Source organism: Dorea sp. YH-dor226, assembly GCF_039832105.1.
Lineage (GTDB): Bacteria > Bacillota > Clostridia > Lachnospirales > Lachnospiraceae > Dorea_A.
In genome coordinates this window covers 1-57671 of the sequence record NZ_JBDOHS010000007.1, presented here as the reverse complement: position 1 = coordinate 57671, position 57671 = coordinate 1, and the positions used below count along the sequence as shown (strand labels likewise).

49 protein-coding genes and 1 other annotated feature (1 of these 50 running past the window's edge) are annotated in these 57671 nt (G+C 43.6%); of the genes, 41 read left to right on the top strand and 8 right to left on the bottom strand.

What is annotated here, in order from left to right; all coding sequences use genetic code 11:
- The 13 genes from ABE547_RS07665 to ABE547_RS07605 all read left to right on the top strand — a co-directional run.
- Positions 1–493, top strand: partial view of a chloride channel protein gene (locus tag ABE547_RS07665; RefSeq protein WP_347378224.1) — the 3' end only. Its footprint begins 785 nt before the window's first position; 493 of the gene's 1278 nt are visible here — the last part of the coding sequence; its start codon lies beyond the left edge, outside the window; its stop codon occupies positions 491–493.
- A gap of 149 nt (positions 494–642) precedes the next feature.
- Positions 643–1812 (top strand): hypothetical protein, encoded by a 1170-nt coding sequence (locus ABE547_RS07660; RefSeq protein ID WP_347378223.1) that lies wholly within the window; start codon positions 643–645, stop codon positions 1810–1812.
- Between the two features lie 23 nt (positions 1813–1835).
- Positions 1836–3269, top strand: coding sequence for a deoxyguanosinetriphosphate triphosphohydrolase (locus ABE547_RS07655; protein WP_347378222.1), 1434 nt, complete (start codon positions 1836–1838; stop codon positions 3267–3269).
- A gap of 74 nt (positions 3270–3343) precedes the next feature.
- Positions 3344–4219, top strand: a complete 876-nt coding sequence (locus tag ABE547_RS07650; protein ID WP_347378221.1) for a DUF6128 domain-containing protein — start codon at positions 3344–3346, stop codon at positions 4217–4219.
- Positions 4220–4229: 10 nt separating this feature from the next.
- Positions 4230–4727 (top strand): tRNA adenosine(34) deaminase TadA, encoded by a 498-nt coding sequence (gene tadA, locus ABE547_RS07645; protein WP_347378220.1) that lies wholly within the window; start codon positions 4230–4232, stop codon positions 4725–4727.
- A complete protein-coding gene (gene cysK, locus ABE547_RS07640; RefSeq protein WP_347378219.1) occupies positions 4714–5637 on the top strand; it encodes a cysteine synthase A in 924 nt (307 codons plus the stop codon). Before tadA ends, cysK begins: the two co-directional genes overlap by 14 nt.
- 26 nt (positions 5638–5663) lie before the next feature.
- Positions 5664–7076: a D-alanyl-D-alanine carboxypeptidase family protein gene (locus ABE547_RS07635; RefSeq protein WP_347378218.1), complete on the top strand. Its 1413-nt coding sequence runs from the start codon at positions 5664–5666 to the stop codon at positions 7074–7076.
- Positions 7077–7204: 128 nt separating this feature from the next.
- The gene (locus ABE547_RS07630; RefSeq protein ID WP_347378217.1) at positions 7205–8134 is read left to right on the top strand and encodes a DDE-type integrase/transposase/recombinase; all 930 of its coding nucleotides are present in this window, start codon (positions 7205–7207) and stop codon (positions 8132–8134) included.
- Between the two features lie 594 nt (positions 8135–8728).
- Positions 8729–11896: an isoleucine--tRNA ligase gene (gene ileS / locus ABE547_RS07625; RefSeq protein WP_347378216.1), complete on the top strand. Its 3168-nt coding sequence runs from the start codon at positions 8729–8731 to the stop codon at positions 11894–11896.
- A gap of 63 nt (positions 11897–11959) precedes the next feature.
- On the top strand, positions 11960–14437 hold the full coding sequence (locus ABE547_RS07620) for a glycogen/starch/alpha-glucan phosphorylase (protein WP_347378215.1): 2478 nt from the start codon (positions 11960–11962) through the stop codon (positions 14435–14437).
- A gap of 63 nt (positions 14438–14500) precedes the next feature.
- On the top strand, positions 14501–15403 hold the full coding sequence (locus ABE547_RS07615; RefSeq protein ID WP_347378214.1) for a SpoIID/LytB domain-containing protein: 903 nt from the start codon (positions 14501–14503) through the stop codon (positions 15401–15403).
- A gap of 44 nt (positions 15404–15447) precedes the next feature.
- Positions 15448–16200: a peptidoglycan DD-metalloendopeptidase family protein gene (locus tag ABE547_RS07610; RefSeq protein ID WP_347378213.1), complete on the top strand. Its 753-nt coding sequence runs from the start codon at positions 15448–15450 to the stop codon at positions 16198–16200.
- Positions 16201–16328: 128 nt separating this feature from the next.
- Complete coding sequence (locus tag ABE547_RS07605; protein WP_347378212.1) at positions 16329–16574, top strand: GIY-YIG nuclease family protein; 246 nt, start codon at positions 16329–16331, stop codon at positions 16572–16574.
- Positions 16575–16643: 69 nt separating this feature from the next.
- Here ABE547_RS07605 and ABE547_RS07600 read toward each other — a convergent pair whose 3' ends face one another.
- A complete protein-coding gene (locus ABE547_RS07600; protein ID WP_347378211.1) occupies positions 16644–17306 on the bottom strand; it encodes a hemolysin III family protein in 663 nt (220 codons plus the stop codon).
- Positions 17307–17539: 233 nt separating this feature from the next.
- Between ABE547_RS07600 and ABE547_RS07595 the strand changes: the two genes are divergently transcribed.
- The 3 genes from ABE547_RS07595 to ABE547_RS07585 all read left to right on the top strand — a co-directional run bounded on the left by ABE547_RS07595 (position 17540) and on the right by ABE547_RS07585 (position 19428).
- Entirely contained in the window at positions 17540–18130 is a 591-nt protein-coding gene (locus ABE547_RS07595) for an ECF transporter S component (RefSeq protein ID WP_347378210.1), read from the top strand.
- A 223-nt stretch (positions 18131–18353) separates the two neighbouring features.
- A complete protein-coding gene (locus ABE547_RS07590) occupies positions 18354–18821 on the top strand; it encodes an RNA polymerase sigma factor (protein WP_347378209.1) in 468 nt (155 codons plus the stop codon).
- A 4-nt stretch (positions 18822–18825) separates the two neighbouring features.
- Complete coding sequence (locus ABE547_RS07585; RefSeq protein ID WP_347378208.1) at positions 18826–19428, top strand: hypothetical protein; 603 nt, start codon at positions 18826–18828, stop codon at positions 19426–19428.
- Between the two features lie 171 nt (positions 19429–19599).
- On the opposite strand, the gene ABE547_RS07580 is transcribed toward ABE547_RS07585, so the two are convergent.
- A complete protein-coding gene (locus ABE547_RS07580; RefSeq protein ID WP_347378207.1) occupies positions 19600–20289 on the bottom strand; it encodes a hypothetical protein in 690 nt (229 codons plus the stop codon).
- Positions 20290–20487: 198 nt separating this feature from the next.
- Between ABE547_RS07580 and ABE547_RS07575 the strand changes: the two genes are divergently transcribed.
- The 8 genes from ABE547_RS07575 (at position 20488) to ABE547_RS07540 (ending at position 30693) form a co-directional block, all read left to right on the top strand.
- The gene (locus ABE547_RS07575; protein ID WP_347378206.1) at positions 20488–21852 is read left to right on the top strand and encodes a Wadjet anti-phage system protein JetA family protein; all 1365 of its coding nucleotides are present in this window, start codon (positions 20488–20490) and stop codon (positions 21850–21852) included.
- Positions 21853–21877: 25 nt separating this feature from the next.
- The gene (locus ABE547_RS07570; RefSeq protein ID WP_347378205.1) at positions 21878–22522 is read left to right on the top strand and encodes a DUF4194 domain-containing protein; all 645 of its coding nucleotides are present in this window, start codon (positions 21878–21880) and stop codon (positions 22520–22522) included.
- Positions 22473–25865, top strand: coding sequence for an SbcC/MukB-like Walker B domain-containing protein (locus ABE547_RS07565; RefSeq protein ID WP_347378204.1), 3393 nt, complete (start codon positions 22473–22475; stop codon positions 25863–25865). Before ABE547_RS07570 ends, ABE547_RS07565 begins: the two co-directional genes overlap by 50 nt.
- Positions 25866–25896: 31 nt before the next feature.
- Complete coding sequence (locus ABE547_RS07560) at positions 25897–27993, top strand: molybdopterin-dependent oxidoreductase (protein ID WP_347378203.1); 2097 nt, start codon at positions 25897–25899, stop codon at positions 27991–27993.
- A gap of 34 nt (positions 27994–28027) precedes the next feature.
- Positions 28028–28828, top strand: a complete 801-nt coding sequence (locus ABE547_RS07555) for an MBL fold metallo-hydrolase (protein ID WP_347378202.1) — start codon at positions 28028–28030, stop codon at positions 28826–28828.
- 251 nt (positions 28829–29079) lie between these two features.
- Positions 29080–29676: a TlpA disulfide reductase family protein gene (locus ABE547_RS07550; protein WP_347378201.1), complete on the top strand. Its 597-nt coding sequence runs from the start codon at positions 29080–29082 to the stop codon at positions 29674–29676.
- Positions 29669–29824 (top strand): CD1871A family CXXC motif-containing protein, encoded by a 156-nt coding sequence (locus ABE547_RS07545; RefSeq protein WP_347378200.1) that lies wholly within the window; start codon positions 29669–29671, stop codon positions 29822–29824. The genes ABE547_RS07550 and ABE547_RS07545 overlap by 8 nt, the downstream gene beginning before the upstream one ends.
- 20 nt (positions 29825–29844) lie before the next feature.
- Positions 29845–30693, top strand: a complete 849-nt coding sequence (locus ABE547_RS07540) for a 4Fe-4S binding protein (RefSeq protein WP_347378199.1) — start codon at positions 29845–29847, stop codon at positions 30691–30693.
- A gap of 89 nt (positions 30694–30782) precedes the next feature.
- Here the strand turns inward: ABE547_RS07540 and ABE547_RS07535 are convergent, their stop codons facing one another.
- The gene (locus ABE547_RS07535) at positions 30783–32066 is read right to left on the bottom strand and encodes an aminotransferase class V-fold PLP-dependent enzyme (protein ID WP_347378198.1); all 1284 of its coding nucleotides are present in this window, start codon (positions 32064–32066) and stop codon (positions 30783–30785) included.
- Positions 32067–32194: 128 nt separating this feature from the next.
- Here ABE547_RS07535 and ABE547_RS07530 point away from each other — a divergent pair, with 128 nt between their 5' ends.
- From ABE547_RS07530 to ABE547_RS07490, 9 genes are all read left to right on the top strand, one after another.
- Positions 32195–33103, top strand: a complete 909-nt coding sequence (locus tag ABE547_RS07530; RefSeq protein WP_347378197.1) for a LysR family transcriptional regulator — start codon at positions 32195–32197, stop codon at positions 33101–33103.
- A gap of 148 nt (positions 33104–33251) precedes the next feature.
- On the top strand, positions 33252–33980 hold the full coding sequence (gene pxpB, locus ABE547_RS07525) for a 5-oxoprolinase subunit PxpB (RefSeq protein WP_347378196.1): 729 nt from the start codon (positions 33252–33254) through the stop codon (positions 33978–33980).
- Entirely contained in the window at positions 33980–34930 is a 951-nt protein-coding gene (locus ABE547_RS07520) for a biotin-dependent carboxyltransferase family protein (protein ID WP_347378195.1), read from the top strand. Before pxpB ends, ABE547_RS07520 begins: the two co-directional genes overlap by 1 nt.
- A 64-nt stretch (positions 34931–34994) precedes the next feature.
- On the top strand, positions 34995–35954 hold the full coding sequence (locus ABE547_RS07515) for a D-2-hydroxyacid dehydrogenase (RefSeq protein ID WP_347378194.1): 960 nt from the start codon (positions 34995–34997) through the stop codon (positions 35952–35954).
- A gap of 40 nt (positions 35955–35994) precedes the next feature.
- Positions 35995–36750: a 5-oxoprolinase subunit PxpA gene (locus ABE547_RS07510; RefSeq protein ID WP_347378193.1), complete on the top strand. Its 756-nt coding sequence runs from the start codon at positions 35995–35997 to the stop codon at positions 36748–36750.
- A 126-nt stretch (positions 36751–36876) separates the two neighbouring features.
- Entirely contained in the window at positions 36877–37518 is a 642-nt protein-coding gene (locus tag ABE547_RS07505) for a cation:dicarboxylase symporter family transporter (protein WP_347378192.1), read from the top strand.
- Positions 37502–38239 (top strand): cation:dicarboxylase symporter family transporter, encoded by a 738-nt coding sequence (locus tag ABE547_RS07500; RefSeq protein ID WP_347378191.1) that lies wholly within the window; start codon positions 37502–37504, stop codon positions 38237–38239. Before ABE547_RS07505 ends, ABE547_RS07500 begins: the two co-directional genes overlap by 17 nt.
- A gap of 34 nt (positions 38240–38273) precedes the next feature.
- Positions 38274–39665, top strand: coding sequence for a sodium:alanine symporter family protein (locus ABE547_RS07495; protein WP_347378190.1), 1392 nt, complete (start codon positions 38274–38276; stop codon positions 39663–39665).
- Positions 39666–39746: 81 nt separating this feature from the next.
- Positions 39747–40661: an AEC family transporter gene (locus ABE547_RS07490; RefSeq protein WP_347378189.1), complete on the top strand. Its 915-nt coding sequence runs from the start codon at positions 39747–39749 to the stop codon at positions 40659–40661.
- A 36-nt stretch (positions 40662–40697) separates the two neighbouring features.
- On the opposite strand, the gene ABE547_RS07485 is transcribed toward ABE547_RS07490, so the two are convergent.
- The 4 genes from ABE547_RS07485 to ABE547_RS07470 all read right to left on the bottom strand — a co-directional run bounded on the left by ABE547_RS07485 (position 40698) and on the right by ABE547_RS07470 (position 45842).
- Positions 40698–42023, bottom strand: a complete 1326-nt coding sequence (locus ABE547_RS07485) for a CCA tRNA nucleotidyltransferase (protein WP_347378188.1) — start codon at positions 42021–42023, stop codon at positions 40698–40700.
- Between the two features lie 114 nt (positions 42024–42137).
- Positions 42138–42914 carry a transposase gene (locus ABE547_RS07480; protein ID WP_347378187.1) on the bottom strand — a complete coding sequence of 259 codons (777 nt, stop codon included), beginning with the start codon at positions 42912–42914 and terminating at the stop codon, positions 42138–42140.
- Positions 42915–43014: 100 nt separating this feature from the next.
- On the bottom strand, positions 43015–44454 hold the full coding sequence (proS, locus tag ABE547_RS07475) for a proline--tRNA ligase (RefSeq protein ID WP_347378186.1): 1440 nt from the start codon (positions 44452–44454) through the stop codon (positions 43015–43017).
- Positions 44455–44585: 131 nt separating this feature from the next.
- Positions 44586–44794, bottom strand: a binding site (T-box leader).
- An 88-nt stretch (positions 44795–44882) separates the two neighbouring features.
- On the bottom strand, positions 44883–45842 hold the full coding sequence (locus ABE547_RS07470) for a calcium/sodium antiporter (RefSeq protein ID WP_347378185.1): 960 nt from the start codon (positions 45840–45842) through the stop codon (positions 44883–44885).
- Positions 45843–45950: 108 nt separating this feature from the next.
- On the opposite strand from ABE547_RS07470, the gene ABE547_RS07465 reads away from it, so the two are divergent.
- The 5 genes from ABE547_RS07465 to ABE547_RS07445 all read left to right on the top strand — a co-directional run bounded on the left by ABE547_RS07465 (position 45951) and on the right by ABE547_RS07445 (position 51657).
- Positions 45951–46652, top strand: coding sequence for an RluA family pseudouridine synthase (locus ABE547_RS07465; protein WP_347378184.1), 702 nt, complete (start codon positions 45951–45953; stop codon positions 46650–46652).
- Positions 46653–46793: 141 nt separating this feature from the next.
- A complete protein-coding gene (locus ABE547_RS07460; RefSeq protein WP_347378183.1) occupies positions 46794–47327 on the top strand; it encodes an XRE family transcriptional regulator in 534 nt (177 codons plus the stop codon).
- A 21-nt stretch (positions 47328–47348) separates the two neighbouring features.
- Positions 47349–48926, top strand: a complete 1578-nt coding sequence (locus ABE547_RS07455) for an ABC transporter ATP-binding protein (protein WP_347378182.1) — start codon at positions 47349–47351, stop codon at positions 48924–48926.
- Positions 48926–49762, top strand: a complete 837-nt coding sequence (locus ABE547_RS07450; protein WP_347378181.1) for an ABC transporter permease — start codon at positions 48926–48928, stop codon at positions 49760–49762. The genes ABE547_RS07455 and ABE547_RS07450 overlap by 1 nt, the downstream gene beginning before the upstream one ends.
- 5 nt (positions 49763–49767) lie before the next feature.
- A complete protein-coding gene (locus tag ABE547_RS07445; RefSeq protein WP_347378180.1) occupies positions 49768–51657 on the top strand; it encodes an extracellular solute-binding protein in 1890 nt (629 codons plus the stop codon).
- Positions 51658–51695: 38 nt separating this feature from the next.
- Here the strand turns inward: ABE547_RS07445 and ABE547_RS07440 are convergent, their stop codons facing one another.
- A complete protein-coding gene (locus ABE547_RS07440; RefSeq protein ID WP_347378179.1) occupies positions 51696–53492 on the bottom strand; it encodes a DUF885 domain-containing protein in 1797 nt (598 codons plus the stop codon).
- A 212-nt stretch (positions 53493–53704) separates the two neighbouring features.
- Between ABE547_RS07440 and ABE547_RS07435 the strand changes: the two genes are divergently transcribed.
- The 3 genes from ABE547_RS07435 to ABE547_RS07425 all read left to right on the top strand — a co-directional run bounded on the left by ABE547_RS07435 (position 53705) and on the right by ABE547_RS07425 (position 57535).
- Positions 53705–55732, top strand: coding sequence for a sigma-70 family RNA polymerase sigma factor (locus tag ABE547_RS07435; protein ID WP_347378178.1), 2028 nt, complete (start codon positions 53705–53707; stop codon positions 55730–55732).
- 92 nt (positions 55733–55824) lie between these two features.
- A complete protein-coding gene (locus ABE547_RS07430; protein WP_347378177.1) occupies positions 55825–56781 on the top strand; it encodes a hypothetical protein in 957 nt (318 codons plus the stop codon).
- Positions 56782–56905: 124 nt separating this feature from the next.
- Positions 56906–57535, top strand: a complete 630-nt coding sequence (locus tag ABE547_RS07425; protein WP_347378176.1) for a hypothetical protein — start codon at positions 56906–56908, stop codon at positions 57533–57535.
- Positions 57536–57671: the final 136 nt, after the last annotated feature.

Below are 57671 nucleotides of genomic sequence, written 5' to 3'. Positions count from 1 at the left end.
TAATCCGTATATCCGTGTTGTTGCCGGAGGTGTAGCGGTGATCGTGCTGTATCTGATTGTAGGGACGGATGCATATCTTGGACTGGGAGGCGATATCATCGCCGGAAGTTTTGACAAACCGGCAGGTATCGAGATGTTTCTTCTTAAGATCCTGTTTACATGCCTGACTCTGTGTGCGGGATTCAAAGGCGGTGAGATTGTTCCGTCCCTGTTTATCGGTGCAACACTTGGTTCCGCGTTATCTGTTTTCCTGGGACTTCCGACAGATATCTGTGCCGCATGTGGGATGGTGGGCGTGTTCTGTGCAGTGACGAACAGTCCGATCAGTTCACTTCTCATTGCATTTGAATTATTTGGATTTGCCGGAATGCCGTTTTTCTGTATTGTAATATCCGTCAGTTATCTGCTTTCCGGATACCAGAGTCTGTATAAAGAACAGAAGATCATGTATTCAAAGACTGAAAATAAATATATTGACAGGCATACTTCTTAAGGGGAGAAAAGTTATGGCTCTGGTTGACTGGTTTTTTACTATTTGTTAGAATAATAGATGGGAAAAAGATAGGTTTAAGAAGAAACGAAAAAGTTTACAAAAGAATAAACCTGATGAGGGAGTATATAATTGAATAAGGAGGATGAACAATGCTGGATTTGACATTTGGTGAACAGGTCAAGATTATCTTAAGCCGTAAAGGCATGACAATTAAGGAACTCGCAGAACAGATTGAAAAAAGTACGGGAAAGAAAATGTCCCGTCAGAATCTGACACAGAGACTGGGCAGAGATAATTTTCAAGAGCAGGATATGCGTATGATTGCAGGAATTCTGGGATGTTCTTTTCGTTTAACGATTCTGGACGATGATACTCCGACTGAAAAAAAGGAGAAGGCGCCTTCCGTTCACGGAGCGCAGAAAGTGGCAGAAAAGCCGGAGCCGGAGATACATGAAGCGGAAACAGAAGTGTATGAGACAGCACCGGAGAGAGACATTACAGTCGGAGAACTGGTAGACATGTATGAAGGCGGATACGAAGAGATTTCACAGGATTTCGAAGAAGAAGCAGTGATTCCGATACAGGAAGAGAATGGATATGCTGCGGAGAATGAAAATGACAGATATGACATAGAGAATGGACAGCCGCTATCAACAGTCGGGAATGACGCGGAAGAGTCATATGCGGAAGAAGCGTATGAAGAGGATATCCTGCAGGAAGAGGAAATGCAGGAGGAAGCTCCGCAGGCGACAGTAGAAGAAGTGCTGGAGGAGATTGCTGCGATTGAGGCAGAGAATCAGAAGCCGGAACCAAAACCGGAGGAAAAGAAGCCGCACGGCTGGAGATCGTATTTTATGCGTCGGAAAAAACCGGAAGAGACAGTCGTGGAAAAAGCAGAGAAGCAGCCGGAAAAGGAACAGCCGGAAAGAGAACCGGCTGCAGAGGAGCAGACAGAGGATGTAGTTCTGCAGAAAACGGAAGTACAGCAGAGTGAAGAACCGGAATATGCAGACGTGACAGAGACGGAAATGACCGGAGCCGAACCAGAAGCGATACCGGGAGCGATGGATGAAGAAGTGCAGGAGGAACTGCCGGTATACGAGGAGGATCCGAATGTCGGAGAAAGGAATCCATATACCGGAAAAGAGTACGAATCTAACAGTGTCAGAATGCATCCGACAAGAATCGGCTACGTGCAGGTATATGACAGAGAGAACCATCAGTGGACAGATATGACAGAATGGGCATTCCTTGGATATCAGGAGCGAAAGAAAGCGCTTCTTGGAAAGGATTATGAACCGCCGATCTATCTGGATTAGATAAAAGAAAAGAGTGAGAACGGGTGAACTGGGAGCAACTATTGTCGACAAAACGGAATAGAGAGAGTACGAATCGGAGTCGATATTCGAAGAATACAGATCTTCGAAGTGAATTTGAAAAAGATTACCATAGAATTATAGGAAGCGCTTCCTTTCGGCGTCTTCAGGATAAAACGCAGGTGTTTCCGCTGGATAAGAGTGATTTTATCCGCACACGACTGACACATTCTCTGGAGGTATCTTCCTTTGCAAAATCGCTCGGACAGAATATCGGAGAAAATATACTGGTATATAAGAAAGACCCTGGTTTCACTCCGCAGATGAAAGAGGACATCTGCAGTATCCTGCAATGTGCAGGGCTCATTCATGATATCGGGAATCCTCCGTTTGGACATTATGGGGAGGAGATTATCAGGGAATGGTTTGAGAAGAATCTTTCGTTAATGGAATATCATGGAAAGCCGGTTGATCAGGTTTTAAAACCGCAGATGCGGGAGGATTTTTACCATTTTGAAGGAAATGCGCAGGCGCTGCGTCTGGTGACGAAGCTGCATTTTCTGGTGGATGAAAGTGGTATGAATCTAACGTATGCACTGCTGAATACAATTATCAAATATCCGGTTGCATCGACAGAGATCAGACCGGATTCTGACGATATCAAAGAAAGAAAGATGGGATATTACTTTGCCGATCAGGATATCTTCCGGGAAATTGTCACGACGACAGGGGCCGGACGAAACCGGCATCCGCTTACATTTATTCTGGAAGCGGCCGATGATATTGCATATAAGACGGCAGATATTGAAGATGCGTTTGTGAAGGGCTTTTTAAGTTATCATAAGCTTCTGGAGGAACTTGCAGAGATTCAGAAAAAGGAAGAAAAATTGTATGGTGGGAATGGTGGATTCCGTCCGGCAGACAAGATGGAAGAATTGTATCGCAGAGGCCGCCAGATCAGAGTGGAAGATCCGGAAGAGTATGCGGTGAAAAACTGGATTGTCAAAGTTCAGGGATTTTTGATTGGATGTGCCACATATGGGTTTACTTCTCATTATAACGAGATTATGAGGGGAGAATATCGAAAGGATCTCTTTTTCGGCACATATGCGCAGGAGCTGATGGAACTTCTGGGCGATCTGGCATATCGTGAAGTGTTCATCTCAGAACCGATCTATCGTATGGAAGTCACAGAAGCGGTAATGCTGGATTATCTGATGGATCGATTTATGGCAGCAGTTATAAAGTATGATGACGAGACACAGAAGTTAAATTCGATTGATGAAAGAATGGTATCTTTTATATCCAGTAATTATAAAAAAGCGTACCATTATCATGCAAGAGGAAGATCTGAAGATTACAGATTGTATTTAAGAATTCTTCTGGCGACGGATTATATCTGTGGAATGACGGACAGTTATGCAAAAAGACTGTATCAGGAGCTGAAGGCAATTTTGTAAATGAATTCTGAAAAGGTATAAATTGACATTCCCGGGAATAGATTGTGATAAAGCCCAGGAATGGAAGTGAAGGATTGCAGAGATTTATTCGCTATCTGTATGAATATGAGCAGGCGAGAAGGCTTCGCAATGTAGGATTTGTTAAAGTAGAACAGGAAGATGAGGTGTGCACCGTTCACATTCACGGGAAGGGATTCCGCATGAAGGGAGAACAAAGGCTGGAAGTATCATTGTTTTACCTGGATGGTGAAGAGTGCGTGGGAATATGGCAGGGGACCGTAGAAAATATGAATCCTGCCATTAATTATCAGCTTCGATACACCCGGGAAGATACGGGTGTGCCGGAGAATTTTGAGCGGATTGACGGAATTCTTCTGGAAGATGTGGATGGACGGAGGTATGCAGCGGTCTGGGATGACCGGCCGGTGAATCCCGGGCGCATGCGTTTTTTTAAGCCGGTTTTACCACAGCCGGAAGAGCCGGTTCCGCCGTTCCCCGAGAACACGCCGGAGGAGATCACGGATCTGGATGACATGGAAAAGGCGGAACCATCTCAACAGCCTTTACACGATGCCGTGTCGGAAGATACAGATCTTTGGGGGATGGATTGTCCGTATAGGTGTACAAAAATGCAGAGGCAGGATCTGGCGAAGCTTCCGCGATGTGAATGGAAGCTGGCGAATAATCGATTTTTGCTTCATGGATACTATAATTATCACCATGTAGTATTGATAGATGATGGAAATGAGCTCAGACTGGGAGTTCCGGGGATCTATCATCCACAGGAAGCCAGAGCCGCAGAAGCATTTGGATTTCCAGAGTTTATTGAAGTAGAGAATATCGAGATAGATCGAAGCAAAGAGGAAGAACATGCGGACGAAAGGTTCGGATACTGGTGCAGAAAAGTACGGGGTGCGTGTCGTCGAACCACAAAGGTGGATTCGGAATGAGGAAATGTAGATGCATAATATTGATGAAAAATATATGAAAGAAGCGATCAGACAGGCGAAAAAAGCATATGCGATCGGAGAGGTTCCGATCGGATGTGTGATTGTCTATCAGGGAAAGATTATCGGACGTGGATATAATCGCAGAACGATTGATAAAAATACGCTGGCGCATGCGGAGCTGATTGCAATTAAAAAGGCGAGTAAAAAGATGGATGACTGGAGGCTGGAAGAGTGTACGATGTATGTTACACTGGAACCATGTCAGATGTGTTCCGGTGCGATCGTGCAATCACGGATGACCAGAGTCGTAGTGGGGTGTATGAATCCTAAAGCGGGATGTGCCGGGTCTATTTTAAATCTTCTCGATATGCCGGAATTTAACCATCAGGTAGAGCTGACGACCGGAGTTTTGGAAGAAGAGTGCAGTCAGATGATGAAGTCATTTTTCAAAGAGCTCAGAGAAGCAAAAAAACAAAAGAAAAAGGAGAAAGAAAATGATTTACAATAATATACTGGAAGCAGTGGGCAATACACCGATGGTTCGTCTGAATCATATGACAGGAGAAGAATGTGCAGAGATTCTGGTAAAATTCGAGGCAGTCAACGTCGGAGGATCAATCAAGACAAGAACTGCACTTCAGATGATAGAAGCGGCAGAAAAGGAAGGAAAGATCAACAGGGATACGATCATAGTAGAACCGACCAGCGGAAACCAGGGCATCGGTCTTGCACTGATCGGCGCAGTAAAAGGATATAAAACGGTGATTATCATGCCGGATTCTGTCAGTGAAGAGCGCCGGAAGTTGGTACAGAATTATGGGGCAGAAGTGATCGTCATCCATGACAGGGGAAATATCGGAGACTGTATTGAGGAATGTATGCAGACTGCTCTTCGAATGCAGAAAGAAGATCCGCATGTGTTTGTGCCGCAGCAATTTGAAAATGTTGCAAATGTAGAGGCTCACAGGCTGCAGACCGGCAGAGAGATTCTGGAACAGGTGAATGGACCGATCGATGGTTTTTGTTCCGGAATCGGAACCGGAGGAACCATTACCGGAATCGGTGAGGCGCTGAGGGAGAAAAATCCGGATATTGAGATCTGGGCGGCGGAGCCGGAACGTGCAGCAATTCTGTCCGGGCATCCGGTGGGAAGTCATTTGCAGATGGGGATTGGAGACGGCGTTATTCCAAAGATACTGAATCAGAACATTTATGATGATATCTGTATCGTTACGGATGAAGAGGCATTAGAAGTGTCCAGAAAACTGGCAAAATGTGAGGGACTGATGTGTGGAATCTCCAGTGGAACCAATGTAGCTGCGGCAATCAGGCTGGCGAAGAAGCTGGGAAGAGGAAAGCGCGTGGTAACGATACTTCCGGATACAGCAGAGCGGTATTTTTCTACACCATTGTTTTAATGTCAGACTGGAACGGAGGATAAAGGATGAGAGTATGCAGGCGTTTGGCTGCGGCGTTTTTAGTAACGGTATTGTGTATAAGTGTGGGGATAACTGCATATGCCGAGCCGGAGCAGACGGAAGAAGAAGCAGCAGAGGAGCAGGAAAGGCAACTGCAGGAACAGGTATACAATATGCCGGTTCAGTCTAATGAATGGACGAACTGGCCAAAAGGTCCGGGAACCTATGGTGAGGCTGCGATTGTAATGGAAGTCGGAACGGGTGCAATTCTGTATGCAAAAAATGTCGATGAGCATGAATACCCGGCAAGTATAACCAAAGTATTGACGGCATTGATTGCCCTGGAAAACGGACAATTTTCTGATAATGTTACATTCTCCCATGATTGTGTGGCTTTTATGAAACCGGGAGATTCTTCGGTAGGTTTGAAAGAAGGAAATGTAATATCGCTGGAACAGGCATTGTATGCGACCCTGCTTGCATCGGCTAATGAAGCGGCTTATGCGGTAGGAGAAAATGTCGGGAAAAATGCAGGACAGGATTATAACTGGTTTATAGAACAGATGAATCAAAGGTGTCAGGAATTGGGAGGCATGAACTCTCATTTTGCAAATACGAATGGATTACACGACCCGGAGCATTATACCTGTGCACGGGACATGGCGTTAATTGGCAGAGAATTATTTAATCATCCGGAATTTTTTACAATTGTGCAGACATTAAATTATGTGATTCCGGAATCCGAGACAACAGAAGAGCATGTGTTTCAGCAAAAGCATAAGATGTTGATTCCCGGAAATACCAATTATTATGAATGTGCGATTGGAGGAAAAACCGGTTACACATCCGATGCTCTGGCTACGCTGATTACGATGGCGGATAATGGAAGTATGCAGCTGGTATGTGTGGTGCTCCGGACGCATGGCGCCAATATCTATCCGGATACCCGTAACCTTTTTGAATATGCATTTCAGAATTTCCACAAAGTCAGTATAGCAGAAAATGAAAAATCAGAAGATATACAGGAAATCCTTACAGATAGAAACGACGGATATGTAGTCCTGCCCGATGGTGTAGAATTTGAAGATCTGGAAATGCAGATGATTGCCGATGATACCATATCGGCAGAAGACGAAACGACTTTAGAATATACGTATGAAGGAAACGTGGTAGGGACTGCAAGAGCAAAATTGAGTGAATCATATCTGGAGCGTGTAAAAGCAGATATCGGCAAGACCGAAACAGAAAGTAATGAGCCGGATGATCAGAAAACGGAAAAAGCAAAGAACTGGAAAACATATATAATAGAGATATTAGAGAAAATAAAGGATAAGTTTCAACAAAAGACAATGGTAGAAAAAGGAATAATTATAGGAGCAGCGGGACTTCTTGCTGTTCTGGTTATAAGCCTTATTGTCATGCTGGTGAAAAGAAAATAACAAAAAAGAAATGTGGAAAATGTTGGGATACAATAGATAGGTAACAAATAAAAAACAAGGATTCACTTCGATATGATATATTGGAATTGACTAGAAACCAATAATCTAAACGAAGGGAGAATCCTTGTATGCCAAGTTTATCACACCCAAAATATCATCGTCAACGTATTGTTAAATATGCACAGAAACATTCTATAACAGAAACGGCAATCCGTTACCGTGTGAGCCGTAAAACGGTTTATAAATGGATTTCACGGTACGACGGAACCATAGCAAGCCTGGAGGATCGAAGTCACAGACCCAAGACTTCTCCAAGAAGTCATACGGAACAGGAGCTTCGCCAAATCCGGCGTCGACTGAAAAAATACAAATGGACAGATCTGCTTCTGGCATATCAGGATTTAATAGAGAAAGATGGATATACCAGAAGCTATGGAGGTTTCAAACGAGTTGTAAGGCGTTTAAAGGCTTTAAAACCAGACAAAAGGAAGAAAAAGAAACGCAAACTGAAACCGTATCAACGAGCCGATTATCCAGGACAAAAAATACAGATAGATGTAAAATATGTGCCATCTTACTGTGTGACAGATGGAAGAAAGTATTACCAGTATACGGCGGTAGATGAGTGTAGCAGATGGACATACCGAGAGATGTATGACGAGCATAGTACCTATAGTTCCAAAGATTTTTTGATCAAACTAATACAGCATGCACCGTTTCCGATTCGAGAAGTTCAGACGGATAATGGATGTGAATTCACAAATCGGCTGTTGGTGATTAAGAGCAAACATCTCACCATGTTTGAGAAAGCGTTGGAGGAACTGGGAATCTTATATCATCGGATCCAGATAGCAACCCCAAGACATAATGGGAAAGTGGAGAGACAGCATCGTCAGGATGAAGCACGGTTTTATAAGCAAATGCGGATGTATAATCTAGAAGATGGACGAAAACAGCTTGCAGTATATCAGAAGAAATCAAACAACTATATAAAAACGTGTTTAGGAATGAGAAGTCCGAATACCGTTGTAAGAATATATCAAAATGTTATGTTTTAGAATAGCCAAGGGCGACAGCAAAGAGTGCTGCCGCCGTGAACCAGTATATCATAAAGGATAATGTCAAGGTCAGGTAGTATTCTCTTCGAGAATCTCCACCTTTCCCTTGACATTATCTTAGGGGTGAAGTGTTACCAATCATTGACACCTATACAAATAACAAAAAAGAAATGTGGAAAACCTCTTGACGTTTTCCACATTTCCTGATTATAATAGTACGGTAAAAAACGCTGACGAAGACAGTAGGGTATATCTGAAAGATACAGCGAATCGGGGATGGTGGAAGCCTGATGCAAGTAAGATACATCTGAATATCACTTCCGAGTTGCAGTTGTTGAAAGATTTCGGGAGAAATTTAGTAAATGCTGACGGGATTCCTCCGTTACAGGAACGCATATGATAGTATGTTAGGTGGTTTATAAACGTAAGCGTTAGCTTTCGTCCTATGCAGGACGGAAGCTTTTTTTGTTCCTTACTTTCTGTGGAAAATGTGGATAAGGGCATTGGGGACAGGCGATTTTAAAAAAGGGACAGGGGATTTTTAATTTGGGACGGAGGATTTTTAAAAATCCTCCGTCCCCGGAGGAGGTAGCTATGTATAAGAAGGTTTCTACAGACTTGAATTTTGTGGACAGAGAGAAAGCAACTGAGAAGTTCTGGGAAGAAAACCAGATCTTTGAAAAGAGTATGCGTGATCGTGAAGGCAACGAGATGTATATGTTCTATGACGGCCCGCCGACTGCCAACGGCAAGCCGCACATCGGCCATGTTCTGACACGTGTTATTAAGGATATGATTCCAAGATATCGTACCATGAAAGGATACGAGGTTCCTCGTAAAGCCGGATGGGATACACACGGTCTTCCGGTTGAGCTTGAGGTCGAGAAGGCACTTGGCCTTGACGGCAAGGATCAGATTGAAGAGTATGGTCTTGAGCCATTCATCAAGAAATGTAAAGAAAGTGTATGGAAATACAAAGGAATGTGGGAGGACTTCTCCGGTACAGTCGGATTCTGGGCTGACATGGAGAACCCATACGTTACTTATGACAACAACTTTATCGAGTCTGAATGGTGGGCGCTGAAACAGATCTGGGACAAAGGTCTTCTTTACAAAGGCTTCAAGATCGTTCCATATTGCCCGCGCTGTGGTACACCATTGTCAGCACAGGAAGTTGCGCAGGGATATAAAGATGTAAAAGAACGTTCTGCGATCGTTCGTTTTAAAGTAATCGGCGAAGATGCATATTTCCTTGCATGGACCACCACGCCATGGACACTGCCGTCCAATATCGGTCTTTGTGTAAACCCGGATGAGGAATATGCAAAAGTAAAAGCTGCAGATGGCTACACATATTATATGGCAACCGCTCTTCTGGATACTGTACTTGGAAAACTTGCGGGAAAAGCAGAAGATGGGGCAGCAGAGGCACCGGCTTATGAGATTCTTGAGACTTACCTTGGAAAAGACCTCGAGTACAAAGAATATGAGCCACTGTACCAGTGTGCATATGACTGTGCAGAAAAACAGCATAAGAAAGCTTTCTTTATTACCTGTGATTCTTACGTAACACTGACCGATGGTACCGGTGTTGTACACATCGCACCTGCATTTGGTGAGGACGATGCAAAAGTAGGACGCAAGTATGATATGCCGTTCGTACAGCTGGTTGATGAAAAAGGAAATATGGGAGAGACCACTCCATTTGCCGGATTATTTGTAAAAAAAGCAGATCCGGAGGTTCTGAAGGATCTGGAAGCAAGAGGGCTGCTCTTCGAAGCACCGAACTTCGAGCACAGCTATCCGCACTGCTGGAGATGTGATACTCCGCTGATTTATTACGCACGCGAGTCCTGGTTTATCAAGATGACGGATGTCAAAGATGACCTGATCGCCAATAACAATACCATCAACTGGATTCCGGAAAGCATCGGTAAGGGACGTTTCGGCGACTGGCTGGAAAATGTTCAGGACTGGGGCATCAGCCGTAACCGTTACTGGGGAACTCCGTTAAATATCTGGGAGTGTGAATGTGGACATCAGCATTCCATCGGAAGTATTGAAGAGCTGAAGTCCATGTCCGATAATTGTCCGGATGATATTGAACTTCATCGTCCATATATTGATGCAGTTACGATCAAATGTCCGATCTGCGGCAAAGAGATGCACCGTGTGCCGGAAGTAATCGACTGCTGGTTTGACAGTGGTTCCATGCCATTTGCACAGCACCACTATCCATTTGAGAATCAGGAATTATTCGAGAAGCAGTTCCCGGCAGACTTTATCTCCGAGGCGGTAGACCAGACACGTGGATGGTTCTATTCCCTGCTTGCAATCTCTACCCTGATCTTCAATAAAGCACCATATAAGAACGTTATCGTTCTTGGACATGTACAGGATGAAAATGGACAGAAGATGAGTAAGTCCAAGGGAAATGCAGTAGATCCTTTTGATGCACTGGAAAAATACGGTGCAGATGCGATCCGTTGGTATTTCTATGTCAACAGTGCTCCGTGGCTGCCGAATCGTTTCCACGGAAAAGCAGTTACTGAAGGACAGAGAAAATTCATGGGAACTCTGTGGAATACTTATGCATTCTTCGTATTGTATGCAAATATTGATGAATTTGATGCAACAAAATATGCATTAGAATATGACAAATTATCTGTTATGGATAAATGGCTTCTTTCCAAGCTCAACTCTGCGATCAAGGCAGTGGACAATAACCTTGAAAACTACAGAATTCCGGAAGCAGCAAGAGCGCTTCAGGACTTCGTAGATGATATGAGTAACTGGTATGTAAGAAGAAGCCGTGAACGTTTCTGGGCAAAAGGGATGGAGCAGGATAAGATCAATGCTTATATGACGCTGTATACTGCACTGGTTGAGATCAGTAAGGCAGCGGCTCCGATGATTCCATTTATGACAGAAGACATCTACCAGAACCTGGTAAGAAGCATTGACAAAGATGCTCCGGAGAGTATCCACCTGTGTGACTTCCCGGTGGTAAATGAAGCATACATCGACAAAGAGCTTGAGGCGAACATGGATAATGTCCTGAAACTGGTTGTTATGGGTCGTGCCTGCAGAAATACTGCAAATATCAAGAACCGTCAGCCGATTGGACAGATGTATGTGAAAGCTGATTTTGAGGTTCCGGAGTTCTATCAGGACATTGTAAGAGACGAATTGAACGTAAAAACTGTAACATTTACACAAGAAGTTCGTGATTTCACCTCTTATTCTTTTAAACCTCAGCTAAAGACAGTCGGACCAAAATATGGTAAAATGTTAGGCGGTATTAAGGCAGCGCTTGCAGAAATTGACGGAAATGCAGCCATGGATGAATTGAATGCCACGGAAGCACTGAAGTTTGTGATAAGTGGTCAGGAGGTCGTATTATCACGTGAAGATCTGCTGATTGAAACTGCGCAGATGCCGGGCTTTGTATCTGAAAATGATAACGGCATTACGGTTGTTCTGGATACCAATCTGTCCGAAGAGCTTCTGGAGGAAGGATTTGTACGCGAGATCATCAGTAAAGTACAGACCATGCGTAAAGAAGCCGGATTTGAAGTGATGGATAAGATTGCAATTACTTATGCCGGAACGGAAAAGGCAGAGAAAGTATTTGCTGATAATGCGGATACGGTAGCAGAGGAAACTCTTGCACTTGCCGTAACAAAAGCTGAACCGACCGGTTATGTGAAGGAATGGAAAATCAATGGGGAGAAAGTAATCCTCGGGGTGGAAAAACAATAGTTACAGTTCAGACTGAAGCTGGGAGATTCCTGCCCGAACCCCACATATGGAGGGAGATAGGACATGAACAATCCAAGATTTGAAAAAGACGCATTTAAAAAAGAAGTAAGAAATAATGTAAAAACTTTGTTCCGTAAAGAAGTAGAGGAGGCTACACCTCAGCAGTTGTTTCAGGCAGTTTCTTATGCTGTAAAAGAAGCAATTATTGATGACTGGCTTGCAACACAGAAGCAGTATGAGAAAGATGATCCAAAGACAGTCTATTATATGTCCATGGAATTTCTGATGGGAAGAGCGCTTGGAAATAACCTGATCAATATGACTGCTTATAAAGAAGTAAAAGAAGCGCTGGATGAGATGGGAATCGATCTGAATGCAATTGAGGATCAGGAACCGGATCCGGCACTCGGAAACGGCGGTCTGGGACGTCTGGCCGCATGTTTCCTGGATTCTCTTGCAACACTCGGTTATTCTGCTTACGGATGTGGTATCCGCTATCGTTATGGTATGTTCAAGCAGAAAATCAAAAACGGATATCAGGTTGAGACACCGGATAACTGGCTGAAATACGGCAACCCGTTTGAACTTAAGAGACCGGAATATGCAAAAGAAGTCCGTTTTGGCGGTAATATCCGTGTGGAATATGATGAGACAGGAAAGACGCATTTTGTTCAGGAAAATTATGAGTCTGTAATGGCAATTCCGTATGATTATCCGATCGTAGGTTACAATAACCATGTAGTAAATACCCTGCGTATCTGGGATGCGGAAGCAATCGTGAATTTCCAGCTGGAGTCATTTGACCGCGGAGACTATCACAAGGCAGTGGAACAGGAAAATCTTGCAAAGAATATCGTAGAAGTTCTGTATCCGAATGATAATCATTATGCAGGAAAAGAACTGAGACTGAAACAGCAGTATTTCTTTGTGTCTGCAAGTATTCAGGCAGCGATTGCAAGATATAAGAGAAAACATGACGATATTCATAAACTTCCGGAGAAGGTAACCTTCCAGATGAACGACACACATCCAACAGTAGCAGTAGCAGAGTTGATGCGTATCCTTCTGGATGAGGAGAACCTTGGCTGGGATGAAGCATGGGAGATCACAACGAAGACCTGTGCATATACGAACCACACGATTATGGCAGAAGCATTGGAAAAATGGCCGATCGACCTGTTCTCCAGACTGCTTCCTCGTATTTACCAGATCATCCAGGAGATTGACCGTCGTTTTGTGAACCAGGTACGTGCAATGTATCCGGGAAATGAAGAAAAGGTAAAAAGCATGGCAATACTCAGAGACGGACAGGTAAAGATGGCACACCTTGCGATTGTAGCCGGCTATTCTGTGAATGGTGTTGCAAGACTTCATACAGAGATTTTGAAAAATCAGGAACTGAAAGATTTCTATCAGATGATGCCTGAGAAATTCAACAATAAAACGAATGGTATTACGCAGAGACGTTTCCTGATGCACGGCAATCCACTTCTCGCTGACTGGGTAACAGAAAAGCTTGGAACTGATGAATGGGCAACAGATCTGTCTCTGATGTCCGCTCTGAAAAAATATGCGGATGACGAAGAAGCCAGAAAAGAGTTTATGAGCATCAAATTCAAGAACAAAGAACGCCTGGCAAAATACATTCTGGAGCACAATGGCGTAGAAGTAGATCCGAGATCTATATTCGATGTCCAGGTAAAACGTCTCCATGAGTACAAGCGTCAGCTGCTGAATATCCTGCACGTAATGTATCTGTACAATCAGATCAAAGAACATCCGGAGAAGAATTTCTTCCCGAGAACCTTCATCTTTGGTGCAAAGGCATCTGCAGGTTATATCCGTGCAAAACAGATCATCAAACTGATCAACTCTGTTGCAGAGGTGGTAAATAATGACCGCAGCATCAACGGAAAACTGAAAGTTGTATTCATCGAAGATTACCGCGTATCTAATGCAGAGTGGATCTTTGCGGCAGCAGATGTCAGTGAACAGATTTCTACAGCGTCTAAGGAAGCATCCGGTACCGGTAATATGAAGTTCATGCTGAATGGTGCACCGACACTGGGAACCATGGACGGAGCAAACGTTGAGATTGTAGAAGAAGTAGGAATGGAAAATGCATTTATCTTCGGACTGAGCTCTGACGAAGTTATCAATTACGAGCAGAACGGTGGATATAATCCATACGATATCTACAACAATGATCCGGATGTACGCCGCGTAGTAAATCAGCTGGTGGACGGAACCTATGCAAACGGGGATTCAGAAATGTATCGCGATCTGTATAATTCACTTCTGAACACCAAGGGCGGCAGCCGCGCAGATATGTATTTTATTCTGAAAGATTTCCGTTCTTATGCAGAAGCACAGCAGAGAGTGGAAGAAGCATACAGAGACAAAGACAGATGGGCAAGAATGGCACTTCTCAATACTGCATGCTGCGGAAAATTCTCTTCTGACAGAACGATTCGTGAATATGTGGATGACATCTGGCATCTGGAGTCGGTGTCCATTGATGAGGAAGAGATGGAATACTAGAATGGATAACAAAATGGTATAAAATGAAAAGCCTTTCCATACAGTGTATGGGAGGGCTTTTTTATGCGGCAGAGATTAAAAAAATGGGGATGTTATACGATTATCATCGTGCTCCTTCCGTATGTGGTTACGGTGTTTTTGAATGGACCGGGGATAGAGGCATCATCGCACGTTGATCAGACCTGTGTGAAGGTGCGGATTTCGACTGAGGATGAGGAAGAGACAGGGATTGTCAGAATGCCGATCGCAGAGTACTGTATCGGCGTGCTTGCCAGAGAGATTCCGGCCGATTATGAGAAAGAAGCACTCAAAGCACAGGCAATTCTGGTCCGGACCGACGTATATAAGAAGATTAAAGAATCCGGAAGCAATACGATTCTGGAAGGACCGTTCTGGACACAGAAAAAGATGGAGCAGGCGTGGGGAATTCAATATTCAAAAAATTATCATAAGCTAGAACAGATATGGGAAGAAACAGAAGGACAGGTTCTCATGTACAATGAAGAGCTGGCTTATACACCATTTTTCCGGTTAAGTAACGGATGTACCAGAGATGGTGCAGAAGCGCTGGGAAGCGAAGCTTATCCATATCTGAAAATCGTGGATTGCCAGGCGGATATAGAATCTGAAGAACAGATACAGACATTGGTAACAGATGATATGGATGCAGAAGTGACAGCGGTGGACAGCGCAGGATATGTAACCAATGTAAGGGTAGGGCAGGAGAACATAAGCGGAGAAGAATTTCGAAAAAACTATCATTTGCAATCCGGATGCTTTACGCTGCAGCGTTATAATGGAAAAATGAGGATTACGACCCGGGGAATCGGACATGGTATAGGAATGAGTCAGTACAGTGCCAATCAAATGGCGGAAAGTGGGAAAAAATATCAGGAAATATTAAATTATTTTTTTGAAGGAACGGAAATAAAAGAAGTTGCGGAAATATTACTGGAAGCAGAATAAGTGCATCACTATCTGGCAAAAATAGAGTCAGAGGTGGTGATAACATGAAAGAAAAGAAAAGTCCCTCACAGAAAAAAAGAGGTGCTACCGTCGCGGCAGTATTATGTTTTGTAGCAGCAATCGCAATAGTTGGAACATATACATTCAATGATTACAGAAAAACACAGCAGGATGAACTTGCCAGGGCGGAAGAAACGAATGATACAGAAGATAAAGCACAGGAGGAACCTTCACAGGAAGCCAATAACCTGGCTGTTAAAGAAGAAGAAAAAACGACACAGACAGATACCGAAGAAAAAGATGACAGCGATGGCGCCGAAGGAGCAGACGGAGTCGGCGGAAGTGGGATTCAGACAACTGCAGGGAGCGGCCATAATATTAATTTTAATGAAAGCAGCCAGCTATTGTGGCCGGTAGACGGAACTGTCATTATGAGCTATAGCATGGACAAGACGGTGTACTTTTCAACACTGGACCAGTATAAGTATAATCCGGCGATGATCATATCCGGAGCAGAAGGAGATCAGGTAATCTCAGCTGCACCGGGAATCGTAAAATCCATAGACGTGACCGCACAGACCGGCACAACAGTAAATGTTGATCTGGGAAACGGATATGAACTGTTCTATGGGCAGCTGAAAGAAGTGCCGGTAAAAGTGGGAGATTATGTAGAAGCCAAGACGATACTGGGGTACGTGAGTCAGCCGACCAAATACTATAGTGTAGAAGGATGTAACGTATATTTCGAAATGCGAAAAGATGGACAGCCGGTCAATCCGGTGGAGTATATGGAATGATAAACGGGACGGAGGATTTTTAAAAATCCTCCGTCCCGTTTATAAAATCCCCCGTCCCTCTTTAAAAAAAGAGAGAATGAATTTATAATGGGGATTAAGTGGATAACTTATGTGGAGAGGATTAGATCATGAATTACACATACATTTTAAAATGTCAGGACGGGAGTTTTTATACTGGATGGACGAATGATCTTGAGAAAAGGATACAGGCGCACAATGCGGGAAAAGGTGCGAAATATACGAAGAATCGGAGACCGGTGAAGCTGATATACTGGGAAGAATATGAGACAAAAAGCGAGGCAATGAAACGTGAATATGCAATTAAGCATATGAGCCGGCAAGAGAAGGAAAAACTGGTGAAAACGTGTGGATAACTCGGCACTTTAGCGCAGTAAAAAAGGGACGGGGAATTTTTAAAAATTCCCCGTCCCTTTTTTATCTCTTTAAAGTACGAAAGCGTACATTACAACGAAATGGCAAGCGCTTCCTGCCATTACGAAGAGATGAAAGATCTCGTGGCTTCCGAAGTATTTGTGTCTGCTGTTAAAGATAGGCAGCTTCAGTGCGTAGATGACTCCGCCGACTGTATAGATGATCCCGCCGGCAAGGAGCCAACCGAAAGCAGCCGGTGACAGAGTATTCAAAAGCTGCGTGAATGCCAGTACGCAGGTCCATCCCATGCCGATGTAGAGCACCGATGAGATCCACTTTGGACAGTACACCCAGAATGCCTTGATGAGAATGCCTGCTATGGCAAATGTCCACACGATCGTAAGAAGTATGATTCCGGTTCTGCCTTTTAAAACCAGCAGGCAGATCGGAGTGTAACTTCCTGCTATGAGGACACTGATCATCATATGATCTATCTTTTTGAGAATTGTGTTTACTTTTTTTGATCTGTCAAATGTATGATAGGTTGTGCTGGCAGCATATAACAGGATCAGGCTTGCTGCATAGATTGCTATCGAGATGATATATATCCTGCTGGGTTCGTGTGCTGCTTTTATCAGAAGTGGAACTGCTGCAAATATAGCCATCAGCATTCCTATGAAATGTGTAATTGCGCTTCCTGGATCTTTGATGTGTTCTGATAAATTTTCTGCCATAATAATACGCCTCCTAAATACTATGATTACAACATGTAGTTTTCAAAACCATATCATCTATACACGTATATTATACCCGGAAGAGGAAAAAAGCAAGCAGATAATTGAATTTTATGTTTTTTTCTTTGGAAATAGAACTGGACTGGTTAAAATATAAATAATTGGCTGTTTTTGTAAATCCAAAAGAATGGTAAGATTAGGAACGGTTAATGTAAGAACAGGAGGAAGAGAGAATGAGTACAAATGCGGTAAAATCAGGTAATATTGCAACGGATGGGCATGTGAAGGCCATGGTGATCACAGCTTTTTTTGCGGCAATTACATTTTTGGGAATTCAGTCTTTTAGGATTCCGCTTCCGGCGGCAATCGGAACACCATTCGTACATTTTGGTCATATTTTTGTAGTAATGGGTGTTCTGCTTCAGGGAGGAAAGCGCGGTGCAGTATCCGGAACATTAGGACTGATTATATTTGATATCCTGAATGGATATATGCAGGACGTTCCGCAGGTATTTATTGAGACGGTTGTAAAATGTCTGATCGTGGGAGCTGTTTTCATGATCCTGAAGAGAAAGGCGCAGCAAGATCAGAAAAAGGAGTACGGCTATGCGGTTATCTGTGCAGTAATATATGGATGTATGAACGTTGTGATTGAACTGACGATGGGAACGATCCGGATGATGCTTCTTGGCAGCGGACTTGCAGCAGCGTTTGCCGGTTCACTGGCTTCCATTCCGGCAACTGTGATCAATGCAGTATTTATGATCATTGCGATTGCAGTACTCTATCAGCCGGTAAAGAGAATCTATAATAGAATTGCTTAATGAAAACCATAGTAAAAATACTCGGCTGGAATTGCAGGATATTGACTGTACGATATGAAGGGTATTGTGTTTCATGATCCATAAAAAGGTGTCGCTTTCCGATCTGATTTGATGATATTTAGATTGGAAAGCGACACCTTTTCTAAATTCTTCTAAAATCTTTTGAAAGGAATCGGGGATCTTGCGCATATTATTAATGTAAGGCCTTAAGGAGTGAACATATATGTCGAAAGAAGAATTTGTAACCTTTGCAGAAAAGTACACGGATACCATATATCGAGTAGCGTATAGCTGGACAAAGAATTCCGATGACGCAAATGATGTGACGCAGGACGTTTTAATACAACTGTACAAAACTACCAAGGAATTTGAATCAGATTCCCATTTGAAAAATTGGTTAATCAGAGTCACTGTCAATCAATGCAAAATGCTATTCCGATCCCCATGGAATAAGATGGAGGATATTGAAGAATATGCAAATACTCTTGGATTTGAAGAGGAAAGTCATCTGGACCTGTTCCGGGCGGTGATGAATCTGGACAAAAAATACAGAGTACCCATACTGTTATTCTATTATGAAGGATATTCCACAGCAGAGATAGCATCGATACTAAGAATACCGGAAAAAACGGTCAGTACGAGACTGTTTCGTGCAAAGGCGAAATTAAAAGATTATCTGAAGGAGGAGTAAGAAAATGACAGATAAAGAAAAAATCCAGAGAGTTTTTGATAAACTGCATGCTTCTCCGGACGTATTAACGGAGGTGTTGAATATGACAACGAATGAGAAGAGTGTTCCGATTAGAAAGAAACGCTTGATTCCTAAAGTAGCGGTAGCGATAGCAGCATTCGTGCTTGTGGTTGGATCCGGTAGTGCAGCATATGCTATGGACGTTGGTGGCATCCAGAGAATCGTGCAGGTATGGATCCACGGGGATCAGACAGATGCCACATTTACTGTCGAAAATGGCAGCTATACACTTGATTATAAGGATGCGGATGGCAATGACGTTCATCAAAGCGGTGGCGGTGTTGCATATGAGAACGGTACAGAAAGACCATTAACGGATGAGGAGTTACTGGAAGAACTAAGCATGCCGGATGTTGAATACAAAGAAGATGGAACCGTATGGGTTTACTATCTGGACCAGAAAATGGAAATTACAGATAAATTTGAAAATGATATCTGTTATGTGAAGCTAAAGGCTGATGGGAAAACACAGTATATAACTGTTAAGTATCAAGGTGGTTTTGCTACAAGTCCTCATGGCTATGTTCAGCCGTCAGAGTTTTATTAAATAGCGCAAAGATTGAGCGTATGGACAGATGATCCATACGCTCTTTTTGTATCAGCGACGAGCCAAAGTCCAAGCTTGCTTGAGACCTTGGCGACCGTTTACAATCTCAGAACGTGCCCTTGGGCACTTCTGATGATTGGCTTTTTAGAAAAAGTAATGAAAAATTGATTGTTATTTTGTTTTCTTATCCGAACCCTTGTCTTTTGGGCGATTCCAGATATACAGGGCAACCAGAATTCCGATCGTGTACAGAATGCTGACCAGGATGGTAGGGTTGTCCTTTAAAAAGTAGATTACAAGAACGACTGCAAGCAATGAAACGGTCAGCAGGAATGCAGTCCAGATCCTCTTTTCACGGACTTCTTTGGCTTTTTGAAGAAGCTCCTGTCTCTGCTGCTCCAGCCGCAGGTATTCCATCAGATCTTCATCGCTGATTCGGGAGAGAATCAGTTCGTCACGTGACATCTCAGCCTTTCGGTGGGAACGGAAATGGAAGAAGCGGTGTGGTTTCTTTCCATCTCCGGCTTCGCTATAATCTTCCTCTTCAAACAGATCTTCTTCGTCCGGAGAAAGTGTACTTTCACCGGCAGAAGCGTTATCCTTTCCTGCGTGTTCCTCTTCAGGCATATTCTGCGGTTTGGCTGGAAGCGCTGCCTCGCAGGTCTCTGACGGGGTGTGAACTTCAGATTCGCTGCTCTCTGTCGGAGCAGGGGCCTCGCTGAGATCTGTTTCGACAGAGGATGCAGTCTCGTCGGTATTGTTTATGGTTTCGGACGCCGGATACAGTAAGACGTTGGATCCGGCTGTCGCTGATTCTATTTGTTCAGTTGTACTGTTTATTTTGTTTGCTTTTTCAGACATAGAAATCCCTCCGGACATTTTTTATTATCATAACAGTTCTCAGGAGAAAATACAAGAAATCTGGAAAATGAGGCTTAAAAATGCTAAAATATGATAGCGGCGTCAGCCTGACCGCTGGAAGGCCGTCAGTAACAACAAGTGGAGAAACAAGTCAGTCATCAGGTCAATAAAATAACCAATAGATTACAGGAGAAATATATGCATCTGCAACATGAAATCCCGGAGGGGTTCTGGGGGCTTTTCCGGTCCATAAACCGGGATATATATATCGAAGCACTTTTGAGTATTAACGAAGAATATCAATACAGCAACTATTTTCTGACGAAAGAAGTGTGCATTCAGGTCTTAAGTGATATGAATGCGAGGAAAAGATTTGAGCTTCAGAGGGAAGAAAGTGATACAGAATACGATATGCTGGAGACACCGGCATCCCGGATTCTAAACTGGCTTTTAAAGACAGGGTGGCTGAAGAAGATAGAGGATTACCGGACGCTGGTGACCCATATCGTGATTCCGGATTATGCGGCAATATTTATCGACGCATTTGAACGTCTGAATTCGGAAGATATGGAGGAGACGAATATCTATATTCAGAATGTGTACGCAACTCTGTTTTCATTTCGAAATGACCCAAGGGCAAATCTGAGTATGCTTCGGACGGCGCTTGTTAATACCAGAAAGCTGAACAAGGCGCTTCAGGATATGCTTCACAATATGGACCGCTTTTTTTCGAAGCTGCTGGAACAGAAGTTTTACGGTGATCTTCTGAGGGAACATCTGGATGGCTACGTCGAAGAGGTAGTCAGGAAAAAGTACCATATTCTGAAGACATCGGACAATTTTTACAGATACAAAAATGATATCAAGCAATGTCTGAAAGAGATCCGCGACGATGAGATGTGGATTGAAAAGGTGCGTGCAAGATCAAGAACGATGGGAGATACAGGGGATGATGTGCTGGATCTTCTGGATCTGATCGAGAGGGGATTTGACGACATTGAACATCGGATCGCAAATATGGACAGTGAGCATACGAAGTATGTAAGAGCGACGGTAACGAGGATGAATTATCTTCTGAGCGGAGAGACTGATACAAAGGGACTGGTGGTACAGCTTCTGAACCGGATGGCGGCATCTCCTGAAAAAGCAGACGACATGATCCGGACAGTCGGAACGAGGATGAATCTGTCATTGCTTGAGATTGTATCGGATAAATCACTATATAAACGGAAAAAACCAAGAAAAGATTTTATCAGTCAGATGCTTCCGGATGAAAAGACGGAGGATCTGGACAGAGAAGACGTGCTGAAACTGAATCGGATTCAGGTTCGTTATACGAAAAAGCAGATTGAGGAGTTTATCGAAGCTCATATGCAGGACGAAGTCATGGACGCAGCAAAGCTTGAGATTAGTGGGGAAGAGGACTTTGAAAAACTGATTCTGGCATATGACTACAGCACCCGTAAGAACAGTCGTTACATGCTGCTGGAAGAGGAACCTGAGATGGTGGAGAACGGTGGCTATCGGTATCCGGCCTTAAAGTTTGTAAGAAGAAGTCTGTAGAAAACCGGCAGAAGGAGGAAAAGCTATGATAGAGTATTACGAACAGCTTTCACAGGAAGAAAAAGAGGAGATTACGGAGGTTGTACAGACCCTGTACCGACAGACATTTCTTCTGGAACGAAAGTTTGATAAACGATCCGGAAGAATGCAGTATACAAAAGAATACCGGATCTGCAGCAAGCATCTGGAGTTCCTGAAATACTATTTTACGATTGCAGGGATTCAGTTAAAGGAAAATGTGCATATGGGTGTCATCTATATTCAGGGAGAGATGCTGTGGGGAGAAAAGCTGCCGCGTCTTGCAACCATATATCTGCTGGTGCTGAAGTTGATCTATGACGAGCAGATGCAGGCGGTATCTTCCAGCAGTCATGTAGTTACTACTCTGGGAGCGATCAATCAGAAAGCAGGAGAGTTCCGTGTGCTGCGGGGGATTCCATCTCCGACAGAGATGCGCCGGACCATTGCGCTTCTGAAAAAATACCAGATTATAGAGCCGCTGGATATACTGGAAGAGTTAAATGAGGAAACAAGACTTGTAATCTATCCGTGTATCCATGCAGTGCTGATGGCAGATGACATCAGAGAGCTGCTGGCAACATTCAGTGAGGAGGAACAAAATGGAGACGAAACAGCCGTTCAAAGCGCTATCGAAGATATGTCTGAATAACTGGCATTATATAGACAAGAAGATACTGACGCTGAATGAAGGAATCAACTTTTTTACCGGACATTCCGGGAGCGGAAAGTCGACGGTCATCGATGCGATCCAGATCGTACTGTATGCCAATACCGACGGAAGAGGATTCTTCAACAAGGCAGCGGCAGATGATTCAGACCGTACACTGATCGAGTACCTGCGCGGTATGGTCAATATCAGTGACAATAATGAAGCACAGTATCTGCGAAATCATAACTTTTCCAGTACGATCGTACTGGAACTGGAGCAGACCAATACGAAGGATAAGCAGTGTGTCGGAGTCGTATTTGATGTGGAAACGGCAACGAATGATATCAGCAGACTGTTCTTCTGGCATACAGGAGGGCTTCTTGAGAATCAGTACCGGACACAGTCAAGGTGTCTTACGACGATGGAACTGCGGGAATATCTTCAGCGGACATTTTCTCCGGAACAGTACTACTGCGGACCAAGCAATGAACGGTTCCGCAGACAATTATACGACATTTACCTGGGCGGACTGGATATGGAGAAATTTCCGAAGCTGTTCAAACGTGCGATATCATTTCGAATGAATATCAAGCTGGAGGAATTTGTAAAAGAATATATCTGTATGGAACAGGATATTCATATTGAAGACCTGCAGGAAAGTGTGATGCAGTATGGGCGGATGCGCGGCAAGATCGAGGAGACACTGGAGGAGATCCGAAGACTCCGGCAGATTCAGGAAGTGTATCAGGCCTATGAGGAAAAGCATGAGGAAGCACAGATGTGTACATACCAGATCGACCGTCTGGAGATGATGCAGCAGGAGGGAAAGAGTCGGGAATGTCGTGATAAGATTCAGGTCCGCCGGGAAGCCATCAAAGAACTGGAGGGGCAGCAGAATGTACTGGAACAGGAGCAGAAAGAACTGCAGAAAGAATATGAAGAGATCATTCTTCGGATCGCAGACAGCGGCTATTCCCGCATGGAGGCAGATCTTACTGCATTAAATGAGGTTCTGGAACGCCTGAATGCAGGAAAAGTACGCTGGATGCAGACGGCAAAGCGCCTGAAGGAATGGACACTTCAGGACATTACTCCGAATCAGGTTCTCTGGGATATTGAGAAATTTGCAGAAGGGAAGATATCCGAAGAAGAACTGCAGCGTCTGTCGGAAGGTCTTGGGGATATACAGGAAGAACTGGAAGAACAGAGACAGGAGACGGATGCAGATCTTCGTCGGATTAAAAAAGAAGAAAAAGAAGCCAGAGAGGAATTGAAGGCGTTAAGGCAGGGAAAGAAGGCATATCCGCGGGAACTGGAAGAGGCAAGATATGAACTTCGCAACCGACTGCATGAAAGATGCGGAAAGTTTGTGAACGTCCAGATCCTTGCAGACCTTCTGGATATCCGGGATGAACGCTGGCACAATGCGGTTGAGGGATACATGGGAAGCAACAAGCTGCTTTTGATCGTGGATCCGGCTTACGCAAAGGAAGCGCTGGACATCTATCGCGGTATGGACAGAAAGAAGTATTCGCGTGCAGCGGTGCTGGACACGGAAAAGCTTATGAAGGAGCCGCATACCGCCCAGGCAGGGTCGCTTGCGGAGGAAGTAACGGCAAAAGAGCCGTATGTGCGGGCTTATATTGATTTCTTCCTGGGAAATGTAAAAAAATGCGAGAGTGTGGAGGAACTTCGGGACTGCAGAATCGGTGTCACACCAGACTGCATGCTGTATCACAGTTATCGCCTCCAGCATATCAATCCGGAGCATTATACCAGAAGGGCCTATATCGGAGAGACGAGTATGCGTCAGCGGATTCGCAAGCTGGAAGAACGTTGTGAGAAGCTTCAGGAAGAACGCCTTCCGCTCCAGGAGACCCTGGAAGAGATCCGAAAGACTATGCAGCTTGAGATGCTGAATCAGCCGACGGAAGACTACATGCGCTGGCTGGCGGACATGAAGGCTATCTCGGGAAAAGAGCGGAAAAAAGCACAGATGGCCGAACAGATGCAGAAGCTGAAAGAAGAGACGGTCGATGCATGGGAGGGCAGAAAGCTTGAGGTGCAGCATGCACAGGATTCCAGAAAAGAGCAGCTTGGCAGGATACAGGAGACAATCTGGGAGAATAAAAAAGAGATTGAAAAGCTTCAGGAAGAGCTTCTTGTGGCAGAGACAGCGCTGAAAGAGGGCAGACAGAAGGTCAATAGCCGGATGTTCTGCGAAGACGGAGAGCGCCCATCGGATTATGAGATGGAATTTCAGGATTATCTCTCCGGAAGAAAGTCTGTGAATTATGATTATCTGAAGCGACAGAAAATAGCAGAAAGTTATAGGCTGAGAGAGGAGGAGGAGACCGCGTATCAGAAGCTGGTAGAAGAACGCAGCGGATATATACGCAGTTATCCGAACCGGATCTTCTCTGCTTCCTCCAGAGAGAATACAGCCTACGATCAGCTGTTAGACGAACTGCAGTGCGATAATCTTGAGGCTTACCGGGAGTCCGCAAAAGAGCAGGCGCGGCAGGCAGTGGAACATTTTAAGGACGACTTTATCTTTAAGATCCGCAGTGCGATCCTGGAAGCATATCAGAGGCGGGATGAACTGAACCGCATCATCAGCCGGCTGGACTTCGGAAAAGACAAGTATCAGTTTGTGATCACAAAAAATAAAGGTGTAGACGGAAAATATTACAAAATGTTCATGGATGATGCACTGCAGATTCAGCCGTCGATGCTGGAAGATACGATGGAGAATCAGATGGATCTCTTTACGATGGAGCATGAGAATCAGTACGGTGAGATGATGAATGAACTGATCAACATCTTTATCCCACCGGAGCATGCGACCAAGGAAGAATTGGACGAGGCGAAAAAGAACATGGACAAATATGCGGATTACCGGACTTACCTGTCCTTTGATATGCAGCAGATCGTGCATGGGGAAAAAGACATGACCATAGGCTTAAGCCGGATGATCAAGAAGAATTCCGGAGGAGAGGGACAGAATCCGTTATACGTAGCACTGCTGGCTAGCTTTGCACAGATCTACCGGATCAGTCAGTCTCCGAAGATGCGGCGGATGCCGACACTGAGGCTGGTGGTTCTGGACGAGGCATTCTCCAAGATGGATGCGGAAAAGGTGGCAAGCTGCATCTCTTTGATCCGGGGACTTGGATTCCAGGCGATCATCAGTGCGACCAATGATAAGATACAGAACTATCTGGAAAATGTAGACAAGACATTTGTATATGCCAATCCGAATAAAAAGCATATATCTATTCAGGAATTTGAGAAACAGGAATTTGGAGAACTGGACAATGCAGGTGAATCGGAGCTTTTATAGACAGTTTTTTTATGGATAAGGAGGGATATTTGTGATAACTAAGGGAACTTGTGGTATGTGTCAGGGTGGCTGTCAGGTGCTCATGACAATCGAGGATGGAAAGCTTGTGAAGATTGAGCCGGATCGTGAATCTCCGGTGGGAAGGTTATGCGTTCGGGGAGCGCTGGCGCCGAAATTGTTATATGGAAAAGAAAGAATTGCGAGACCGATGATCCGTACCGGGGAGCGCGGGGAAGGTAAGTTCCGTGAAGTGTCCTGGGAGGAAGCATTTGAGCATGCGGCACATTTGCTGCGGGAGACAGCAAATGAGTATGGTGGCAGATCGCTTGCTTCGTATTATGGAAGAGGGGTTCTGGGAACACCGGTAACGCGTATGAGTGTCAGCACAAAAAATCAGAAATCATTTCTGAAGAGGCTAGGATCTCCGAATGACATGAACTGTGGATCCATCTGCAATACGGCATCCAGCACGATCACTCCGATTACGACGCTTGGGATAGGAACGAGGCAGATGATCCAGGAAGTGGAGGAGAGTGATTATATCATTTCCTGGGGAAAAAACTCTACGACGGATGATGGGCCGCAGATGATGCTGAAACGGATCAAAGAGGCAAAAAAGCGTGGTGCAAAGCTGATCGTGATAGACCCAAGACAGACCGGGCTTGGAGAGATCGCGGACTGGTGGCTTCCGGTGACGCCGGGAGCGGACGGAGCACTGGCGCTTGCAATGTTAAAGCATATAATTAAAAGTAATCAATACGATCATGAGTTTGTTGAAACATATACGAAAGGATTTGACGAATTCTGTGCATATCTGGATACGCTGGAAATGGAGCAGCTGTCTGCATGGTGCGGTATTTCCGAAGAAGACATTCGGAAATTAGCGGACATATTCTGTTCCACAACGCGGATTTCCTTGGTGGCCTATACCGGGCTTGAATATCAGTTGAGCGCAATTCAGAACAACCGCGCAATCTATGTGTTATGGGCAATCACCGGTAAACTGGATGCACCGGGAAGCATCTACCTGAATGCAAGGAATATGCCGACGGTTCCGTTAAAGGATATGCCGGAGGAAGAAGAGATGCCGATTGGTGCCAGGGAATATCCGATTTTTTATAAATTTGCCGGAAATGGACAATTTTCCTGTGTTCCGGAAGCGGTGCTGAACGACCGTCCATATCCGGTGCGCGGGCTGCTTGTGATTGGCGGTTCTCCGGCCTTATCATTTCCGGACAGCAAAGTATGGCGCGCGGCCTATCAGAAGATGAAATGTATGATTGTCATAGACCGTTATCTGACAGAAGATGCCCGTTATGCAGATGTGGTCTTTCCGGCATGTACCCTCTTCGAATGCCCGAAAGCAGTGCCGGGACCGGAAGGAGTGCGGATACAGGAACCGGTAATTCATCCGGTAGGGGAGGCAAAAAATGACGTTTTGATCATTGCCGGGATAGCGAAAAAACTGGGGATTGCAGAAGGATATCCCCAGAATGAAGAAGAGCTTCGCACCTGGCTTGTGCAGGGAACGGCACCGTGTGCAGGTGATTTTCGTACGAATGCAGGAAAAGTGGAAAAACATTATTATAAGTATAAAACCGGTGAACTCAGAGCGGATGGAAAGCCGGGATTCCCGACACCATCCGGAAAACTGGAGATCTGTTCCACCTATCTTGCAGAAAATGGATATACACCATATCCGGAATACAGGGATATCCGTTCAATCGAAGAAATGAATCAGCCGGAATATCCGTTTACCATGACCTCCGGCGCAAGAAGCAATCACCGGATGGGAGTATTCGGAGCAAATATTCCTGAGATAGCAGCAATCGAGCCTTATCCACTGGCAGATCTGAATCCAGAAGATGCAAAAGAGCTTGGAATCTCAGAAGGGGAGATGGTAAGAGTCAGTACCCCGTTTGGAAGTGGAACATACAAGGCAAGAATCTGTGGGATGGCACGACATGCAATTCACATCCCACATGGCGGCGGAAGTTCGTATATGACCGAGCCATGGAAGGAAGGAAATGTAAATGATCTCTGCAGTCTGAAATATGCCGATCCGATCTCCGGATTTGTGCTGAGCAAGTCAGTACCATGCAGGGTGGAAAAAGGCTTAGATAATTAAGTGAGTAATTACGATAGAGTATGGAGGCAAGATTATGAAGTTGACAATATTGGGTACGGGTAACGCAGCGGTTTCGGAGTGTTATAATACATGTTTTGCAATCTCGGAAGGAAATCAGCATTTCCTTGTTGATGCAGGCGGCGGCAACCGGATCCTGAAGGTTTTAAAGGATACAGGTATTGATCTGAAGGATATTCATGATATTTTTGTGACCCATGAACATGTGGATCATGTGCTGGGGGTTATCTGGCTGATCCGAATGATCGGACAGCGGATGAACCAGGGAAAATACGAAGGGGAGCTGCGTATTTATTGTCACGAGCAGCTTGCGGAGAAGATTCAGGCGATTGCCAATATGACGATTCAGCAGAAGGTGTGCAGGCATATGGGCGAGAGGATTCGATTTGATGTGGTGAAAAGCGGAGATTGCCGCATGGTCCTAGGGTGTCCGGTGACATTTTTTGATATCGCATCTACAAAGGCAAAGCAGTTCGGATTTACCATGCAGCTTTTGGATGGAAGAAAGTTTACCTGCGTGGGTGATGAGCCGTATAATGAGGTGAATTACGAATATGTAAAAGACAGCGACTGGCTGCTTCATGAGGCATTCTGTCTGTTTGATGAAGCAGATAAGTTCAAGCCTTATGAGAAGCATCACAGTACGGTAAAGGAAGCATGTCAGCTGGCGGAAGAACTGAAAGTTACGAATCTCCTTCTGTATCATACAGAGGAAACCCATCTGGCAGAACGTAAACGGTTATACACGGAGGAAGGAAAACGATACTATCATGGCAATCTGTATGTGCCGGATGATCTGGAAATATTTGAAATATAAACGAATGCCCATGGATAAAAATGTTTCTGTGGAAAAGAAAAGTCCCGAATGATCGGGACTTGATACTCTCGCAGCAGTATTTGATGCATATAACGAAGGAATTGCAAAATAAATCCGGCTGTGTTATAAAGGAGTTGTTACCTGGTAACAGCTCCTTTTTGTAACTACATGTATGAAGAAGGCCGCTTACGTTGGATGCCGCAGGAAGTTATAGATGGAGTATAGGAAAAGTTAAGGAGAAAATATCTGAAATGAATAGGAAAAAAGTAGCTTTTTGTTTATTGATTGCTGCAATGTGTATGACACTTAGTGCCTGCAGTTCGAAGGAAACAGATGATACAGAGGAATTGAAAGAAGTGCAGACTGTGACAGATTCGACGGAAGAGGAGACGAAGGAGAGTACCTCTTCCGGGTTCCCGAAAGCAATGCCGGAATTTTCCACGATCGATCTACAGGGGAATGTTGCTGCAAATAATGTGTTTTCACAGGCAGATCTGACGGTTGTAAACTTCTGGGCAACTTATTGCAGCCCATGTATCAGTGAATTACCGGAGCTGGGGGAATGGGCAGAAGAGATGCCGGACAATGTTCAGATCATAGGCATTGTTGTGGATGTGGAGTCAGAAGAGTCGGATCAATATGCGTTAGCATGTCAGCTTGCAGAGCAGACCGGTGCGGGATATCAGAATCTGGTGGCAGCCGGAGAATTTGATGATATCATCTATGAGCTGATCGGCGTTCCGACAACAATTTTTGTAGATAAGGAAGGCAATATCGTCGGAGATCCGATTGTTGGAGCTGATGTAGATGGATATAAAGCATTTGTTGAGGAGTATATGAATGAATAAAAACAGGAGACAGATCTTCCGGGTCATGCAGATATTTATTCTGGTGGCAGCGTTTGGAATGCTTGCATATGGAATATACCGGGGAGAAGTCTCCATGGTTCTGAATAAAGCAGTCAATATCTGCCTGGAATGTATCGGATTGGGATAAGATCAGTTAGAGGTAAATGGATGAAAATACGTCAGGAAGTAAGAAGAAAAATAATTCAGATTGCAGCGTTTGGTTATTCAAACACTTATCTTGGTAATTTTATCAATGGCCGGATATACAAAGGGGAGTGGAAGCAGTTCTGTAATCCGGGAATGAACTGTTATTCTTGCCCGGCTGCGCGTCTGTCCTGTCCGATCGGTGCGATGCAGGCAGTGAGCGGATCGATACAGTTTCGGTTCAGCTTTTATGTAATGGGATTTGTGCTGGCGCTCGGTGTGATATTCGGAAGAGCTGTTTGTGGATTCGTATGCCCGTTTGGCCTGATTCAGGAATTGCTCTATAAGATGCCATTTCCTAAGAAAAAACTGTGGAAGGGATTTACTTACGTGAAATACCTGATGCTTCTGGTATTTGTACTGGTGCTTCCGGTTGTAAATACAAATATAGTGGGGATGGGAGAACCTGCTTTCTGTGAATATATCTGTCCGGTAGGGACGCTGGAAGGCGGGATTCCGCTTCTTGGAACACATCCGGAATTACGCAGTATGCTGGGGACATTATTTTCATTTAAAATGTGCATATTGATTGTAACGTTGATCGGGTGTCTGATGGTCTGTCGGTTTTTCTGTAAAGTGATGTGCCCTCTGGGGGCAATCTATGGGTTGCTGAATAAAATCAGCCTGTATCATATGGAAATCGACAAAGAGCGGTGCATTTCCTGCGGGATGTGCAGCGCAAACTGTCCAATGGATGTGGATCCGGTAAAACATCCGGATTCCGCGGAATGCATCCGCTGCGGAAAATGCACGGAAACATGTCCGAAGCAGGCGCTGAGTCTGAAGTTTCGGTGTCGTATAAAAAGTCAATGATTCAAACAGAAAAAGAATCGGCTTATGCCGATTCTTTTTCTGGGGAATTTCTTTGAGAGGAATTAATATGGAGACAGTATAATCTGAGATTATACGCTTTCAGCAATTTCTTTGGTGATACGAAGGAATCGATCAATATCGTCTGTTCCGTGACAATGGAGAGGAGATACACGGAGAGCGCCTTCAAGTCCAAGAGATTCTACGATTCTCTGAGAATACGGACTGCTCTTGAGACGTTCAAAGATAGTTACACCATGCTCTAAATATTTCTGAGAGCACTCTGCATATTCAATGCCTTTAATACCCATTGCAACGATCAGGTCTTTATATGTCAGATCTTCCATATCCACATATACTTCTACATTTTTGATATGACGAAGTCCCGGTACTTCATTGGTTCCTTCCAGCATACGATAGAGAAGCGCACGTTCCTGAAGGTGGATCCGATGCATTCCTTCTACGTATAAAGCACGTCTGTCTGTACTGTCGCTGAAATGCTTTCCAATCTCACATACATAATCAATGACAGCCATCATAGCGGCAAAGTTTCCCGGTGTAGGGGTTCCAAGCGCCCATACATTTGCTGGTTTGTGAGTCAGTTTGCGGTGAGACATAACTGCAACCCGGTCAGATACATATGCGAATCCGCATCCACGTACACCGAAGAATTTATAAGGTGCAAAGTTTGCCACGTCTACGCCCCAGTCTTCTACATCAATAACAGCATGAGGTGCATGCTGTACAGCATCGCTTACAATATAAATATCTGGATTGATCTCTTTTGCGCGGCGGGCAATTTCTTTGATATCCATGATATTTCCGGAAATATTTGATGCAGCCATAATACTTAACAGTACGGTATCCTTGTCTACATATTTCATGACTTCATCCGGGTCAATTCCACCGGTTGTCTTGTTGGCAGGAACGACACGGAATTCACGTCCTGTCTTTTCACAGTAATATTCTACGGCATCATGAGCAGATGGATGTTCCAGTGAAGAGGTAACTGCGTTCTTTCCCCATCCGGCACCTTCCATAATTGTGCCCACTGCATGGAACATCGTCTGAGAAGCAGATAACTCCGTGATCAAAGCACCACTTTTGGCTCCGAATACGATCTCCAGGATTTCTTTTGTTCCGTCACTTACGTAGTGTGATAATTCATATCCTCTTCCACGTACACGTTCCGGGCAGTCTGGAAATTCTTCTACGGCAGCTTTTACTTCTACTGCTTTTTTTAATCTCAGAGAACCTCCGGAGTTTTCAAAAAAGAGACGGGAACCATATTTCGGATCGTCGTCCGCATAACAAAATTGTTCTTTTAAACTTCTCTGATATTCATCAGAAAATAATAATCCATTTTTCGTATCCATAATGCATCCTCCTTGTTTGGACGTTTTTTCTTTTCTTCTTGGTTTTTATCATAGCACGAAGAAATAGAATTGAGAAATGAATAATTTTGTTGTATAATATTAAAAAAATTTATATTTGGAGGAGAAAGATGAATTTATCGGAAATAGAAACATTTTTAATGATTGTGAAAACAAAAAATATTACAAAGACAGCGGAAAATCTGTTTTTGTCACAGCCAACGGTCAGTCACAGACTGAAATCTCTGGAAGAAGAACTGGGGGTAAAACTTCTTACCAGAAAAAAAGGATATAAACAGATTGAACTGACGATGCAGGGAGAGGAATTCATTCCGATTGCAGAACGATGGATCTCTGTGTGGCAGGAAATGCAGGCATTAAAGGACAACAGGCAGAAACTGTATCTGACGATTGGGTGTACGGATACTCTGAACAGTGCCATGATGTATGACTTATATAGAAGTATGCTGGATGAAGAAGAACAGATTATGAATCTGAAAGTCAAGACACATTATTCGTCAGAAATCTATCAATATCTGGAGAATCATGATATTGATCTTGGATTTGTGCATCATCATCTTCATTTTAAAAATACGGTTGCGAATCCAATTCTGGAGGAGAAGATGTATATTATTCAATCAGAAAATGCAGCGGTTCAAAGAGAATTTATCCATACCGATGAATTGGATTTAAGTCGAGAAATATTTCTCAGCTGGGAGGCAGATTATCAGATTTGGCATGATCAGTGGGTAACAAAGGGAGTGCGCCCTCGTTTTCAGGTTGATACATTTGAATTATTATTTCACCTGCTTTCCAAGGAAAATATGTGGGCGATTGCACCGATTACCGTTGCAGAGAGGATTCAGAAGCTGCGGCCGGTAACGGTCAGTGAGATTGCCAATAAGACAAAACCTCCAAAGCGTATTACCTATATGATTAAACATAAATATCCGAATGAAGCAACGCTTCGTTCAGTCCAGGTGTTTGAAGAACGTCTGGAGGCTTATTTGCGGGATAAAGACTGGGGATATCTGGGTTAATAATAAAAAAAGTTAATATATTATAGCAAAATAATTTATTTTATTTAATAAAAACCTTGTGTTATACTTTAGTCAATCAATCAAAGATATCACAGAAAAAATTAGTAAATGTTCACAAAAACCTTTGAACATGAAAGGAGGACGTCTGATGGAGGCAAAATTCTTACTTGTCGGAGATGCGGCGATCTCGGTTCAGATGGGAGATGAGATCAGCCTGGAAGTCAATCAGCTGGTGAGAATGCTTTATCAGGAATTGACCAGGAATCCGATTGAAGGAGTTACAGAAATGGTCCCAACCTATGTATCATTGATGATCCATTACAGACCGGATGTAATCAGATATGAGGAGTTAAAGGCAAGAATACAGGTGCAGATGCAGCATATGGAAAATGTTGAGGGACAGTCGGGAACTGTCAAAGAGGTTCCGATCTGCTACGGCGGAGAATTTGGACCGGATCTTGAGGATTGTGCAGCGTTTGAAAACATTTCCACACAGGAACTGATCCGGATGCATTCAGAACATGAATATCTTGCATACATGTTGGGATTTGCTCCGGGACATGCATATATGTCAAGATTCGAAGAGCCGTTTCATTTCAAGAGAAGAGAATCTCCAAGAGTACATATTCCCGGGCGATCCATCGTGGCACAGTTATACCAGTCCAATTTAATCCCTTTTGATCAGCCTTGCGGATGGAATATTCTGGGTATGACGCCTCTTACAATATGTGACTATTCAAAAGAAGATCCATTTCTTGTGAGAGCCGGAGAGTGGGTAAAATTTATTCCGATTACAAAAAGAGAATATGAACTTATCCGAAAAGATGTTGAAAGAGGAACTTATCGGTTGAAAACGTATGAAAAGGTGGTGAAATAATGGGGATTGTAGTAGAAAATCCAGGGGTACAGACCACCGTACAGGATGAAGGACGATTCGGTTATCAGCAGTTCGGTGTATCACCGGCAGGTCCTATGGATACACAATCGTTTTACCTGGCAAATATTCTGGTAGGGAATAAACGAAGCGAAGGGGGTCTTGAGATGACGTTCTCCGGGGCCACAATTCGGTTTGAAAAAGATAATGTGATTGCCATCACAGGTGCGGATATGTCTCCGACGATCAATAAAGAACCCGTGCCGATGTATCAGGCAGTATTGATTCATGCAGGTGACACACTTTCTTTTGGGTTTGTGAATGGAAGTGGATGCCGGACATATGTGGCGTTTGCCGGAGGACTGGACATTCCGCTTGTTATGGGAAGTAAATCTACATTAATGAGAAATAAACTGGGTGGTGTCCATGGAAGGAAGCTGGAAAAAGGGGATGTTATAGGTTTTTTGGATCCAAAGAGTGAGCTCGCGAATATGGAGATTCGAAAGCTTGTGCCAGAGACATTTCCCAAAAAGGAATTGACCCTGCGGGTAGTGATCGGACCACAGGACGGTGAATTTTCAGAAAGAGAATTACGAAAATTCTTCTGGTATGGTGCAGAAATCACGAATGAATTTGATCGTATGGGTTGCAGATTGAAACGCGATGAGCCATTAAAACATAAAGGAGACGGCAACATTATTACGGACGGAATTGCATTTGGTTCTATTCAGGTGCCGTCAAACGGTCAGCCGATCATCATGTTGGCGGACAGACAGAGTACCGGAGGATATGCGAAGATCGGAACCGTAATCTCGGTAGATCTTCCGAAGCTCGCACAGAGCGTTCCGGGGTACAGGGTCAGATTTATCCGGGTCAGCATTGATGTGGCACAAAAACTGTACATACGCAGACGCAGGCAGTTGGAAGCGTTGGAACAAAGATTTGGAAATTAACAGGAAGAATAAAACAAGAAAATGTCATGAAATAAAAAGAATATTTAAAATGGAGGAAATGAACATGAAAATCGTAGTATTAGATGGTTACACCTTAAATCCCGGAGATATCAGCTGGGAAGGAATGGAAGCATATGGTGATGTGACGGTATATGATCGTACAAAGGCAGAAGATGTTGTGGAACGTATCGGGGATGCAGAGGTAGTATACACCAACAAAACTCCGATTACAAAAGAAACTCTGGATGCATGTCCGAGTGTGAAATTTATCGGCGTTCTGGCAACGGGATATAATATCGTTGACATTGAAGCAGCCAAAGAAAAAGGAATTCCGGTATCCAATATTCCTACTTACGGAACAGCTGCTGTATCACAGTTCGCGATTGCACTGCTTTTGGAACTTTGCCATCATATCGGAGCACATTCTGATGCGGTAAAAGCCGGAGAATGGACCAATAATGCTGACTGGTGTTTCTGGAAATATCCATTGGTAGAGCTTGCAGGAAAAACCATGGGTATCATCGGTTTTGGACGAATCGGTCAAGATACCGGACGAATCGCACAGGCGCTTGGTATGAAGGTTCTTGCGTATGATTCATTCAGAAAACCGGAGCTGGAAAGTGAGACCTGTCACTATGCAGATCTGGATACACTGCTTGCAGAGTCCGATGTAATCTCACTGCATTGTCCGTTATTCCCATCTACGGAAGGAATTATCAACAAAGATTCTATTGCTAAGATGAAAGATGGTGTCATGATCATCAATGATTCCAGAGGGCCGTTGATTGTGGAACAGGATCTGAGAGATGCACTGGACAGTGGCAAGGTTGCAGGAGCCGCACTGGATGTGGTATCAACAGAGCCAATTCAGATGGATAATCCATTGATCGGAGCAAAAAATGTAATTCTGACACCGCACATTGCATGGGCACCGAAAGAATCCCGCCAAAGACTGATGGATATTGCGGTTGATAATCTGAAAGCTTATGTGGATGGAGCCGTACAGAACGTAGTAAATAAATAAAACCCTTTGTTTTTGGGGGAACAGAAAGGAGAACACAAACATGTACAGTGTTGACTTGAACAGCGATATGGGTGAAAGCTTTGGCGCATACAGACTTGGTGGAGATGAAGACATCATTCAGTATGTGACAACAGCGAATGTGGCGTGTGGATGGCATGCCGGTGATCCGATGGTTATGGATAAAGTTGTACGCATGGCAAAAGAACGGGGAGTTATGGTAGGAGCACATCCTGGATATCCGGATCTTATGGGATTTGGAAGAAGAAAGATGGTGTTGACTCCGGCAGAAGTCAAGAATTATGTGAAATATCAGATTGGTGCTTTAGCAGCATTTGCCCAGAGCTATGGAATGAAGCTTCAGCATGTGGCTCCTCATGGAGCAATGGGAAATCAGTGCCAGTATGATGAAGAAATATCAACTGCAATCGTTGAAGCGGTAAAGGAATTTGATAAAGATCTGATGATCTATTATTGTGCAGGTGCTGTTCTTGGAGAAATCGCAGAAAGTCAGGGACTTCGGACTGCATGTGAGATATTCGCAGACCGTGCTTACATGGATGATCTTTCACTTGTTCCAAGAAAGATGGAAGGTTCCATGATTACGGATGAAGATGTAGCGATTGCAAGATGTGTACGCATGATTAAAGAAGGCAAGGTAACATCTATAAACGGAAAAGAACTTGATATTAAAGGCGATACACTTTGCGTACATGGTGACGGACCAAAAGCGCTGGCATTTGTGAAAAAGATTCGTGATACTTTTGAAAAAGAAGGAATCGCAATCAGGCATCTATAGGGAAATAAGGCAGGAGCATCGGGACAAATCAATGAATAATAAATGGGTCGAATCAGTGGTTTTGATTTGTTCCGGTGCTCTTTTTAGCCTTTTTTTAATAAGTGAACGATAAAGGAGAAAAGGGAAATGAGTAAAGAAGCTACAAAAAAACAACCAATGACTGTAGTAAAAAAGATGATGATTGCTCTGGTTGGAGGTCTTATAGTCGGAATAGCATTCCTGATGCTGAGAGAACATCTGATGTCTTCCGGAAATGAGGCGGCATGGGCATGGATCAATAAGATTCTGTTTCAGGATATTACAGTAGAAGAAGGTGTGGGAGCTGTCGGTATTTTCTATATAGTCGGACAGATTTTTATGAGAGGACTTCAGCTCGCAATTGTACCATTGGTACTTGTGTCTTTAAGTCTCGCAATGTGCAGCATCTCTAATTCCACAAAACTTGGACGTATCGCAGGCCGTACACTTGCAGGATTCTTCGGATTTTATGTATGTGGAGCATTTCTTGGATGTGTAGTAGCATATGCAGTTAAGAGTCTCGGATTTTTCAATGTTACACTGCCCAGTGAAGCAGTTACGGAAGCCGCAACCATTGATGCATTTAACCCACTTGCAGTAATTGTAAATGCTGTTCCTTCCAATATCACCGGAGCGTTCAGCACGAATAACAGTATTCTTGCAGTTGTAGTTGTTGCGATTATCATCGGGCTTTGTACTTTGTATGAATCAGCTTGGGGAAAAAGCAGATCCATTGAAAAAAGTATTTGAAAGTGCCAACGAAGTGATTCAGATGTATCTGACATTCCTGATCAATAAAGTAGGCCCGGTTGCAATTTTCTGCCTGATTTCCAGAACATTTGCAATCTACGGTGTAGAGTATCTGGTACCGGCAGCAGCATATGTAGTATCTGCAATGCTGACCCTGTTTGCCCTTGTTGTAACTCTGTATCCGTTGGGAATCTGGATTACAACCAAACAGAATCCAATTAAGTTTTTAAAGAAGATTGCAAAAGTGGGAGTATTTGGATTCTCAACAAACTCTTCTGCAGCATGCCTGCCGTTAAATACAAGAACCTGTATTGATGAACTTGGATGTAGCGAAGAAGTAACAAGTTTTGTTCTTCCGACAGGTATGACGATCAATATGAATGGTACAACCGTTATGCATATGTTTGCGGTAACATTTATCGCTACTTGTGCTGGTTTTGATGTAACACCTGCAAATATGGCAGTTATGGCATTCCTGTCAATTTGTGCTGCTGCCGGAACACCTGCAATTCCGATTGCCGGAACGACAATGATCTTTACGGTATTATCTGGTATGGGATGGACGACAGATCTGTGTATGATTGGTTATGCGCTTGTAGTTGCAATTAACCGTCCGGTTGAAATGGCATTGCTTCCGTTGAACGTAATCGGAGATGCCGCAGTAAATGTAATTGTAAATGCAAAAGAAAAAGAGTTGGATGTTGAAAAATACAATAATTAGGCTAGACGCGTAATATACTGGGAGGAAGAATACAATGGACACATTTATGGTACTGCTGGAAAAAATCCAGACATTTATCTGGGGACCGCCGACATTAATACTTCTTATGGGAACCGGCTTATATTTTACATTTAAATTAAAGGGAATTCAGCTTTTTAAATTCCCGAAAGCATTAAAAAGTATTTTTGAAAAAGAAGAAGGTGCAGGGGACGTCTCTCCATTTGCAACTTTATGCACAACATTGGCGGCAGATATCGGAACTGGCAGTATCGTAGGTGTGGCAACGGCACTCCGGATAGGAGGGCCGGGGGCTATGTTCTGGATGTGGATGTCAGCATTGCTTGGAATGACAACAAAATACGCAGAAGCACTTCTTGCAGTTAAATTCCGTGTAAAAGATGAAAATGGCGAGATTGCAGGAGGCCCGATGTACTATATTCAGAATGGTATGGGGGAAAAATTCCGCTGGCTTGCAAAGTTGTTTGCATTTTTCGGAGTTGTAACAGCACTTCTGGGATGTGGAACATTTCCGCAGGTAAATGCAATTACGGAATCTGTAAGTACGTCTTTTCACATCCCTGTAATCGTGATAGGAATTGTTGTTACAGTATTAACCGCAGTTGTTACATTGGGAGGAATTAAATCTATATCAAAAGTTGCTCAGTTTGTCGTTCCGTTTATGGCAATTTTCTTCATTGGAGGATCCTTTGTGATTCTTGCATGGAATTACAAAGCGCTGCCAGCAGCATTTGCAGAGATCTTTTCCTGCGCATTTTCCAAAGAGTCTGCAATTGGAGGAGCGACGGGAACTGCAATAATCTCATTCATGACAGCAATGCGTACCGGAGTTGCAAGAGGCGTATACACAAATGAGGCAGGTCTTGGCAGTTCTCCAATCGTAGCGGCAGCTGCTAAGACAGATTCCTGCGTAAAACAGGGACTAATCTCCATGACCAGCGTATTTTTCACAACAATTGTAACCTGTTCTATGACAGGTTTGGTCATAATCTCAAGTGGGCTTCTGGAGCAATCAACTTTAAGTGGAAGTGTACTGGTAACACAGGCATATAATTCCGGACTTCCATTCAATATCGGTATGTATATGGTAGCAGTCGGAATCATCTTCTTCTCGTTTACCACTATTCTTGGATGGAATTACTATGGAGAACGATGCATTCTGTATCTGACCGGAAGTACAAAAAGTATCAAATTATTCAAGGTGGTATACATAGCTGCAATTGCAGCGGCACCATTCCTGACACTGGAACCAATATGGCTGATGGCAGACATTACAAACGCATTAATGATTATTCCAAATCTGATTGCATTACTCGGACTTCGAAAAGTTGTTGTAGAAGAGACAAAAAAATACTTCGACCGGGAAGAAAGAACAAAAGTAAACGTATCAAGAACAGTAACACAGTAACGTGGAAAAGAGGGGACGGGGGATTTTTAAAAATTCCCCGTCCCCTCTTTGGCGCATTAATACGACAAAGAGGTGGGCAGAATGATTTTTTTTTCGCAGATGATTCAATTACAGTTGAATTTGTTTTTCCTCATTTTAATAGGAATTATAATGAAAAAAATAGGAGTTATTTCAGAGGCGGGGAAGAAATGTCTCTCAGATTTTACTGTTAATCTGATTCTTCCATGTAATATTATTCAATCGTTCAGAGAGGATATTCCGATATCGGCAGATTTCTTTGATAATTGTGTGACGGTGTTCGCAATATCTCTCGGCATCCAAACGTTTAGTATCCTTGTGGGTCACTTTTTTTTTCTGCGATATGAGGGAGATAAGAAAACGATATTTACATATGGATTGATTGTTTCGAATTCCAGTTTTATCGGGATTCCGGTCATTGATAGTTTATATGGTGCGTTGGGAGTTTTATATACTTCAATTTTTCAAATCCCGGTTCGTGTCACAATGTGGTCTTCAGGTTTGGCATTGTTTACGGATGTAAATAAAAAAGATGCCTATAAAAAATTGCTGAAACATCCTTGTATTGTTGCAATTGTTATAGGCATGTTATTTATGTTAATTCCGGTTGATCTTCCGGGCTTTATCGATAATACACTTACCGAAATCAGTAAATGTATGGTTCCGATCTCTATGATTGTGATTGGAGCAATGTTGGAAGAATCTAGAGTTCAGCAATTTTTCGATCTCTCCGTACTGTATTTTTCTCTGATACGCCTGATTGTATATCCTCTTTTGACATTGGGCATATTAGCGGCATTACAAGTGGATGTTCTGGTCATGGATGTGACGGTTCTTCTTTCAGCCATGCCGATGGCCGGAACGACAGCGATCCTTGCTGACAAATACAACAAAGATTCCAGACTGGCATCACAGGTAATCTTCGTATCTACTTTTTTGTCTATTATTACATTGCCGTTGTTTTCACTATTTCTGTAAACTATTTGTTATTCGTGAAATAGAAAAAAGAATAAGCTATAAGTATTTTAAAAGTGTTTCCTTTGTGTTCAATGAAGGATTATCGATGACAAGATCCAGTAACTGATTCAGCTTTTCGCCGATCTCCTTTCCGGGAGTAATGCCGGCGGCGATCAGATCCCGGCCTGTGACAGCAAGGTCCTTTAATGAGACGCACTGACCCGCAGAAATGATGTCCCCATATATTTTTTCGATTTCGTCCAGATTCTTTATTTTCTCATCCCGCAGGTACATACTCTGTGCCATGACATCCGCACGCCGTACTTCCATATAGTAAGGAAATAAATCTTCGCCGATGGTGTTCATAGCACGCCGCACATTCCTGGCGGTTGCGGGCATCCGGTAATCATGATAGAACACCAGCTTCGTAACTTTATTCAAAGTATCATTGTCAAATTTTAGCCTTTTTAATACCGTCCTTGCAATACGTTCACTTTCGACGGCGTGTTTTTTAAAATGTGCCGTTCCTTTCTCGTCTATGGTCTTTAACGCGGGCTTACCCATGTCATGCAGAAGCATTGTTAAACGGAGAATCTTATCTGCCCGCACATTTGACATTGCATGAAGCGTATGTTCCCCTACGGTATACATATGATGCGGTGTCTCTTGTGTCGTACACATGATTTCATCAAACTCTGGGAGAAATACTTTTGTAAGCCCAAGTACGTAAGCTTCCCGAAGAAGTTCCGGCCTGTCAGAAGTGATCATCTTAATCAGTTCTACCTGGATGCGTTCTGCACTGATATTCTGTAATGTAGGAGCCAGCTCACTCATTCCCCGGCGGGTTTCGTCTTCAATCTGAAAACCCAGCTGTGCGGCAAACCGGATTCCACGCAGGATACGCAGAGCGTCTTCAGAGAAACGTTCTTTGGCATTGCCTACACAACGAATCGTTTTTGCATTTAAGTCATTCAGGCCGCCAAAAATATCAACCAGTCCGTCTTTCTCATTATACGCCATTGCGTTGATCGTAAAATCCCGTCGCAGCAAGTCATCTCGCAGGTTTCGGGTAAAAGTGACCTCGCTTGGGTGGCGGCTGTCTTCATATTTCCCATCAATTCGATAAGTTGTAACTTCATACCCTACTTTGCCCAGAAGGACGGTAACCGTGCCATGCTCGATACCGGTGTCAAACGTCTTGTCAAACAGTGCTTTCGTTTCTTCAGGCATAGCCGAGGTAGTGATGTCCCAGTCACCGGGAGTCCGCCCGAGGATAGAGTCACGGACGCAACCACCGACCGCATAGGCTTCATGGCCATGCGCCTGCAAAGTAGCAATAATTTTATGAACATTATCAGGTAAATGAATATAACAGTTATCCACAATATTATCCTCCAATTATCAACATCCTAATTATAATACCACATTTTTGAGGGGGACGGAGGATTTTTAAAAATTCCCCGTCCCAAATTAAAAATCCCCTGTCCCTTTTTACAATTAGCTTTGTCCCTTTTGCTTTAATTCTGATTGTATAAGTTTGCGAATATTTTCTGCCTGTTGCATGGAAATATTAAAAAAGTTTTTTATGATGGTGTCGAACATTTTCCTGGATGGGATATTGTCCAGAATTTCTACTGCTGGGATGTCAAGATCTTGCTGCATGTTATGTAGTAGTGAAGTGGCAATTATTTTGCGCTGAAGCAATTCATCTTCGGGGAGATCAATAAATACTTTATCGGTGAAAACTGAATGGAAAGATTTGAAGTGCTCAAGAGATTCAAAATGATTATTGATGATTTCAAAAGCTATTGGATGAATGATGCCTGCCGAAGATGGTGAAGCATATTCTTTAAAACTACTGTAGCGGTAATTTTCAATAGATTTGCACATATTTGCTTTTACGGGATTCAGGTGAATGTACCGAAGGCAGTTAAAAAAATAGGATTCATCCTCGATGCATTGACTTCGAAAACGGCCGTCAAAGACGTAACCAACACGATTATGTTTTTGATTGTAATATACAGCATAAACTGAAAGAATTCTGGCCATAAAGGCTGACAGTTCTTCAATAGGAGCTCGCATTAGCAAGTGAAAATGATTTGACATAACGCAATATGCAAATATTTTAATGTTGTATTGGCTGATGGAATCATGAACAATATTTAGAAATCGGGAACGCTCTAGATTTTTTGAAAAAATAGGAAATTTGTTAATGCCGCGGCTGGTTATATGATAAAACTCAGTGCTGCTTTCTTGCCTTGGTTTCCTGGGCATGTCGGTACTCCTTTCTGAAAAGGAACGGAACATGAAAAGGGACAGGGGATTTTTAATTTGGGACGGGGAATTTTTAAAAATCCTCCGTCCCTTTTTAGAATTAATATGATTTTCCCCAATATGCCATATGTTTTGCCGGTTTTCCACACCAAATGCATTTATCAGAGATCATTTCTTCGTCTTCGATCAGACATCTGGTTGCAGCTCCGCCGGTGACATATTTTACTTCACCTTCGCATTCCGGATCTCCACACCAGCATGCTTTTACGAATCCGCGGTTTGCCTTGAATTTCTCTTCCATTTCGTCCATAGTCACTGCAGTGTCGATATGATCATTCAGGAATTTTTCTGCTCTGTCATACATATCCTGCTGTTCCTGCTCTAAGATCTCGCGCAGCTTTGTTGCGATCTCATCCAGAGAAACAACTGTCTTTTCGCGGTTATCACGACGTACAACAACAACCTGGTTCTTTTCGAGGTCTTTTGGACCGATTTCGATACGTGTTGGAATACCGAGGATTTCCTGTTCAGAGAATTTCCATCCGGTACTCTTGTCGGAATCGTCGATTTTGACTCTGTATCCGGCTTTCTTGAGTTCATCAAGCAGTGCGTATGCTCTGTCAAGTACGCCTTCCTTATGCTGAGCAATTGGAATGATACGACACTCAACCGGTGCTACGTGTGGTGGGAGTACAAGTCCGTCGTCATCACCATGAACCATGATCAGGCCGCCGATACTTCTTGTGGACCATCCCCAGGAAGTCTCATAGGCGCTCTGAAGCTGGTTGTTTTTATCTACATATTTGATGCCAAATGCATCTGGGAAGCCGCTTCCGAAGAAATGGCTGGTTGCGGACTGTAATGCTTTTCCGTCATGCATTAGTGCTTCAACAGTATATGTGTCCTGAGCTCCGGCAAATTTTTCGTGTTCAGCTTTTCTTCCGGCTACGAAAGGCATTGCAAGGGTTTCTTTGTAGCAGTCCTTGTATACCTGCCACATCTGGATGGTTCTTTCTTCCGCTTCCTCATAAGTAGCATGAAGTGTATGACCCTCCTGCCACAAAAATTCTCTGGAACGAAGGAAAGGTCTTGTGGTTTTTTCCCAGCGAAGTACAGAGTTCCACTGGTTCCATACTTTTGGAAGATCTCTGTAGGAACGTACTGTTTTTGCCCAGAGATCGCAGAATAAAGTCTCTGAAGTAGGGCGGATACACAGTCTTTCCTGTAATCTTTCCATACCGCCATGGGTAACCCATGCTACTTCAGGTGCAAACCCTTCTACATGATCAGCTTCTTTTTCCAGAAGATTTTCCGGAATTAAAGTCGGCAGATAAACATTTTCAACGCCGGTTTCTTTAAAACGTCTGTCCAGATCGGCCTGAATCAGTTCCCAGATTGCGTATCCATTTGGTAAATAATTCAGACATCCCTTTACACTTGAATAATCGCACAGCTGCGCTTCACGTACAACATCTGTGTACCACTGTGCAAAGTCTACATCACGTGGTGTGATATTTTTTACTAATTTTTCTTTTGCCATGTTCCTCTTCTCCTTTTCTTTTCTGCGAAGCCTCTTCTCCGCATTATTATAATGGGAGCCATTGATGCCATCAGGTGATCCGCGGATTCTTTTGTTAACGAAAATAAAAACGCCGGACCTTTCAGCTCCCCAAAAGGGACCGAAAAGTTCGGCGGTACCACCCTAGTTAACTACAAATTATTTGTAGTTCTCTTCATTTGCCATTAACGCTGGCAGGACGCTGCATTTTCATACAGTGGCTCCAAGACCGGTTCCATGCAGTTCAAGGCAGGTATCTTGCAGCAAATGATTCCCTCTCTGTGGCCTGCTTACATGTACTAATTCTCTTCGTTGCCATAAATCTTGAATTGACCATAATTTTAATCGAACGTTTCATTTTTGTCAAGACAAAGAAATGATTATCTCAGCAAACTAAAATAGAAAAATGATTATCTCAGTAAAACATAGATAAAGAATGCAAGGTATGCGATGAGAAACAGCATTCCTTCTTTTCGCTGGATTTTATGATTGCTGATTGCGGAAATATATACAATAATGCTTGCGACAATCAATATTAAAGTATCATAAACGGCAGTGACATCAAGCGTAATCGGAGTAATGGCAGAAGAAATCCCCAGAATTAATAAAATATTGAAAATATTAGAACCGACTACGTTTCCGACCGCAAGGTCATTTTCGCCTTTGCTGGAGGCTACCATGGAGGTAACAAGTTCCGGAAGAGAGGTGCCGAGTGCGACAATCGTCAATCCGATGAAGGTCTGGCTCAGTCCAAACGTTTCTGCAATATTGCAGGCACTGTCGACAACCAGATTACCTCCCCATACGATTCCGGCAAGACCAAGTATAATAAATACAGCACTTTTCAAAGGAGACATCACTTTGTAATCTTCTTCGGCAGTATCGGACCGGGAAATTAAGGCTGATTTAACCGTTGCATATAAAAAGATCACAAAAAGAATGAGGAAGAGAATTCCCGCCCATCGACCAAGTACAAATGTTTTGTTACCATCCAGAATTTTGATGATTGAAAAGTCAGAATCCAAAAATAACAAAATAATTGTAATAAATATGGAAAAAGGGAATTCTTTCCTTAACAGAGACCATTTTGCTTCAACCGGACGAATAATCGAACAACAACCGAGAACAACCAAAAGATTAAAAATATTAGAACCCAGGACATTGCTGACAGCAAGATCGTTATTTCCACGAATTGCAGCAGTCACACTTACGGATAATTCCGGCATACTTGTCCCAAATGCAACAACCGTCAGACCGATAACAATGGACGGAACTTTTAATAGTTTGGCGACACTGGAACTTCCATCTACAAAAAAATCTGCCCCTTTGATCAGCAGAATAAATCCAAGAATTAAAAGAATATAGTTCATAGCCGTAATCCTTTCTATTACTAACAGTTATGTTATCTTGCATATTTTAGCACACTATGATTAAATGATAAAGAAAATATTTCTAAAATAAATAAAGGAGATTCCAACATGCAGGCAGATGCGTTAAATATATTATATGAAGACAATGATATCATCGTATGTGTAAAACCACATGGAATTGCAACACAAAGCAAAAAAATAGGAAGACCGGATATGGTCAGCCTGTTGAAAAATCATATTTACCAGAATCACCCTGAAAAAGGAGAACCATATCTGGCTGTGATTCATCGCCTGGATCAGCCTGTAACAGGAATTCTTGTGTTTGCGAAAACAGCTGCAGCAGCAAAAGCATTGAACAAACAGCTACAAAGTCATGGATTTGGTAAATATTACAGAGCTCTTGTGGAAGGTTGTCCACCAAAAAAAGAGGATACGGTGGAAAATTATATGGTGAAAAATGGGAAAACAAATACGGCACGAATATGTGATAAAAATACAGAAGGCGCGAAATTAGCGCGTTTGCACTATGTTGTTGTTGAAAAGGGACAGGGGATTTTCCATTTGGGACGGGGAATTTTTAAAAATTCCCCGTCCCAAATGGAACTTGACATCCACCTGGACACAGGCCGTCACCACCAGATCCGGGTTCAGCTTGCGAACCTGGGATGCCCGATCATCGGGGATACGAAATATAATCCGCATGCGTCTGAATCCGGGGAATGGCAGCAGATTCAATTGTGTGCATATCGATTGGAGTTCGAGCATCCGCGGACACATAAGTTGATGAAATTCCAGTTATCCACGCTGTGATGTGGATAACTGGAATTTCTTTTGTAAATTATTGAGAAAATACATTGCAATATTTGTACATTTATGTATAATAAAAACGATGGAGAAATATTAAAAAAAAAGTATAGTATTAGAAAACATACGAGGAGGGAAGGTGTCGTTTTGGATATAGGAAAGAAGTTAAGAGAAATGCGTCTTCAGAATGATCTGACGCTAGAGGATCTGGCTTCACGCAGTGAGCTTACGAAGGGATTTCTGTCGCAGGTGGAGCGTAACCTTACCGCACCGAGTATTGCGACGCTTGAAGATATTCTGGAAGCGCTCGGAAGTAATCTGTCGGAGTTTTTTCATGAGGAGGAAGAACGGCAGGTTGTTTTTTCTACACAGGACTTTTTTGTGGATGAGCAGGAGGATTATCAGGTGGAATGGGTGATCCCGAATGCGCAGAAGAATCAGATGGAACCGATTCTTCTTACACTCTATCCGCATAAAAAGAGCCATGAGCAGCTGGCATACCAGGGGGAAGAATTCGGGTATGTGCTGAAGGGCAGTGTGACGATCGTGTGCGGCAATAAAAAGTACAAAGTAAAGGCCCATGAGACCTTTTACATGGACGGCTCAAAGAGCCATTATCTATACAACCATGGAAACAGTGTGGCAAAGGTGCTGTGGATCACAACACCGCCCATGTTTTAGGAATGAGAAGGGAGAAGTGAGATGGAAGAAAAGAAGCTGATAGAGTTTCGCGACATTGTGAAGAGTTTTGACGGACAGATTGTTCTGAAGGGAATTAATCTGGATATTTATGAAAATGAATTTGTGACTCTGCTCGGACCGAGCGGATGTGGAAAGACTACCCTGCTCAGGATTCTCGGAGGATTTCTTGACGCAGATGAGGGAAAGGTAATCTTTGACGGAGAAGAAATTAGTCAGAAACCGCCATATGAACGGGAATTAAATACGGTGTTCCAGAAATATGCGTTATTTCCGCACCTCAGTGTGTATGAAAATATTGCATTTGGTCTGAAGATCAAGAAGGTAAGTAAGGATATTATTGATCAGAAGGTTATGAAGATGCTGAAGCTGATCGGCCTGGAGGGATATGAGGATAAGAACACGACCCTTCTTTCCGGAGGACAGCAGCAGAGAGTTGCGATCGCCAGAGCACTGGTAAATGAACCGAAGGTCCTTCTTCTGGATGAGCCTCTGGCAGCGCTGGATCTGAAGCTTCGAAAAGAGATGCAGTATGAGTTGAAGAGGATTCAGCAGGAGGTAGGAATCACATTTATCTTTGTTACACATGATCAGGAAGAAGCGCTTACCATGTCAGACAAGATCGTGGTTATGAAAAACGGAGAGATCCAGCAGGTCGGCACACCACAGGAGATCTATAATGAGCCGGCCAACCGGTTTGTTGCAAACTTTATCGGTGAGAGTAATATCATATCCGGAACCATGCTTGAGGATTATAAGGTGCGGTTCGATGATATTACATTTGACTGTGTGGATTTTGGATTTAAGGAAAATGAGCCGGTGGATGTAGTCATCCGCCCGGAGGATATTGATATCGTAGATGTAAAAGACGGCAAGATGACCGGTGAAGTTCTGAGCGTTCTGTTTAAAGGTGTTCATTATGAGATCATGGTAGAGACGGTTCCGGGTACCAGTGTGACAGTCAACATGCGCGTGATTCGCAATCATGACGTGACCAGTGAAGACGGAAAGGAAAAGATCAGCGCAAATAACTTCTATGTAGATGTGGAGGATGTGGCAGATCTGGATGATAAGGACATTGTCGCACTTTCCAATGCACAGGCATGGGATACAGAGAGTGACGATTATATTTCTATCGCGAAGATTGAGTATGAGCTGAGTGAGGAAGAAGGCCAGTATCCGGTCGTATTCTTAACGGCAAATGGAACCAGCATTGAGAGAACCATTTTTGTGGTCAATCAGCCGTTTGTTAAGAATGAAAAGGCAAATGAAGCGATTATGGCCTTTAACTTCTTTAAAACGGTGGATGAGATTACAGAATCTCAGGCTCTGGATACCGATATTAAGACCTGGGCCAATGCACAGGGATGGAAGTTAAGTGATGAAGATCAGAGTATAGATATCAGTGTAGATTACGACTTTGAGCCGGAAGAAGTCAAAGAAGGCGTATATCAGATTACGTTTTCTACTACAGGACGTGAATTCAAGATTCATACAACGGATTATTCTGAGGAAGGTCAGGAGGTCGGCCTGACATTCTTCCCGGAAGACATTCATGTAATGTCTAAGGTGGCTTATTAATGAAGAGATTTTCGCAACTGGCAATCCCGTATATTGTGTGGGCTGCCCTGATGCTGGTGCTTCCGATGGCACTGATCGCCCTGTATTCATTTACCAATCAGGGCAACAGCATCATTGCATTTTCCTTTACGCTGGAGCATTATGCAAAGTTCTTTACCGACCCGGACTTCCTGCTGATTCTCTGGCGTTCCATTTTGATTGCCGTAAAGACTACGATTATCTGTCTGTTTTTGGGGTATCCGGCGGCATATTTTATCTCCAAGAGCAGCGAAAAGGCACAGAATCTTCTGGTTCTGTGTATTACGATTCCGATGTGGATCAATATGTTGGTGCGAACCTATGCATGGATCGGACTTTTGAGTGAGGGAGGACTGATTCAGAGGATTCTTGCCGTGTTCGGACTGGGAAAAACGGAGCTTCTGTATACGGAAGGTGCAGTGCTTCTGGGAATGGTCTATAACTTCCTGCCTTTTATGATCCTGCAGATACAGACGTCTCTGGCAAAGATGGATAACTCTCTTCTGGAGGCAAGTGCGGATCTTGGCGCAAGTCCGGTGCAGACATTCCGGAGAGTGACTCTTCCGCTATCTCTTCCGGGTGTGATCAATGGAATCACACTCGTATTCCTTCCGGCAGTCAGCTCATTTTTCATTCCGAAATTATTGGGCGGCGGACAGTATTTCCTGATCGGAAATATGATCGAGAACCAGTTCATTACCGTAGGAGAATGGAATTTCGGAAGTGCGATCTCCATGATTATGGCAATTATTATGATGCTTCTGATGATGGCGGTTCGCAAGATTGAGATTCGAAATCAGGGTGGAAAGGAGGCATAATCATTATGAAAAAATCAAAACGCCCTTTCGGGAAAATTTTAATGGTACTTATGATTGTGTTCTTCTACCTTCCGATCGTGTATATGGTGATCTTTTCTTTTAATGATGGAAAGTCACTGACCAGTTTTACGGGATTTTCCCTGCGCTGGTACAAACATATGCTGGATTCCCAGGACATGATGGAGGCTCTGTATACGACATTCAGTATCGCACTGCTTGCGACATTTATATCAACGGTCGCAGGAACGATTGCAGCAATCGGCCTCAGTAAGTCAAAGAAAATCATTCGGGATATCATGGAGCAGGTGAACAATTTCCCAATCATGAATCCGGAGATTGTAACGGCGATTGGTTTTATGCTTTTGTTCATTACATTTCGAATTGAGAAAGGGTATGTGACCATGCTTCTGGCACATATTGCATTCTGTATTCCGTATGTGATGCTTTCGGTAATGCCTAAGATACGTTCCATGGATCCGAACCTTGCAGATGCGGCGATGGATCTTGGCGCGACTCCCTGGCAGGCACTGATAAAAGTCGTGGTGCCGCAGATTACCCCGGGAATCATCTCAGGGGCGCTGATTGCATTTACCATGTCGGTGGATGATTTTATCATTTCCTACTTTGTGACCGGACGCGGAGTGAAAAACTTAAGTATTATGGTGTATACCATGAGCAAGCGTGTGAATCCAAGTATCAATGCAATCTCTACCCTTGTGGTGGTGATCATTACGATTGCGCTGATTTTTATCAATGTCGGGCCGCTGATCGCAGCAAAACGTGCATCCAGGGTCAGAAGCGGCAGAAAGCCATACGGACCGGCGATTGCAATTGTATGCGTGCTGGCGATTGTCGTTGGTGTGATTCAGATTCGGAACAAAGAATCGGAATTGCCGTTTGAGGGGCAGACACTTCATATATATAACTGGGGAGAATATACCGGAGAGAATATTATCCGGGATTTTGAAAATGAGACAGGTGCATCTGTGGTTATGGAAAACTTTGATTCCAATGAACAGATGTATATCAAAGTTGCAAATGGAGAAGCCTACGATATTCTGGTGCCAAGCGATTATATGATTCAGCGTCTGATCGAAGAAGACTATCTGCAGAAACTGGACCAGTCAAAACTGGACTGCCTGGATAAGCTGGATGACGCGGTGAAGAATCTCCCGTATGATCCGGGAAATGAGTATTCTGTGCCATATTTCTGGGGAACTGTAGGAATCGTATACGACAAGACCAAAGTCGATATCGAAGATCTGGAAAGAGAAGGATACAATATCTTCCTGGATGAAAAATACCGCGGAGAGATCTACCTGTATGACTCTGAGCGAGATTCCTTTATGATGGCGCTTAAAGCACTGGGTTATTCCATGAACACAGAGAGTGAGGCGGAGATTCAGGAAGCCTATGAGTGGCTGGTGCAGTGTGTACAGACCATGAAACCAGAGATCGTCACAGACGAGATCATCGATAACATGGCACAGGGAAGAAAGGCACTTGGCCTGATCTATTCCGGTGATGCTACTTATGTCATGAGCGAAAATGAAAACATGGGATACTATATGCCGGAGAGCGGAACCAACCTGTGGTCAGACGCAATGGTCATCCCGAAAAACGCATCTAATCCAGAACTGGCACATGCATTCATCAATTATGCCAGCGATTATGCCGGCGCATATGACAATTCCAGTTATGTGGGATATACATCGGCTAATAGAGAAGTAATGGATGATCTGGCAGGAGAAGGCAGAGACTTCGAAGGAATCAACGCATATATACCACGAACAGATAATCCAAACGATGAAGTCTTTGTATATAACGAAGATACGAAGAAAATCATCAGTAATCTGTGGAGTAAAGTAAAGATCGCGGCAAGTAACGCAAATTAAATTGGGACGGAGGATTTTTAAAAATCCTCCGTCCCAATTTAATTTTCCCCTGTCCCTTTTTTAAAAATATATGTTCTTATCACATCAAATGATGCCGGTCCTACATCTAATACGGCTTTATGGAAGCCTTTTTGTGTAAAGTTATCCCCCCATTTTTCCACGGCTTCTTTTTTCAATTCCAGAAATTCTACGTATCCGATATAGTATTTCAGATAGTTTGCGGGATCTGCGATGATCAGATCATAGATATCCTCGATGGTTGTGGTATCTGTTATCCCGTAATTGTGGAAAAATGCGATGGTGTCCGAAAGGGTCCATCCATCATAATGGATTCCCATATCTGCAAGTGCATATAAACCGAGGATGACAGAAGTATTTTTCTGCAGCAGAAGTGCCTGGTCTTTGGGAAGACCGGAGTAGTAGTAGCTGAGCATTTCGCTGTAGGTTGCCCAGCCTTCGGTATATCCGCCGTAATTTAACACGCAACGAATGGGATCAGGATGCTGGCTGGCGTAATAGACATGCTGATAGAGATGTCCGGGATAGCCTTCATGGGCCAGTGTTGTATAGAGAGTAAGCGTATCGGTCATTCGCCCCTGATTGATGTAGATGACATTTGCCTGTGTGTTGTCGATGGCAGGAACCATGTAAAATGCAGGACTTAAGTATTCTTCCATGGATTTCTGGACATATTTGATCTGTGTATCTACGTTCGGAAGGTCCGGAAAGGAATCATCAAGCTTTTTTCGAAGGTCAGACAGAATTTCATCTGGTTCTGTAATCTCAAGAAGAGATCCCTGAGTGCAAAACAGGTCTGAGGAAACGGAAGAGGTATATCCGGATGTACCTTCTGACGTATTTTCGGATAATACTTTTTGCATGGCACTTAAGTCGGACAAAATCTGATTACCGGTAAGCGTCTGAAGTTCTCTGATCGTGCGGTCAGACCCCGTCTCCTGTGCAACAAGAAGCTCATAGTATGTTTTCCCTTCCGGAAGATAGCAGAGCCCGTTATTGTTCTTTCCGGTATCGCGCAGTGTGCGCAGGCCTTCTGCCAGTTCTGTATAGGCGGGAAATACATATTGCTCCAGATAACTGTTATTTTTATCGATATAAGAACGTCTCTGGCTGTCAGACAGACCCGTCAGTTCATCCATACGCTCTTCAAAGGAAGTGTACAGATAATGTTCTTTTCCGATTTCTGTAAAGGCGAGACATTCATTGATAATGTCATCTGCACTGTAAGAAGCCATAAAAAGACCGGCATCCGCTTTCGCCTGTTCGAATTTCAGAATGGATCGGAAGTATTCGGGAGTTTTGGTCAGGAGTTCCAGATATGTATCAACATCGGAATTAGTATAAAATGGGAACTCAGACAACAAGATCGGAAGTTGTGCCTGTGTTCCGGTCAGAGGTGCCAGAGGCTCTTCGTACAGAGAATACGGTGCAAGGGAGAGGGCGCTGTCCAGATAGTCATCCAGGACATCGTAGGTCAGTTGATTTTGATCAGACAACGTAGAACGGTTATGAGAATGCAGCTTTGCCTGTTCATTTTCCAGAGCAGCGCAGATGGAAGCAGTATCTGTTGTACAGTTTCCATAGGAAACCGGAGTGTCCGGGATTCCGTAACCGGAGGGTGTTTTCAATGTATAATGCAGGGTAATTGTACTGCCGGAAACCTCCTGGCAGAAAAGATTCCGTGTATAGGCGGAGAAAGATCGGTCGGCATTAGTATTCAGACGTGTCGGAAGAATAAAAGCTCCGACCAGAATACACAGAACGACAAGTACAGCGGCTACAAGTGTGAGAGAATGTTTCCTGGAACGTATTTGCATAGGAGTCCTCGAAACATAATTTGTATCACTATATGCGAAAATGCAATCATTCATGCGAAAATGATGGCATCCAGATAATAAAACAGACAAAGTTTTGGTTAATTTTTACAATAATGCCATGGTTAGTTTTTAACGTGTTGTCGGAGCGGAATTCGGGTGCTATGCTTAAGAAAATGGGGAAGAATTATATGTGTATAAAGGAATGAGATATCATGAACAAAAAACGACAGAAAGATGCAGACATTCTCCTTCTTTTGGGAAAAGACCCCAAGGAAGGGATGGCACTTCTTGTGGAACGATATACCGGGCTGATCTGGAAGGTCATATCTTTGTATCTTTCTGATCCGGAAGATATTAAGGAATGTACCAATGATACATTTGCAGAATTTTATTTTCAGAGAAAGCGGTTTGATCCGGAAAAGGCGGGGCTGAATATCTACCTGACGGCAATTGCCCGCAACCTGGCGATCTCTTGGTATCGAAAGGAGAAGAGGCGGAAAACAGAGGCCTATGCGGAGGAATATATTTCCGTGGATCCGCAGATGGAACTTGTGGAGATCCGTGCGGATCTGAAAAAAGCGATGACGGTTCTGAAATCGGATGAATCGCAGATCATCCGGATGAAATATTATGAAGGAATGACGGTGCGGGAGATTGCTGATTCACTGGAACTCCCCTATGAAACGGTGAAGAAAAGACATCAGAGAAGTCTGGGGAAGCTTCGACACCAGATGTTCCTGTTCCTGATGGTTCTGAGCCTGCTGATGATTACCGCATGCAGTTACAGAATGCTTGTACATTATAAAGTAATTCCGGATTACCTTCATATCCTGTTCCCGGGATTATCTGAGGAAGAGGATGAAAAAGATACGGAACCGGAGATTCATCCGTTATTGATTCATGTTCCGGATCCGGAATTTCCCGGAAAGCAGGAATCAACGGAAGAGCCGGTAGTGACAGAAGATATTACAGCATATCAGTCCGGGCAGACGTCTTCGACCCCGGAAAAAGAGGCGGCAATACCGAACTTTACCTATGCTCCCGGATATGGTGTGAACTGGGAACCGGATGCTCCGTTTTATGTTCTTCAGGATTCCGGTGCGATTGAAAATGAATGGGTCACGCTGGAGCTGACAGATGCGGTCTATGTAAATCATACGATGCGGGTAGAGCTTCTCTGTACATCAAAGGAAGAAACTCTTCTGGATCTGAGCACATCCATGAGACTGGTCGGGAGCAGTCCGATCCTGAATTGTGAAAATAATCAGTGGAAATGTAAATATGTATCCAGCAGACAGCTGACTTCTTATCAGGAAAGAATAGAAGTGTATTATGAAAATATTGATCTTCCGGATACAGAGAAAGAGCCGCTTCAGATGTCGCTCAATAATCTTTTCCAGATAGAAGAGCCGCTTTTCTTTACACTTGTGCCTGCAGATGTTGCGGAAACACCGGAATATGTATATCAGCTGGAAGAATACGGGGGGCTGATTGCTATTCCGAGACTGGAGGATGGCTGTCTGATCGTGGAGATCTATCCGGTAAATGCAGACGAAGAATTCATGATCCTTCCGGAGCTGATCAGAGGGCGCTATGGAGAGAGTGAAGGCGGGCAGGTGACGGTCACCGGATCTGACGGGACGGAGAAGACCGGACAATGTGTTGGCTACAGCCCATCACAGAATGTGGATCATTTTGAATGGAACTTCGGACAGGCGGAGCCGGGAGAGTATACGCTTCATGTTCCGTATGTATATCAGACGACGAGCCTTCCGGAAGATTTTGTGATACCGCTCAATCTGGCAGAAGAGAGCTGGGAAGACAGATGCTATGAACTTCCGGAGGGAAGCCTTACCATTAACAGTTGTACCGGAAGTGTGTCACAGGATGGACGTGCGGCATGGGAGATACAGATAAAATATCAGTCAGAAAACAAAAATCGTATGATCTCACAGCTGTATTTTTCAAAAAAATGTCAGGAACGCGAAGATTATGTTCCGGAAATCTATCCACCGGGAAGTATTGTCTATGAAAAGCCGGGAGTAGATTTCAATATAAAGCAGGTAGACGGGGTAAATGGTCTGATATACGGTGAAGTGCTGGTAAATACGGACAGATATGATGCCTCCGGCTTTCAGATCACTTCCCTGTCATCACATTATACCGGCCATCCGGCAGGCGTTACTTATCGCTGGAACCAGAACTTTGATCTGACTTTTACGGTAAATATTTCTGAATAATATGTCCCCTTTCGCCCTGCAGATGCGAATGTAATATATAAAGATGCTTTTTACTTTATATATAATATTTTTGCATCCGGAGGGGGCTGCCGATGATGTATACATATGTAAATCATACCATTCTTTCACTTGCCAGAGAATGCATATCCATGGAAATGCAGGAGCGTCCTGAGCTTCTGTGGCTGAAATCCCGTCATGCGCGTATTCAGAAAAAATACAATTTCAGAAATAAACAGGAAACAGATCGGTTTCTTTATGAAAGCATGTATGGACAGAAGCCTCTGAAGTCATCCGAGATTATGAAAATGCGCTACTGGCGTACCGGTCGTTACACACCTGGAAACCGGGAACAATGCCTGTTGTACGGGAGAGCGCTTGAACTGTCGCAGGACGATATGCGTTATCTGTTGCAGAATTATTATGACCGTAGTCTGGATGTCTACGACCCGGACACCTGTCCGGAAGATTCCGGATATCTTCAGCGAGCGGCGTATATGAAAGAACTCACAGATGCCTATCTTCAAAAAATCCCGGTGGAAAAACTGGCTTCTTTTAAAGTGCCGGCGAATGCGCCTGAAAGCTGTCTGCGGCATCTGTATTTTACCGATCTCTTTTATTATGTGCATTCACAGATGACTCCGGATTCAGAACATCTGCAGCGTCATATCGTCAGTACCCGTTATGATTCGGAATTCAAAAGACAGCTGAAGCTCCTGGGAGAGATTCCACGCAAAACGATGCTGCGGCATCTGATTATATTTGATCTTCCGCATCTGACCTTAGAGAAACTGAATCGACAGCTTGAATTTTTCGGATATCTGCCCCTGTGCGAAGAGCATACCATGACAGGAGGGGAGCGGCTGGACTGGCTGCTGATCCGGCTGATTAAGCTGTATGAAGAGGCGTGTGCGGGAAAAGAGGAAAAGGAGTGCCTGGCATGGTTTCGGGAAGCCTGCCGTATACTGGATCGTTTTTTTGTGGAATCCGGGAAACAGAGGATGCGGTTTATGTATTTTAAATCCCTGGATTTAGAAAGAAACAGTCTATAAAAATGTTCTATAGTTGACCGGGCAACAACGCTCCTATATAATGGAATGACAGATATGTCTCGGGGAAAACATATACGATGAAGATCGGAAAACTACTTTATGAGAAGAAAGGAATACTGAGGATATGAAAAAGAGAACGATGAGAACCATGATCACGGCCCTCCTGACAGCAGTGCTCTGCCTTGGCCTTGTGGCCTGTTCCGGAGAAGATTTTGATGCGGCAGGCTATGTGAAGAGTGTGCTGGATGCCAATTATCACAAAGAATACAAAGGTTATGCGACTTTCCGCCAGCTGTCTGAAGAAGAAGCAGAGAAAGAGATTGTAGATAGTATCAATCTGCAGCTGGAGCTTGAGATTGCAACTGTCGGAGGAATTACGGAAGACGGAAAAGAGCGTTACAAGGAATTGTCTGCAGAAATTGACAAACTGGCGAAGTATGAAGTGACCGAAGCCAAAAAGCAGGATGACGGAAGCTATATCGTAACGGTATCCGTTGAACCATCCAATGTATTCCAGATCATGGAACAGGTGCTGACCGATGTTGCAAATGAGATGATGGGACAGGGAGCAACGCTTGAATCGGATGAGGAATTTACGGAGTATCTTCTGGAAGGAATGAGAAGATGTATTGATCAGAACGCATATGGAGAAGCGCAGACCGTGGAAGTGGCTGTGTCAGCGGATGATTCGGGTGCTTATGGAATCTCTGAGGAAGATATGCAGCTTCTGCAGGATACAATGTTCCCGGAATAGGGAATTTTCAGAGACGTGTTGGGATACAATAGATAGGTAACAAATAAAATACAAGGATTCACTTCGATATGATATATTGGAGTTGACGAAAAACCAATGATCTTAACGAAAGGAGAATCCTTGTATGCCAAGTTTA

Excerpts from the sequence above, each read along its gene's own strand:
- ABE547_RS07660 (WP_347378223.1), top strand. The coding sequence starts at position 643 with ATGCTGGATTTGACATTTGGTGAACAGGTCAAGATTATCTTAAGCCGT.
- tadA (WP_347378220.1), top strand. The coding sequence starts at position 4,230 with ATGCATAATATTGATGAAAAATATATGAAAGAAGCGATCAGACAGGCG.
- cysK (WP_347378219.1), top strand. The coding sequence starts at position 4,714 with ATGATTTACAATAATATACTGGAAGCAGTGGGCAATACACCGATGGTT.
- ABE547_RS07635 (WP_347378218.1), top strand. The coding sequence starts at position 5,664 with ATGAGAGTATGCAGGCGTTTGGCTGCGGCGTTTTTAGTAACGGTATTG.
- ABE547_RS07630 (WP_347378217.1), top strand. The coding sequence starts at position 7,205 with ATGCCAAGTTTATCACACCCAAAATATCATCGTCAACGTATTGTTAAA.
- ileS (WP_347378216.1), top strand. The coding sequence starts at position 8,729 with ATGTATAAGAAGGTTTCTACAGACTTGAATTTTGTGGACAGAGAGAAA.
- ABE547_RS07620 (WP_347378215.1), top strand. The coding sequence starts at position 11,960 with ATGAACAATCCAAGATTTGAAAAAGACGCATTTAAAAAAGAAGTAAGA.
- ABE547_RS07615 (WP_347378214.1), top strand. The coding sequence starts at position 14,501 with ATGCGGCAGAGATTAAAAAAATGGGGATGTTATACGATTATCATCGTG.
- ABE547_RS07610 (WP_347378213.1), top strand. The coding sequence starts at position 15,448 with ATGAAAGAAAAGAAAAGTCCCTCACAGAAAAAAAGAGGTGCTACCGTC.
- ABE547_RS07605 (WP_347378212.1), top strand. The coding sequence starts at position 16,329 with ATGAATTACACATACATTTTAAAATGTCAGGACGGGAGTTTTTATACT.
- ABE547_RS07600 (WP_347378211.1), bottom strand. The coding sequence starts at position 17,306 with ATGGCAGAAAATTTATCAGAACACATCAAAGATCCAGGAAGCGCAATT.
- ABE547_RS07595 (WP_347378210.1), top strand. The coding sequence starts at position 17,540 with ATGAGTACAAATGCGGTAAAATCAGGTAATATTGCAACGGATGGGCAT.
- ABE547_RS07590 (WP_347378209.1), top strand. The coding sequence starts at position 18,354 with ATGTCGAAAGAAGAATTTGTAACCTTTGCAGAAAAGTACACGGATACC.
- ABE547_RS07585 (WP_347378208.1), top strand. The coding sequence starts at position 18,826 with ATGACAGATAAAGAAAAAATCCAGAGAGTTTTTGATAAACTGCATGCT.
- ABE547_RS07580 (WP_347378207.1), bottom strand. The coding sequence starts at position 20,289 with ATGTCTGAAAAAGCAAACAAAATAAACAGTACAACTGAACAAATAGAA.
- ABE547_RS07575 (WP_347378206.1), top strand. The coding sequence starts at position 20,488 with ATGCATCTGCAACATGAAATCCCGGAGGGGTTCTGGGGGCTTTTCCGG.
- ABE547_RS07570 (WP_347378205.1), top strand. The coding sequence starts at position 21,878 with ATGATAGAGTATTACGAACAGCTTTCACAGGAAGAAAAAGAGGAGATT.
- ABE547_RS07565 (WP_347378204.1), top strand. The coding sequence starts at position 22,473 with ATGGAGACGAAACAGCCGTTCAAAGCGCTATCGAAGATATGTCTGAAT.
- ABE547_RS07555 (WP_347378202.1), top strand. The coding sequence starts at position 28,028 with ATGAAGTTGACAATATTGGGTACGGGTAACGCAGCGGTTTCGGAGTGT.
- ABE547_RS07550 (WP_347378201.1), top strand. The coding sequence starts at position 29,080 with ATGAATAGGAAAAAAGTAGCTTTTTGTTTATTGATTGCTGCAATGTGT.
- ABE547_RS07545 (WP_347378200.1), top strand. The coding sequence starts at position 29,669 with ATGAATAAAAACAGGAGACAGATCTTCCGGGTCATGCAGATATTTATT.
- ABE547_RS07540 (WP_347378199.1), top strand. The coding sequence starts at position 29,845 with ATGAAAATACGTCAGGAAGTAAGAAGAAAAATAATTCAGATTGCAGCG.
- ABE547_RS07535 (WP_347378198.1), bottom strand. The coding sequence starts at position 32,066 with ATGGATACGAAAAATGGATTATTATTTTCTGATGAATATCAGAGAAGT.
- ABE547_RS07530 (WP_347378197.1), top strand. The coding sequence starts at position 32,195 with ATGAATTTATCGGAAATAGAAACATTTTTAATGATTGTGAAAACAAAA.
- pxpB (WP_347378196.1), top strand. The coding sequence starts at position 33,252 with ATGGAGGCAAAATTCTTACTTGTCGGAGATGCGGCGATCTCGGTTCAG.
- ABE547_RS07520 (WP_347378195.1), top strand. The coding sequence starts at position 33,980 with ATGGGGATTGTAGTAGAAAATCCAGGGGTACAGACCACCGTACAGGAT.
- ABE547_RS07515 (WP_347378194.1), top strand. The coding sequence starts at position 34,995 with ATGAAAATCGTAGTATTAGATGGTTACACCTTAAATCCCGGAGATATC.
- ABE547_RS07510 (WP_347378193.1), top strand. The coding sequence starts at position 35,995 with ATGTACAGTGTTGACTTGAACAGCGATATGGGTGAAAGCTTTGGCGCA.
- ABE547_RS07505 (WP_347378192.1), top strand. The coding sequence starts at position 36,877 with ATGAGTAAAGAAGCTACAAAAAAACAACCAATGACTGTAGTAAAAAAG.
- ABE547_RS07495 (WP_347378190.1), top strand. The coding sequence starts at position 38,274 with ATGGACACATTTATGGTACTGCTGGAAAAAATCCAGACATTTATCTGG.
- ABE547_RS07490 (WP_347378189.1), top strand. The coding sequence starts at position 39,747 with ATGATTTTTTTTTCGCAGATGATTCAATTACAGTTGAATTTGTTTTTC.
- ABE547_RS07480 (WP_347378187.1), bottom strand. The coding sequence starts at position 42,914 with ATGCCCAGGAAACCAAGGCAAGAAAGCAGCACTGAGTTTTATCATATA.
- proS (WP_347378186.1), bottom strand. The coding sequence starts at position 44,454 with ATGGCAAAAGAAAAATTAGTAAAAAATATCACACCACGTGATGTAGAC.
- ABE547_RS07470 (WP_347378185.1), bottom strand. The coding sequence starts at position 45,842 with ATGAACTATATTCTTTTAATTCTTGGATTTATTCTGCTGATCAAAGGG.
- ABE547_RS07465 (WP_347378184.1), top strand. The coding sequence starts at position 45,951 with ATGCAGGCAGATGCGTTAAATATATTATATGAAGACAATGATATCATC.
- ABE547_RS07455 (WP_347378182.1), top strand. The coding sequence starts at position 47,349 with ATGGAAGAAAAGAAGCTGATAGAGTTTCGCGACATTGTGAAGAGTTTT.
- ABE547_RS07450 (WP_347378181.1), top strand. The coding sequence starts at position 48,926 with ATGAAGAGATTTTCGCAACTGGCAATCCCGTATATTGTGTGGGCTGCC.
- ABE547_RS07445 (WP_347378180.1), top strand. The coding sequence starts at position 49,768 with ATGAAAAAATCAAAACGCCCTTTCGGGAAAATTTTAATGGTACTTATG.
- ABE547_RS07440 (WP_347378179.1), bottom strand. The coding sequence starts at position 53,492 with ATGCAAATACGTTCCAGGAAACATTCTCTCACACTTGTAGCCGCTGTA.
- ABE547_RS07435 (WP_347378178.1), top strand. The coding sequence starts at position 53,705 with ATGAACAAAAAACGACAGAAAGATGCAGACATTCTCCTTCTTTTGGGA.
- ABE547_RS07430 (WP_347378177.1), top strand. The coding sequence starts at position 55,825 with ATGATGTATACATATGTAAATCATACCATTCTTTCACTTGCCAGAGAA.
- ABE547_RS07425 (WP_347378176.1), top strand. The coding sequence starts at position 56,906 with ATGAAAAAGAGAACGATGAGAACCATGATCACGGCCCTCCTGACAGCA.